This window comes from Ectobacillus panaciterrae DSM 19096 (assembly GCF_000430785.1).
Lineage (GTDB): Bacteria > Bacillota > Bacilli > Bacillales > Bacillaceae_G > Ectobacillus > Ectobacillus panaciterrae.
In genome coordinates, this window is the sequence record NZ_AUMR01000014.1 from 1 (window position 1) to 57671 (window position 57671).

Genomic DNA, 57671 nt, shown 5'->3' on the forward strand with positions numbered 1-57671 from the left:
CGTGCAGAAGCGGTCAAACCCTTGTAGTGGCCCATGCAAGGGTAAACCAGAGAGAGGAAGCATACCATACTCCCTTTTGGTTGCGCATAGCACATGGACATGTCATTCACTCATATGTAGAAAACCGTAGATGCAAAAATAATAACGATTCATGGCCTCTTTTATAACTTTTTATATAAATTACTTGCTTGTTTCGTTCTTTTCCAGTAAATATGAATTATAGAGTTTACGGGTAAACTAGATAGTAGTGTGAAAAGATAGACACTGTATTCGGAATTCCAATGCAAGTAATCAGATAGGATGTGTGGTGCTGGAAGAATGGAACAACATTTAAATGAAGTGATTATGCATTATGGCTATATCGGGCTTATTGTTGCATTAGCTGGCGGCGTTGTCGGTCTTCCGGTGCCAGACGAGCTATTGCTTACATTTGTCGGATATCAGGTATCTCGCGGCTATATGACATATACAGCCGCATTGGCAAGCGGATTTGCCGGGGCAGCGCTTGGGATTACGTTAAGTTATATGTTAGGTTTAAGGCTTGGACTTCCGGTTCTCAGAAAGCTGGGACCTAAGGTCGGCATTAGAGAGGATAAGATTCAGCGTACCCATAATTTGTTTGAAAAGTACGGTCCATTTTTACTTATGATTGGCTACTTTTTGCCAGGTGTACGCCATTTAACGGCATATTTTGCGGGCATTTCCTCGTTAAGCTTCCGAAAGTTTTGCTTTTTTGCTTATCTTGGTGCATTCATATGGGTAAGCCTATTTGTAACAGTTGGATGGAAGCTCGGAGAAAACTGGCACTTTGTGGAGTACTGTATTCATCAGTACGGTGTTAGATTGACCGTCTTTGTATTATGTCTGCTGCTGCTTGGATGGATTTATATGCAAATCACAAAAAAAGCAAAGCAAAATCGAATTTAAGGCCTGCATACAGCAGGCTTTTTTAACAATTTATAAAATTTCGCGACAATGTTTCCCATTACTTTCCGTCTTTTGAAACCTATGATGTTCACAGTACACGACACAAAAGAACAAGTTTGCTTGCTGTTAAAAACATAAGAAACGGCATAAAGGCTTTGACCGTTATTATACTCGGCAGGATCGCTATGCCCACCTAAAAAAACTTAGCACGAGTTTCCTGTGCTAAGTTTTTCTTTTTCAAAAGATAAGTATAAAATTACGGGGCAATGCTTTCCATTCCTTCCTGATGTTCACAGTAAACAACAGGAGAGAGCGTCTTAAAGGATTTGACCGTTACTATACTTTGCAGGCGCTCTACGCTCATTTAAAAACTCGGATGGTTTTTCTTATTCAGCAATTTCTTCATACATGAAGTACGTTACGTTGTAGATGTGTTCTACTTCTTCGTCTGTCATGTACATTAGCTCCTCACGGTGAATTCCCTTTCTCTTCTCAATAAACTCGATCATGTTACGGCGTTCTTCTCTTTTCATCTTGATTTCCCCCTTTAATATTTTGTGTGTTAATACAGTGTATTTAAGTTAATACTATTATATAACAGAAGATTCAGAAAGTGCTACACTTTTTTAGGGAAAAGTACATTTTTTTTTAAAAATTGAGTCCCCGAACAGAAGGGGGAGCTCTGTTGTACTACAGACTTAATAATTCCGGATTGATTCTTTATAATACTTAAGGTTTTTTCTTTCAAATCCATGGTTCCCACACTCCTTTTTCATTTCTAGTTTTTACTCTTTTCTAGAATGTGCACTTTTAAATAAAATTTAAAATAAAATTTGCTAAATTGGGTGAAGAATAATGATACAATTAAATTTGTCATTTTATGTGAAAGGATGGGGAATTATGACAAATAAAATATTTCTATTGCTTGTTGTCCTTGGTGTTCCTCTTTCAGTAGCAGGAAATTTGCTGCATTGGCCGCAAACGATTATGTTCGGCATCTATTGCGTAACAATTATTGCGCTCGCCGGTTTTATGGGACGAGCTACAGAAAGTCTTGCAATTGTATCGGGGCCGCGCATCGGCGGATTATTAAACGCAACTTTTGGAAATGCAGTAGAGCTTATCATTTCCATTTTTGCATTAAAGGCTGGTTTAATAGAAGTGGTGCTTGCTTCTTTAACAGGTTCCGTTCTTGGAAACTTGCTTCTTGTCGGCGGTTTATCCTTCTTTGTCGGCGGTTTAAAATATAAGCGTCAGGCATTTAACGTGTATGATGCCCGCCACAATTCGACTCTTCTTATCTTTGCGGTAGTCGTGGCATTCGTCATTCCAGAAGTATTTTCTTTAAGCATGAACGAAACAAAAACATTTAGCTTAAGTATGGGTATTTCTATCATCTTAATTCTTCTATACTTAGCGGCGCTATTTTTCAAGCTTGTAACGCATCGCGGTGTGTATCAGCATCAAGAAGACGAAGTGGAAGAGCACGAAGAGCCGGAGTGGGGCAAAGGTACAGCAATTGGCGTATTAGCCATTGCGACTCTCGCGGTAGCATATGTATCTGAAGCGCTTGTACATACATTTGAAACAGTAGCGAAAACGTTCGGCTGGTCAGAGCTATTTATCGGGATTATCATCGTAGCGATTGTCGGAAATGCGGCAGAGCACGCTTCCGCTATCATCATGGCATACAAAAACAAAATAAACGTGGCGGTCGAAATTGCAGTGGGTTCCACTCTGCAGATTGCGATGTTCGTTGCCCCTGTTCTTGTTCTCGTTTCTCTTATGTTTGAAACGAGAATGCCGCTTGTATTTACATTTTCCGAGCTCATTGCAATGATTACAGCTGTGTTCCTCACAATTTCGATTTCCAGTGACGGGGATACGAACTGGTTTGAAGGCGTTACGCTTTTATCGGCTTATATTATCATGGGAATCGGCTTTTATCTTCTCTAACAAATTCTCGGCCAAGCGTCGGGAATTTTTTTGTCTATTTCTAATATGCTTGTACTGTACAGAGAAAAAGTAAAAGGGAGAGACGGATGAGAATTACACGCTTTTTCTTTTTTATTATGGGAATTGCGATTTTGACGTTTGGGGCCAGTCTTACGCTGAAAGCTAATTTAGGAGCGGGACCGTGGGATGCTTTGTCTGCTGGACAGTCACAAGCGGTCGGTTTAACTGTTGGGTCATGGGTGATGATTAACGGAAGCCTTTTATTATTCATCAATGCATACTTGCTGCGTGAAAAGCCTGAATTTCTCGCTATTCTTACCTTTGTGTTCATTGGTACTATGATTGATTTTTGGCTTCTAAAGGTACTGAAGGATTGGAGTCCGGATGGAATCCTATATCGAGGCGTCATTCTTCTGCTCGGTATTTTTTTAATTGCGCTCGGCGTAGCCGCGTATTTGCAGTCCCGTTATCCCGCCAATCCGATTGATAAACTGATGCTTGCTTTGCATAAACGGTTCGGAGCCAGCCTCATGGCGGCAAAAACAATTGGCGAAATAGCTGCGCTTGTGCTGGCTATTTTGCTGCAAGGGCCGATTGGCATCGGCACACTTGTCATTGCATTTACGATCGGTCCTATGATTCAAATGTTTTATCGGCCTATAGAAAGGTTCATGCTGAAGATCGGTTCTATCTTGAGATAGAACCGATTTTTTTATGGAAAACTGGATAACAAGCAGGTGAGGAGAAAACAATAACAATGATGTATTTTTACTGAAAGGAGCCTTATCATGAAACATGTCTTTATGTGTTTCCTATTTTTCTTTACTTTGGCCGTGCCGTTTAACGCACTTGCGAATAAGTCAAGCGCGCCGCAGGCGTCTGTGAAAATTCCTTCGTCTGTTATAGATATTTCAAAAGAAAATACGTATCCGAATGCAACGCAGGATTTGCCCCGTCTGCAGCCAAGCGAGCTGGCGAAAACTCTTTTGGATACATCAAAGATTTCGATTGAAAATCTTGATTTAATCCGCATGTTTAATGAAACGTCTATCTCCAACGCACCGCTTGCGGTCGGATACCGGGCGAAAATTTATTTGGGGCAATGGCCGCTGAATTACGAATCAATGGAAACTACGGTGAACTGGGAATACCAGCAAATTAACCGAAATTTCCATGATAATCGCGGAGGCAATACGTTTCATCAGATGTCCTATCATCAAGACACACAAAAAATTATACAAGGCGGACTCACTGCACCAATCAAGAACGCAGAGGATGTTAAAAAAATGATGATGTCAAAAGCCATGGAAAAAACGCATCTCCCTCTTGCGTTCCAAACTGTGGTTGGATACGGGACGAAGCATAGCCGTGTATATAGCATTTCACCTAGAAACCTTGGGTATTTGAACGCTTATGCACCAGCCGTGAACGAGAAAGGGAAGGTTACGTTCGGTGAAGTATACTTAGTTCTAAAAGGAAATCAGCGCAAGCTCATGATCAAAAACGTAACATCCCAAGGAATCGGTGCATGGATTCCTATCCAAGATCACGTATCATTCGGATTTATGACTTCGCCAAATCCAAGATAAAAAAAGCGTCAGCTCATAAGGCTGGCGCTTTTTTGTTAGAATTGAATTATTGCTTTCTTTTGTAAGAAATTCTCATTCGGATAGTAGCTGTTTTTCACAAGAATATTCGGTCCAAGGCATTTGACAGCGGGACAGTGACAGCTCAGCTCTTGCGCTGTCTTGGAATGCATCCATGTTTCATATGCTTCCTGGAGCGTATGTGTTTGAATGTTGCCAAGAGCAGGCGTGTCGCCAAAATCCGTTACGATGATGTTTCCGTCAAAAATATTGACGTTCAAGCGGGAACGGCCGTCCGGATCGTTTCGTACTGTTACGTTTGTACTGTTATGCAGCTTTTTCATTACAGCCAGATCCTGCTCGTCATTGCTGCAGGCGTAAAACGGCAGCGTGCCGAACAGCATCCAAACGTTTTCATCGCGAATATCGAGAAGATGGGAAATCGCATCGCGAATTTCTTCCTTCGTCAAAATTTCTAAGCTGCTTGCGAAATCGCTTGGGTACATCGGATGCACCTCGTGACGTTTACATCCCATTTCTTCCACAATTTGACGATGAATACGTTCAATATGAGGAAGTGTGCGCTTATTGAGCATCGTTTCTGCCGATACAAGCACGCCGGCTTGTGATAGAGCTTTGCTATTTTCAATCATGCGCTCAAACAGCTTTGCGCGTTGCTCGAAGCTCGGCTTTCGTTCCATCATCGCAAAGCCGCCTTCTGTGAAATCCTCAATTGTTCCCCAGTTATGAGAAATATGCAGAACGTCCAAGTACGGTATAATTTGCTCATATCGCGCTAATTCTAAAGTTAGATTGGAGTTGATTTGCGTACGTACTCCGCGCTCATGCGCATATTGCAGAAGGGGCGCTACGTAATTTTCAACTGACTTCTTTGAAAGCATCGGCTCTCCGCCTGTAATGCTTAACGAACGCAAAGCCGGAATTTCATCGAGACGCTTTAATATCAAATCTAGCGGCAATGCATTTGGGTCTTTAGGCTGCAATGTGTAACCGACCGCGCAATGCTCGCATCTCATATTACAAAGAGTTGTTGTAGTGAATTCTACGTTTGTGAGTGTCATTTTACCGTACTCTTCTACATCCATATAAGCTTCCCACGGGTCGTAGGAGGGGGTAATCGGCTTTTGTCTTTGCGATACATTCATATATAAAACTCCTTTATCCAGCAAGAAATTGTCTATCCCCTATCATAGAAGAATACAGGTGTTTTATAAACCGTTTTGCTTAAAAAATTTAAAAGACCTGCTGTTTCCTGTATAATAGTAATCATTCAGACAAAAAGGAGCGAATTTTTGTGGGAAATGCCGTACACGATAAAGATTCACAACTAGTATATTTGAAAGAACGTTTAAATATGTTTGCACAAGTGATCGAGACGATTGAGCCGGAGGAAGTAGATCTTGAGGATATCGATCGTTTAATAAATATGTTAGATGAGCTCGAGCAAAAGTGTGAGCAGTTCAAGAAAAACTAATAATTCCTTTTGAGAGAACCCGTATTCCTGAACAAGAATACGGGTTCTTTATGTTATTTTTTGCTAAATCTTTGTGACGGAAGGAGAATACGTTTGATACGAATTAGTACCAGGTGTTAATATTAGGTTGTGGAAGGAGGGATAATGATGTATAGTTTTGTGATTCAAGTGTTGAAAGGATTATTTCGTATATTCAGCGGCAAGATCTTTGTATCCGGCAAAGAGAAGGTGCCAGTATCGGAGCCGTTTGTCCTCGTATGCAATCACGTAAGCTGGCTTGACGTGGTTTGTCTTGGTTTAGCATTATATCCGACGCAGATTCACTACATGGCGAAAAAAGAGCTGTTCGGGCAGAAGCTAGTAGGCAAACTTTTGACAAACTTAAACGCATTTCCGGTTGATCGTGAAAAACCGGGTCCGAGCGTATTGAAAACACCGCTTCAATTATTGAAAAAAGATAGGGTCGTGGGGATTTTTCCAAGCGGCACACGCTCTGCGGAAAATGCATCCCTTAAAGATGGGGCAGTCTTTATCGCGTCACGTGCAAACGTACCGATTGTACCGGCTGTTTATATTGGTCCGCATGATATGAAAGGTGTTCTAAAGCGTCAGAAAAAGCAAATCATCTTTGGCGAGCCGTTCTATGTTCCGAAGACAGCGAAAAGTAAAGACGATACGATTCAAAAATCAACTGATCAGCTGCTGTATGTTTTGAATGATTTAGAAAAGAAACATGCGTAGCATGAAAAAGTGCTGCTGTCCCAGCAGTACTTTTTCTCTTGAAGTTTGTGATAAAAATTTTTTATATATACAAGTGAATAAAAAAACCGTCTTTTGATAGTGGGGAGAGAGCATCCGGCGACGTGCAGAAGCGGTCAAAGCTTTGTAGTGGTTCATGCAAAGGTAAACCAGAAAAAGCATACCATACTCCCTTTTGGTTGCACATCGCACATGGACATGTCGAATTTATCATTCACTCATATATAGAATAGGCGAAAAAGGAGAAAAACATGATACGCGCAACAATGGTGTTTATCTTGGCGGGGCTGGCTGAAATCGGAGGCGGCTACCTTGTGTGGCAGTGGCTGCGCGAAGGAAAATCCGGCTGGATCGGTTTAACAGGCGGCTTTATTTTATTTTTATACGGTGTAATTGCAACATTTCAAGTATTCTCGAGCTTCGGTCGTGTATATGCAGCGTATGGCGGCGTTTTTATTTTGATGAGTGTGCTTTGGGCTTGGTGGATAGACAAAAAAACGCCCGATATATATGACTGGGCGGGAGCGATTGTCTGTTTAATGGGTGTTTCCATTATGCTTTGGCCGAGAAGCTAAATGTTATAGTTCGAAAAGATATAGAATAAAAGCTCTATCCTTTTTTAGCAAAAGGAGTATAATCAAGTTGTAAAACTTTTTGTAAAGTTGGCAGCGTATACAAGCTAGGGAGGGGTACAAACAAATGGAAAAGCTTCAAGAAAGCATGTATCAGTTGATTGTTGAAACATCCACAAACTTGCCAAAGGATGTTCGACGTGCCGTTCAACGCGCAAAAGAGCGCGAGAGTGCAGGCACTCGTTCTGCGATGGCGTTAGATACAATTACAAACAACATTAAAATGGCAGATGACAATATTTCTCCAATTTGTCAGGACACAGGCATGCCTACATTCAAAGTGAAAACACCAGTGGGCGTAAATCAGCTTGTCATTAAAGAAGCGATTTATAAAGCAATCGAGCAGGCGACAAAAGACGGGAAGCTTCGTCCGAACTCTGTAGACTCTCTATTCGGTCATAACAGCGGCAACAATCTTGGTGCCGGCACACCTGTCGTGAAATTCGAGCAATGGGAAAAAGACTATATTGATGCACGTCTAATCCTAAAGGGCGGCGGCTGTGAAAACAAAAACATTCAATATAGCCTTCCATGCGAATTGGAAGGACTCGGACGCGCAGGACGCGACCTTGACGGCATCCGCAAATGCTTGATGCATGCGGTTTACCAAGCGCAAGGTCAAGGCTGCAGCGCCGGTGTAATCGGTGTTGGTATCGGGGGAGACCGCACGTCCGGCTATGAGCTTGCGAAGGAGCAATTATTCCGTTCTTTAGACGACGAAAATACAATTCCAGAGCTTCGTCAATTAGAAGACTATATTATGGAAAATGCCAATAAGCTTGGCATCGGTACAATGGGCTTCGGCGGCGAAACAACACTGCTTGGCTGCAAAATCGGCGTATACAACCGTCTTCCGGCAAGCTTTTACGTATCTGTTGCGTACAACTGCTGGGCGTACCGCCGTCTAGGCATCATGATGAACCCGGAAACAGGCGAAATCATGGACTGGCTGTATCAAGAAGGCGATGATACGTTAAAGCAAGAAGGACAAGCTGAAGACACAATCGCACAGCGTGAGGTTGTTCTGCAGGCACCGATTACAGAAGAACAAATCCGCGAGCTGTGCGTAGGCGATGTTGTTATCATCAACGGCATGATGTACACAGGACGCGATGCGCTTCATAAGCACTTGATGGATCATGATTGTCCAGTGGACTTGAACGGACAAATCATCTACCACTGCGGTCCGGTAGTAATGAAGGACGACGAGAATTGGAAAATCAAAGCGGCAGGCCCTACAACAAGTATTCGTGAGGAGCCTTACCAAGGCGATATTATGAAGAAGTTCGGCGTTCGCGCGGTAATCGGCAAAGGCGGCATGGGTGCAAAAACGCTTGCAGCCTTGAAAGAGCACGGCGGCGTATACTTGAACGCAATCGGCGGTGCAGCGCAGTACTATGCTGAATGCATTAAAGAAGTAGAAGGTGTAGACTTCTTGCAATTCGGTATTCCAGAAGCAATGTGGCACTTGAAGGTAGAAGGCTTCAAAGCCGTAGTTACAATGGATTCTCACGGAAACAGCCTGCATGCGGATGTGGACAAGTCCTCATTAGAAAAGCTTGCAGAGTTTCAGGAGCCAGTATTTAAATAAGATTAAAAAGACGGAGCAGAGGCTTCGTCTTTTTTTACTTTTCTGGAAAACAATGCACTGCATGAAAGGAAGTTGTAAAACAGAAAATACGAGTACGAAATACTGTCGAAAGGAGCACAGCACGATGAAACAAAAATGGATTTCCTTCGGCTTACTCGTAATGATGCTTATCGCTGTTGTGCCATCATCTGTGTCTGCCTATGCGAACGCGGCGAAGCATTGGGGCACAACGCGCAGCAATAAAGAACTGCCGCCGGATGCTGGCAAGGAATTCATAAGCATTATTGAGAAGTACGATAGCTTTTACCTTGGGAATACCAATAAAAAAGACATATACTTAACGTTTGATAATGGATATGAAAATGGGTATACAGAAAAGATTCTGGATGTATTAAAGAAAAAGAAAGTTCCTGCAACCTTTTTTATTACAGGTCAATACGTCAAAGAGCAGCCTGAACTTGTTAAGCGGATGGTAAAGGATGGACATATTATCGGCAATCATTCCTGGCATCATCCGGATCTCACAACTGTAAGCGATGTGCGTTTTCGCAAGGAATTGGAGCTCTTGGAGGAAGAAGTAAAAAGCCTTACAGGACAAAAGGAAATGAAGTATCTCCGTCCGCCGCGAGGCATCTTCAGCGAACGCACCTTAGCGTTATCAAAAGAAATGGGATATTACAACGTGTTTTGGTCACTAGCTTTTCTTGATTGGAAAGTCGATCAACAGCGCGGCTGGAAATATTCGTATGACTGTGTAATGAACCACATTCATCCCGGCGCCATCATTCTTCTTCACTCCATATCGAGCGACAACGCAGGAGCGCTTGATAAAATCATTGACGATCTCCGCAAACGAGGCTACACATTCAAAAGCTTGGATGACCTTACTGCCGAAAAGTTTGGACCAGAAGTGAACTATTAAAAGCTGTGAGCCGCGTACTCACAGCTTTCTTGTATGCCGTGTGCTATAATGAGTGCAAATGTCAAAAAGGGTGAATAGTATGTGGAATACAACCGTCAGCCTGCGAAGTCCGTACAATTTTGAACAAGTATTAAAGCGCTTGGCATTAGACCCGTTGAACGCTGTAAACATAGCGGAGAAAGAAATCAAAGTGCCGCTTGTGTTAAACGGAAGACAAGCAGTCGTATCCGTACAAGGAATCGGCACATTCGAAGAACCTGTATTTGTTCTCTCAGGAGCTCACAATGAACAAGAAGCTGATGCAGTGGAGCGCATTGCTGAAACTTTTGGCTGGAACACAGAAATCGGAAACATTCACAATCATTTTCTTTCCACAAATCTTCGTCCGCTCTTTGAGCGATTTGCATATACACCGCTTGTATTGGAATTCAATTACTTTGATTGCTTAGTGCGATGCATTGTGCACCAGCAATTGAATTTGAAATTTGCATTTACGTTAACAGAGCGTTTTGTCACAACATACGGAACAACCGTGGATGGCGTATGGTTTTATCCGACACCGGAACGAGTGGCCGAAATTCCGATTGAAGAGCTTCGTGCCTTGCAGTTCAGCCAGCGCAAAGCGGAATATTTAATCGGTTTGGCACAGCATATCGTCAGCGGGAAGCTGAACCTTGAGAAACTGAAGCATCTATCTGACGAAGCGGTAGAAAAACAGCTGTTGCCGCTTAGAGGAATTGGACCGTGGACAGTACAAAACTTCCTGCTATTTGCACTCGGGCGCGCAAATATGTTCCCAAAGGCGGATATCGGATTGCAGCGAGCTGTCCAACATCTTCTCGGATTGGAACAAAAGCCGGATGACCGCATGTTAGAAGAACTAAAACAGGAATGGGAGCCATACGGGAGCTATGCTTCCTTATATTTATGGCGCAGTATAGAGTAGGAGATGTAAAACATGAAACAAAAGCAAAACCAGTTCGAAAGCAAGCTGGAAATGGGACAAACCTTCCCGGTTACCATCAAACGGCTCGGCATTAACGGCGAAGGAGTCGGCTATTTCAAACGGCAGGTTGTCTTTATTGCCGGCGCATTGCCGGGCGAGGAAGTAGTGGCGGAAGTAACAAATATCAAACGCGGATTCGCGGAAGCTAAAGTAAAACGAATTCGAAAAGCATCTCCGCAGCGTGTAGCACCGCCGTGCCCGGTATACGACCAGTGTGGCGGCTGTCAGCTTCAGCACCTATCATATGAAGGACAGCTTGAACAAAAGCGCGACATCGTCGTACAAGCATTTGAAAAATACACAAAAGTACCGACGAACTTAATTCGGCCGACCATCGGCATGGAAGAGCCATGGCATTACCGAAACAAAAGCCAGCTCCAGGTCGGTAAAGATAAGCAAAAAGTCATTGCCGGATTGTATGCGCTGAATTCCCATCAGCTTGTGGATATCTCAGACTGCATGATTCAGCATAAGGATACAAATGAAGTAACGCAGAAGGTAAAACGTATTTTAGAGCGATTAGACATCCCTGTGTATAACGAACGCAAACGCACAGGCATCGTGCGCACGATCGTAACGCGCATTGCCGTGCAAACGGGAGAAATTCAGCTTGTGCTCATCACGGCGAAAAAAGAGCTGCCGCGCAAGGATCAGTTCATTAAGCAGATTCAAACAGCGTTGCCGCAGGTTAAATCCATTATGCAGAATGTAAACGGTGAAAAAACATCGCTTATTTTCGGAGATGAAACATTCCGTCTCGCGGGCAAAGAAGTGATTCAAGAAACGCTTGGAGACTTAAACTTCGAACTGTCTGCGCGGGCCTTTTTCCAATTGAACCCGACACAAACGGTGAAGCTGTACGATGAAGCGAAAAAAGCGGCGCAGCTTACAGGGAAAGAAAAGATTGTAGACGCGTATTGCGGCGTAGGCACAATCGGTCTTTGGCTTGCGGATGGTGCAGCGGAAATCCGCGGCATGGATGTGATTGGGGAATCCATTGAAGATGCGAAGAAAAACGCAAAGCGCCATGGCTTTGATAATACACTGTATGTGACGGGCAAAGCGGAGCACTGGCTGCCGAAATGGGTGAAAGAAGGCTGGCGTCCGGATGTAGTCGTGGTCGATCCGCCGCGGACTGGGTGTGATGATAAGCTGTTGGATACAGTGCTCCAGGTAAGCCCTAAAAGATTAGTTTATGTGTCTTGTAATCCGTCCACTTTGGCGCGGGATATTGAGCGGCTTTCTAAGAAGTATAATGTAGAGTATGTGCAGCCGGTGGATATGTTTCCGCACACCAGTCATGTGGAGTGTATCTCGCTACTTACTTTAAAATAAGGCAGTCAGCCCTCTATCATAAGGGGGCACTGCCTTTTTCTATTTCTTGTAAAGGATTAACGAAGTTGTAATGAATATGAATATTGCCTTCATTTGAACAGGTAATCTTCTCGACTAATGCATGTAATACTTGAGGAGACAGGTCTTTTAATGTGACTCGTGAACTGTAAGTAAACAAACTATACGCGTAGAAGCCGGCTTATTGGAGCTTTTGGATGTGGGCTCGAATTCCGTAACTTCCACTAATCGCTAATATAACTGTAGTCGATTTCCTATATTAAGGTTATCGACTTTTTTGTTTCTTTCTTATTGAACAATGTATGTATTGAAGACGAAGGGGTTTTTTAGTTTTGGACGATTGGAAGCTCTCTTAGACTTATCACATCCTGAACTGTTAGAAACTGCTACCGAAGAAGATTCACAATACTAAAGGGTACAAGAAGAATACCAAAACTTATTAGAGGTAATAACGGGTATAGTAGCGGGTAGTTGATAACATTATGCTTTGTATAATGAATGCGGATTAAAAAATTATTCAGTTACATCCTACCACGATCATACCGTACATATACTTTGCGGGAAATTACTAGTAACAATGGAATAATTAGTGGTTTTATTTGTATAAAAAGAACATTGGGTCTTTAATTAAACGACTAAATTAATTTCTTTCTTACAAAAATACTGAATTTAAGCGCATTTAGAGAATTAACGGTTTTAGGATTCATCTTTTTATGACCGGTTATTTAAATAGAAAAAACTGTTTGTAAACTAGGGGAACCCAACAGCGCCTCATGTGTTGCCAAATACACTCCGCACATTGTGAAGCGGTCGCGTGGTTGGAGTTGGTATAATAGAAAAGCAGTTGATATAGAAAAAATCTATACCATCTGCTTTTTTGTTTATAAAAATACCATTCAGGACCGATTTTAGTTAAAATAAACATTGCCGATTTTCACAATAGTTTTTCACAAATTATAAATGTCCAAATGTACTTGTGTTTGATAATAAGTTATTAAGCATGATATAAGTGTAAAAGAAGTGGAACATTTGGCTTTATATTTTTTGACCGAGAGTTTGAAGTTGTATCCATAGTGAGAGGATTTGAGTTTGAAATGATAGATAATTTTTGGCGTGATTTACCACGACCATTTTTTGTACTTGCACCAATGGAAGATGTGACAGATGTTGTTTTTCGTCACGTAGTAAGTGAAGCCGGTCGACCGGATGTATTTTTCACAGAGTTTACAAACTCGGATAGCTATTGTCATCCAGAGGGTATGAAAAGTGTGCGTGGCCGTTTGATTTTTACAGAAGATGAACAGCCAATGGTGGCACATATTTGGGGGGATAATCCCGAATATTTCCGTCAAATGAGTATTGGCATGGCAGAGCTAGGATTTAAAGGCATCGATATTAATATGGGCTGCCCTGTACCGAATGTGGCATCGAGAGGGAAAGGTAGTGGCCTTATTCTGCGTCCAGACGTTGCGGCAGAACTTATTCAAGCAGCAAAAGCGGGCGGACTGCCTGTCAGCGTGAAAACACGACTTGGCTATAAGGATGTAAATGAGTGGGAGGAGTGGCTAACGCATATTTTAAAACAGGATATTGCGAACCTTTCTATTCATTTACGTACAAGAAAGGAAATGAGCCAAGTAGATGCGCATTGGGAGCTAATTCCGGAAATCAAAAAATTACGTGACCGTATCGCACCAAATACGCTACTAACAATCAATGGAGACATTCCTGACCGTCAAACTGGGCTGCAGCTTGCTGAACAATATGGTATTGATGGCGTTATGATCGGGCGAGGTATTTTTAAAAATCCTTTTGCTTTTGAAAAAGAGCCAAAAGAGCATAGCAGTAAAGAATACCTTGATCTTTTAAGACTGCAGCTTGATCTTCAAGATCAATATGCGGAAGCACTGCCACGTTCAATCACAGGGCTTCATCGCTTTTTCAAAATTTATGTCAAAGGATTCCGTGGAGCTGGTGAATTAAGAAATCAATTGATGAACACGAAATCAACAGATGAAGTGCGTGCATTGCTTGATAACTTTGGAAAAGAATGTTGATGGGACGGGGACAGTGAAATGATGTAACTCTCAAAAAGTTAGAGAAAAAATGAATCACATCAACTCATGTGTACTTATTTTATTCAGTTTCAAGTTCCTTTGCAGCCGACAACTTTTGTTTTGATAAAGTCTGTTTTCTGAAAGAAAAAGGTCTTAAGAATGTAATAAACCCACCAGCACCCTTGTGTTGCCACATACACTCTGCACATGTGGAGTGCGTAGCGCAACTCACTTTAAAAGAAGGCAAATAACAGCGCAGAGTATCGCAGCAGCGTACTCATACAATCCAGATATTATCGCCGACGGGCCAACGGGAAACTTTAACGATGACATCAAAGAAAACATCATGAATATACTATCGCGATCAGTTATGATGACAGCATTATGTGTAAATTTTCGTCAACCTTTCAAAACTGTTTCAGCCTATGCCAATGAACTGTGGAGGTTGAGTGCGGGAAGCTTTCTTTCGTAAAATAAGTTCGGGACAGAAAATGGGCAGTGTTTTTGAGAAATCAAAGCACTGCCTTTTCTTTTAGTCAACGCTGCAGGCTATTTTTCACGCATTAACGGGCAGTAGGACCCCCACTTCAAAACTTAGCCTATTCGAAGAAGTTTAAGTGGGGGAAGCCGTAAAAGCCTGATTGGTTCAACTAACCATCAGTGGGGAATGAAAGAAAACCCCCACTGATGGAAGTTTCACTTTATGGCAAGCATGATTCATGGAGATGTACTTGAATTTACGATATCGCAGCAATGTCTTTGTTTGCTACTTTCTGGTTCTGTACAAATGGCAGCATTTTAATGGTGGTGGCGGGAGGGAGTTTTGCAAGCCCACTTCCGGGTTTAACAAATATGGACCAGATCCATAGGCGCAATGAAAGAGACAAGAATGAATCAAAAAATCATTTCAATCTTCCCTCAGACTAAAGGTTTTTTGGGGGTTTTTGGTATGAATTTCACAAATATTAATTCAGGTAAAACTATAAAACATGTCTTTAAAGTGTTAAAGTATTAATTTAGTGGGTATTAGCTAAAAAGTGAAAAGTTTTTGTATTTTTGGAAAGTGTTGAGGATACAATCTTAAGGACTATTCTTGGTGATACTACTATATTTAACATTATAAGGGTTGAAATTTAGAGCATTTTAGAGAATACGCTTTGACTGCTGTGCAAATAGTCAATATTTTAGGAGGTTTAACGATGAGTATGAATAATAATGATATATTAATTAGATTAAGATATGCTCTGGATATAAAAGATACAGATATGGTAGAGATATTTAAACTTGGTGGTATTGAAGTAACAAAAGCAGAAGTGCTAAAGATGCTCACAAAATCAAAAGACAGTTACCATAATGAAGATGACAATGATGGTGATATAGATGAAAATGACGACGTGATAAAATGCAATAATAGTATGTTAGAGTCATTTTTAAATGGCTTTATTATTTTTAAAAGAGGAAAACAAGATCCAAAGCCAGGGCAGCCTGATAGACAAGCGATGTCTTTAAAGAATAATGAAAGTGTTAATAATCTCATTCTAAAGAAATTGAAAATAGCACTAGCATTAACAAGTGAGGATATGCTTGATATATTAGACGAAGTAGGAGTCATTGTAACAAAAGGAGAACTAAGCGCTTTATTAAGGAAAGAAGGCCATAAGAATTATAAAGAGTGCGGTGATAGATACGCAAGGAATTTCTTAAAAGGATTAGCTGTAAAATATAGGGGATAATGGTATTAATGGATACTCTAGGTGATTAAATGATACATACACACTCAGGTGAGACAATTAGTTTTACTATAAATTACAAAAAGCGTAAATCCATGGGCATTTATATAGATGTTTATGGAAATGTTGAAGTCCAGGCTCCTAAAGGGACACCTGTTGAATGCGTGCTTCAATTATTAGAGGAAAAATGGGGTTGGATTCAGCAAAAATCAAAAGAAATGAAGGATAGAATGCTGGGGCCGAAGGAGAAGGTTTATGATCATGGTGAGAACTTTCTTTATTTAGGAAACGCATATCCCATACAGATCTCTCAAGATATAAATATCGAGCAAGACCATGTGGTGTTTGAAGGGGATAAGTTACATATATATGTGAAACAACTTGAGGATGAAAAAATAAAACAAGCCTTAAAACGATTTTATTATCAGCAGTGTAAAGCGTTAGTAGAGAAGAGTATTCAGTCCTATCAAAGCAACTTTAAAATAAAACCACGTTCTATCCGTATTTCTGATAATAACAGTACCTGGGGAACTTGTGATTCAAAGCTGCAGTTAACATTTAATTGGAAGCTGGCAATGGCACCGCTGAAGGTGATCGACTACGTAGTCGTTCACGAAATGTGCCATATGGTCCATCTAAATCACGATCGATCCTTTTGGCGTCTTGTTGGAAAAATAATACCCGATTATAAGGAACTGGAACACTGGTTAGCATTATCAAGTTGGAAAATGACTGTTTAGCAGTAGGCATCATTACAATATATCGCATAAACCCAATAACCACGCAGCAATATGATGTGCTTTTAAGAAAAAGGATATGTTCCCTCATACAGCAGGAGCTGTGTGGGGGAATTGTATTTTATCAAGGCTTTTGTGCTAAGATTATAAAGAGCTAAACTAAGGAGAAAACAATGAACAACTACAAATTGATAATTCAATATGATGGCGGACGCTATAAGGGCTGGCAACGGCTCGGTAATGATGAAAATACAATTCAAGGAAAAATAGAAAATGTATTATCAGAGATGGTAGGAAAGAAGATCGAAATCATTGGATGCAGCAGAACAGATGCGGGTGTACATGCTCTTGCTCAAATAGCCAATTTTAAGATCGATGAGAATCTGACTGAATCTGAAATCAAGAATTATTTGAATAGATATTTGCCCCAAGACATCAGCATTACCCAGGTTATGTCAGTTCCTGAACGTTTTCATGCCCGGTATAACTCCAAGGCTAAAACCTATGTGTATAAGATCTGGAACGAGGAGCATACAAATCCTTTCATGCGAAAGTACAGTATGCATATTGAGCAAAAGCTGAATATGGAAAGAATGAAAAAGGCATGTCAATATTTTATAGGTGAACATGATTTTACTGCTTTTTCAAATGCCAAGTCTAAGAAAAAGTCCATGGTTCGTGAAATATATTCTATTGATATAGTGGAAAATGGCGGCTTCATCCAAATTAGAGTGCGAGGTAATGGATTTCTTTATAATATGGTTAGAAAGATTGTCGGAACGTTGATAGAAGTCGGATCAGGTGAAAGAGACGCTGAAGACATACCGAGAATTTTAGATTCAAAAGACCGAAGCCAGGTGAGTTGTCTTGCTGAGGCAGGTGGGTTGCACTTGGAAAAGATTGATTTTTAGACACGTATGGATGCAGGCGTTTTGATAACTGCCAAAGGATAGGTCATTTTTGTTTGCAAACTGATGTAATTTATGTTGTTGGTGAAGCGTATATAGCCGCCAAATAAACGCGATATGAGAAAGATGTAACGTGGGATTATATGGTTGGATAATTATTATGTTTGATCCAATTCAGTAAGAACAGTAGGTTAAGATAGAAATTAAGTGTAGATCTATATAAGTGTTTCGAATAATTTCCATATTTTCATTTGTTTTGCAACCAAATCTGTCGCGCATATTAAGGTCGCACGGCGGTTCCATTGGATCAGGCAGCCTGACAAAAAGCCGGGGTAAGGGTGATCCTTCTTTTTCATACTATACATGACATTTATCATGCTTTGTCCATGACACGTATGACTACAAGGTTTAATTTCTTCCCTTTATAATTTGAGATAACAAGGATGAAGGGAAATAAAAGATGACAATACAAAAACAAAAGAATTTAAGGAAACAAATGGCCCCTTATGAAAAATCTGATACATGGCACAGTGTAAGGCAGCTTATCAACACCTTGGTGCCTTTTATTATGCTCTGGTTTCTGGCTTATCAAAGTCTGTCGATTTCGTATGTACTTACGTTAGCTTTGGCAGTGATTGCAGCTGGCTTTCAGATACGGATTTTTATCATTTTTCATGACTGCTGTCATCACTCCTTTTTTAAGAATCGGACTGCTAATAAAATCATCGGAACAATAACAGGTGTTTTAACCTTCTTCCCGTATAATCAATGGCAGCACAGCCATTCTGTTCATCACGCAACCAGCAGTAATTTGGACAAGCGGGGGACGGGGGATATATGGATGCTGACAGTAGAGGAATATATAGCATCGCCGTTTTGGACTCGAGTAGCATATCGGATGTACCGCAATCCGTTTGTCATGTTTGGATTAGGCCCGATTTACGTGTTTTTGATTACCAATAGATTTAACCGAAAAGGCGCCAGATTGAAGGAACGTATGAACACCTATATCACAAATCTAGCTATCGTTGCTTTGGCAGCCGTGCTTTGCTGGGCGCTGGGATGGCAGGCTTTCCTTTTGGTACAAGGCCCAATTTTTCTTATTTCAGGATCTATGGGAGTCTGGCTGTTTTACGTGCAGCACACATTTGAGGATTCGTACTTTGAAGAAGATGCAGATTGGGAATATGTAAAAGCAGCGGTGGAAGGGAGTTCTTTCTATAAGCTTCCGAAGCTTCTGCAATGGCTCACAGGAAGCATCGGCTATCACCACGTTCACCATTTAAGTCCAAGGGTACCTAACTATAAACTTGAGACTGCGCACAACGATACGGAACCTTTACAAAATGTGCCGACCATAACTTTAGCTACAAGCTTGAGTTCATTAAAATTCCGCTTATGGGACGAGCAAAACAAAAAGTTTGTAGGGTTTAAAGATATAAAAATTCCATCAGAATTAAGGAGTGTCTCAGTTCAGCCTAAGCCTAGGTTATAAAGGCAACGTTCAAATCCACCATACACATTACTCAGAGAGAGGCCGCAATCGGGCCTCTTGATTTGTGATTAGAGAAGTGGGGAGAGGACATGAACGAACACAAAGTGGTAAGATGGATAGGAAAGCAAGATTTGCGTGAAGTATGCAAAATCGAAAAAGAGGTTTCGTTCATGATTAAAAAATATATGACATTCCAAAAGAATAATGGGATTTCTCCTTATATTTGGACTATTCTTTGCATTTTACCATTTTACTTTATTTTTCAATCCTCCTCCATGATCAAAATAATTGTAGGGATTTTACTTACAATTTTATTTTTTATCTTTTACCGAATTGCCTTTGTTTCCAAAGGATGGCCCGTTTATTTGTGGACGCTCATTCTGATCGGTATTTCGATTACAGCGACCAGCCTTTTCAGCTATGTGTACTTTGCTTTTTTCCTGGCTTACTTTATAGGCAATATAACAGACCGCATCGCCTTTATCACATTATACTTTGTTCATTTAATCAGCACATCCACCTCGATAAACTACAGCATCGTAACGCAGGATGAGTTGTTCTTAACGCAATTGCCGTTCGTAATCATCATTTGGATCAGCGTCATCCTTCTCCCATTCAACATTCAAAACAAGAAAGAGAGAGGTCAGCTCGAAGAAAAGCTGGAGGATGCCAACAAGAGGATTTCTGAGCTGGTCAAATTGGAGGAGCGGCAGCGGATTGCCCGTGACCTTCATGATACACTGGGACAAAAGCTCTCCCTAATTGGTCTGAAGAGTGATTTGGCGAGGAAGTTAATTTATAAAGATCCCGAGCAAGCGCATAATGAATTGAAAGACGTTCAGCAGACCGCAAGAACTGCGTTAAGTGAAGTAAGAAAGATGGTATCTTCCATGCGCGGCATTAGATTGAAAGAGGAAATTCTTCGTGTCAAACAAATAATCGAGGCAGCACAAATTAACCTTGTGTGTGACCAAGAATTCACACTAACGAATGTTTCCCTGCTAACCGAGAATATTCTAAGCATGTGTTTGAAGGAGGCTGTAACCAATGTTGTAAAACACAGCGGGGCCACTTCCTGTTGCATTTCCATTGAGCAATCGTGGAAGGAAATTGTTATTACCATACGGGATGACGGGACCTTCAAGGGTGCGGAAGAAGACTTAGCTAAAGGCCACGGACTGATCGGAATGAAAGAACGTTTGGAATTCATAAACGGCAGCCTGGAGATTATGACAAAAGAAGGAACAGCCTTAATCATAAGAGTACCGAATGACGTCAAGCAGACAGATAAGGAGAAACTTAAATGATTACAATAGTTATTGCTGAAGACCAGCAAATGCTGTTGGGAGCCTTTGGTTCACTACTCAATTTGGAAGAAGATATGAAAGTGGTTGGAAAGGCCTCTAACGGAGAAGAAGCCATAGCTCTCGTACGGAAATTCCAACCCGATGTCTGTATCATGGATATTGAAATGCCCGGAAAGAGCGGACTCGAGGCAGCTGAAGAGCTTAAGGGGCTAAACTGTAAAGTTATTATTTTAACGACTTTCGCCCGTTCCGGTTATTTTCAACGTGCTTTAAAGGCTGGTGTCAGCGGCTATTTGTTGAAGGACAGTCCCAGCGAAGAGCTGGCAAGCTCGATACGCAGCGTAATGGCAGGCAGACGAATTTATGCACCAGAACTTATGGACGATGTTTACGGTGAAGAAAATCCCCTTACTGATCGAGAAAAAGAAGTGTTAGAGCTCGTAGCTGATGGAAAAAACACAAAAGAAATCGCTGATCAGCTCAGTATAAAAACAGGAACGGTCCGAAACTATATTTCAACAATATTGGATAAGTTGGAAGTGAAAAACCGTATAGAAGCAATTACCCAGTCCAAAGAAAAGGGTTGGTTTAAATAAGGCATTGCAAATCCTATATAAAGTATTTTTGCTTTATAAGCCTATTTATATAAACTAAATAGAATAGGTATAGAACCTTTAGTTAAAAGGTGTGTTGATGATACTTATATATAAATGATTTATAATTTCGACATATGGAATACTGTTCACTACTTGTGAGAAAAGACGATTAAATCAGATGTAATAGTGAGCTAAATGCCCTTCCCTTATGGGAGAAGGGCTATTTGCATTGAAAATGTTTAAAAGGAAATACTCACGTCATTTTGAGGACATTCTCCCTGTCACCGAGCCGTTTATAATCCGATTTAGGCAGTTTATTATCCAAAATTCGTTTCATGCATCTAAACGCCGAACCTATAAATCAGTTATATATACTTTGGTTTAATATATTAAATTGCACCAAAAATACTAAACCAAACTATCAATCATGCTTTTTTTGTAGTTTTCTTTTCGTTTTCTTAAAATTCACTTAATTTGAAATTTACATAGAAGGAGTACTATTGACATTGAAATGATTATACAAAAAGAGGAGATGTTTTTAGATGAAACGCGGTAAATTACTAGCAGCATCGTTCGCTACCTTTCTTATAGGGACAACCTCTGCCTTTGCAGCATACTCAAATTTCGTTGGTCCGCATGAAGACGGAACAGGTGTGATCCCTCATGGATGGACTCTTACCCCTTCTGGTAAACAAGTAACGCTTGGCGATTTTCCAATGGGAGGTGCATTAAGTCCCGATCATCGTTATCTCATTGTTTCTAATGATGGACAAGGTGAACAATCTCTTCAAGTGGTTGACGTTGAGACCCAAAAAGTTGTACAGACCATTCCTTACAAGTCTCCTGAATCCCTCTATTTAGGACTCGCCTTCAGCCCTGACGGAAAAACAGTATATGCTTCCGCAGGCGGAAATAACAAAATCCGTGTATTTGGATTTCAAAATGGCATACTCACTGAACAATCTTCGATATTACTTACAGATACCAACAAAACCAACTTCTATCCGGGGGGAATTTCCGTTTCAAAAGATGGTAAATCCCTCTTTGTTGCCAATAATTTAAACCATTCGGTTTCAAAAGTTGATCTTGTTACAAACCAAATTACAAAAACGATCCCCGTTGGAAAAAATCCATATACAGCTTTTTTAAGCAATGATGGAAAATCACTTTACGTCAGCAACTGGGGTGAAAGTAGCATCAGTGTTGTTGATCCGGAAAACTTGACTGTCAAAAAGACAATTCCCGTCGGGCTGCATCCAAATGCGATCATCGAAAATCCAACGGACGGCATGATGTATATTTCCAATTCTGATAGTGATACGATTTCCGTTATTGACCCTCAGCAACAAAAAGAAATCAAAACGATTTCACTAAGCCCGTATAAAAAAGCACCGATAGGAAGCCAGCCTAATGCACTTTCCATAAGTTCTGATGGAAATACTTTGTACGTCACCAATGGAGGAAATAACGATGTGGCAGTAATTGATCTTAAAAGAGGAGAAGTGAAAGGATTAATTCCTACTGCATGGTATCCGAGTGGTGTGTATTCATATGATGGAAAATTGATGGTTCTTAACGCAAAGGGCCTTGGAGCTGGTTCGAACCGGGAAGGACAATATATCGGAAATATGATGAAAGGAACAATGTCATTCATCAATGTTCCGGATGAGCAACAGCTGAAGAAATACACAAAACAAGTTGAAAAGAATAATGAAATATATAAACCAACAGGATTTAGTGCAAGCGACAAATTCCCGATCCCGCGTTTTGAAAATCAAGAATCGCCGATTAAACATGTCATCTATATCATTAAGGAAAACCGAACGTATGACCAGGTATTTGGCGATATGGGAAAAGGAAACGGCGATCCGAGCTTAACCGTATTTGGTAAAGAGATTACACCTAATATCCATAAGTTGGCCAATCAATTCGTTTTACTGGACAACTTTTATGCCAACGCGGAAATCAGTGCACAGGGTCATAACTGGTCTACAGCCGCGCAGGCCAATGACTATGTGGAGAAGAACTGGCTGGCCAACTACTCAGGCCGTAATCGCGGCTATGACTTTGAAGGAGATAATACAGCCGCTTATCCAAAGGCAGGATTTTTATGGAATAATGCGGCTCGCTCAGGTGTTTCCTTCAGAAGTTACGGTGAATTCGTGAGTTATGACAAAAATACAGGTAAATACGTTCCGACTGATTCAAGTATGGGCAATAATTATAATCCGGATTTCCCTGGTTATAACCTTGATATTTCTGATCTCACTCGCTTTGATGTGTGGGCAAAAGAGTTCCAGCAATACGTAGATAATGGAAGTCTGCCGCAGCTGCAGATCGTTCGCATGCCTAACGACCACACATACGGAACAAGGCCCGGCAAACTCACCCCGGAAGCTATGGTGGCACAAAACGACTATGCGATTGGAAAACTTGTAGATATGGTAAGCCATTCTCCTTATTGGAAAAACACAGCTATTTTTATTACCGAAGATGATGCTCAGAACGGATGGGATTCTATTGATGCTCATCGAACAACATCGCTTGTTATCAGCCCTTATACACAAATGGGCAAAGTAGACAATACCCAATATGATACAACATCAATGATTCGCACAATGGAAATGATTTTGGGCATGAAACCAATGGCGCAATATGATGCTTCAGCTGTTCCGATGATCAATTCATTCACGGACAAACCAAAATTTACACCTTATAAGGTTGAAGAGCCAACATATCCGCTTGACCGTAAAAATGGGGAAACTGCACCGATGGCGCAAGAGTCCAAACAAATGGACTTCTCAGGGGCTGACCATGCGGATTCAGAAAAATTGAACAAGATTCTTTGGAAAGCAACAAAAGGAAACGAAGATTATCCTCAGAATCACAGCAATCAGAATAAATAAAACCCGAATAAATAAGCAGAAATACAGCCCCCTCTAAAAGGGGGCTGATTATTTAATATCTTTTATCCAAATTCTATTAACCTAATACTTTTAAAAGGCGGGCTTTATTTCTATGATAAGATTGATTGAAGGAACCATGAAACGGTCTATTTTGATACTAACGTGCATTATCCTGATTTTGGCCTGGGGTGCAATGTCGGCGTTTCAGATGCAGCGCGATTACCTCCCACCTATTAACAATACTGCGCTTATGGTAACTATTCAAGCAGACAACTATCAAGCTGATCAAATCAAAGAAATGATTACTACAAAAGTCGAGGAAGCTGTCCGAGCTGTTGATAAGCTTGACTATATTGAAACGAACTCGTTTGACGGCGGTGTAATGGCCAGCTTATATTTTCCGAGTCATACTGATATGGAAAAGGCTGAAAATGAGGTAAGGGCAGCCGTTGATAAACTCCTTTTACCGAACGATGCAAAGAAACCTCTGATTACACGGGTCAGTACCAGCTCATTTCCCGTCATGCGATTAAGTTTGATGAGTCATTCAGAAAAAATGGACGAAAATTTGTTACGAACATCTATTCAGGATAAAGTGGTCAAAGAAATCAAACGTGTACCGGGAGTGCAGGAAGTGCGTGTCACTGGTGCCGGGGACATCGGGTATTTGTTGACTATTAATACGGATACCCTTCAAAAATATAGCTTAACAATAAAAGATATTCAACATGCTCTTTCTTCGGTTCATCCGATTTGGCCGCAAGGAAATATTGCACCAAATGGTTTTTTATCAATGCCGATTCGCGTCACGGATTGGTCAATCAATAGTGATGACCTTAAAAACATAAAGATTCCCGTTCAAGGAGGAGAAGCGGTAACCTTAGAAAAAGTTGCAAAAGTTGAAAGAAGTATTTTAGATTTACAAACAATCTCACGAACTGGAGGAAAACCAAGTGTTCTGCTGGATGTATTAAAAACTCCTTCTTCCAACATTACTGATGTGACAGAACGGATAAACGAACGAATCAAAACAATTCCAGAAATCAAGTCGCAAGAAGCTCATCTTTCTATTTTATTGGATCAGGGAAAAGAGGTTCACTCCGCTTTAAAAGGTTTGATCAAAGAAGGATTATTGGGCACCTTGTTTTCTGTCATCTGTGTGTTGTTATTTTTCAGAAATTTCCGTTCAACATTGATTATTGCGCTGTCCCTGCCGATCTGTCTTCTAGCTGCAACGACTATACTGAAAGCTGCCGGTGTTAGTCTGAATATCTTAACAATTTCTGGATTAATTGTTGCAATGGGCCGAGTGGTTGATGATTCGATTGTTGTTATTGACAATATGTACCGAAAAATAAGAGAAGACAGCGACAAAGTGACTGTAAGGCAGCTAGCGAATGGTGTTGCTGAAATGATTCCAGCGATTGTTTCATCCACAGCGACAACTATAGCAGTCTTTCTTCCGATTTCGATTATCGGAGGGATGATTAGTTCTGCTTTTTCTGGATTTGCCTGGTCCGTTGTAATCGCCCTTGTGGCATCACTCGTTGTGTCTATTATAGTCGTTCCTGCGGTTTCTCATTTATTGTGGAAAAAACGGCCTGTTATGAAGCCAGCTGAAATAGAGCCAGCGGCACGAAAAATACTGCAGTGGGCATTCTTGAGGAAGAAAGTAATTGTGACACTTACTCTCGTGTTATTTGTGATGACGCTTGCTGAGGCATTTTTTCTGCCAGTTAATTTTTTTCCAAGAGCAAATTCGAAAGATGTAGCGATACAAATAGAACTTCCTGAGAATGCATCACTTTCTGATGTTGATGCGGAAGTGAAAAATATTGAAACAATCCTAAAAAACAATTCAAAGGTAGAATCATTTTCTTCAAGTCTCGGTTCGACTTTTACACCAATGTTTGATGATGTCTTTGATGAAGGCGGCGGCTGGCTGCAAAAGCAGAATATCGCCAATATCTCTGTTGGCATAAAGCCGAAAATCAATATAGATTCATTCACGAAAGAACTTAGACAACAATTTAAAACACTATCAACATCAGCCGTATACACGGTTTCCAATCAAAATATTTCAGGAGATGATTCCCGCTTAAAGGTAATTTTAACTGGGGCTGATCATCACACACTCGAAAAAGCAGCAATTTTAGCGAGAAGTAAATTGCAGATGATCCCAGGTCTAAGTATTGAAGGAACGGCTAATGATCCTGATACGCCTCTGAAACATTATATTTCACTCAATCAGGAAAAAATTCAGCGTTTGGGAGTAGATGCCGATGAAGTGTTCAATAGAATCAATAGTTATTTATCGCAAGACGTCAGGATGGGCGTTCTTTCCGGTCATCAGGAAACTCTTATTGCCCTTCAGTCCGGCAGTAAAGAAAGCATAGTATCTCCTAGTGATCAGGATCCTGAAAAAACGATTCTATCAAAACTCGGCCATGAGACGTTTACTGCCAGGGATGGATCAAAAGTTACGTTAGCGGAAATTACGACATTGAAAACGAGTACCCAAACTGTTATAAGTGAGCAAGATGGCCGTCCATTTGCTGTTGTAACTGGAAATATTGTAACGAGGGATATCGGCAAGGTAACAGAACAAGTAAAAGAGGCCATGAATAATTTGGATCTTCCTTCTGGTATTCAATATTCTTTTGGAGGGATCTCTCAGCAAGTAAAGCAAATGATGATTGAGATGAGTATTGCTCTTGTTCTTTCTATGCTGCTCGTACTGATGATAGTAAGTGCAGTCTTTCGCGGCTGGCGTGCCCCAGTAGCAGTCCTCATGTGCATGCCATTGGCCTTGATTGGTTCTGTGTGGGGCATGGCGATTTTCAGAATGGAATGGAACCTTGCCGCATTAATAGGAATGATGATGTTATCAGGTATTGTTGTGACCAATGGTATCGTGTTGGTAGATAAAATTGAACGGAATTTGGCTGAAGGTGAAGAAACGAAATTAACAATATTACATGGAACCTCTACAAGAGTAAGGCCTGTTTTAATGACAGCGGGAGCTACTATCTTAACTTTGCTTCCTTTGGCTATCTCAAGTAACGGGAACACAATTATTTCACAGACACTTGGCGTTGTCGTAGTAGGCGGTATGATTAGTTCCACGCTTATCAGTTTACTGGTTATACCAATCATGTATGAATGGCTGAGCAGGAAAAAAATAAAAACAAAGACTCAGCATCAACAACAGCGTTTAGCGTAATTATTAAATGTAATCCCCTTTTAATAGGTGTTGGGCTCATATTCAAATCGCATTGAGTCATCCAGCCCATAGTTTTAAAAGAAGAAGCAGGAACCTTTCAAGGTTCCTGCTGTATTATATTTTCAGAGTAGAAGCTTATTGATGGAACAGAATAAGCTTTGTGGGATGTAGATGAGAATAAAGGTATGAATATAGGCTGAGTTGTACGTAGGCCTATTTGCTAAACGATGTATTTCATGATTACTATTAGATGAAATAACTTCCTTTTATCTGTTAAACTGGAAAAGCTGGACTTTTGAATGACTGTTAGAGAGGGTTTTTAAATGAACACTTCATTAGAAATGTTGATACATTTATTTGAACGGGCGGCGCTGCTCTTGATCTGCCTGTTTTTTATGACAAGGATTCCGAGGTTTAAGGAGTCGCTTCAAAAAGATAGACATTCTCCTGCAGAACGGCTAGTAATCACCTTTATTTTTTGCGTGTTTGCCATTTTTGGTACATACTCTGGTATTAATGTGGAAGGCTCGCTGGTGAATGTCAGGATTATCGCAGTCATGTCTGGGGGAATATTATTTGGGCCATGGGTAGGTATAATTACAGGCATTGTTTCAGGAGTGCATCGCTATTTGATTGATATTGGAGGGATCACATCGGTTCCATGCCTTATTACAAGCATAATAGCCGGCGTTGCATCCGGATACATTAATCTCAGGATAAAGAAGTCGAGGCGCTGGATTTTTGGTATAGCTGCCGGGATGATATGTGAAATCATGACAATGCTGCTCATTCTTGTCATGGCTCACCCTTTTGAGCTCGGTTTGGATATCGTCTCTAAGATTGGATTCCCTATGATCGCCGGGGAGGTCAGCATTGGGATGATCGTATTGCTTGTAATGAGTGTGGAAGGTGAGAAAGAAATGATTGCAGCAAAGCAAGCAAAGTTAGCATTGGAAATCGCTAACAAGACGTTGCCTTATTTTCGTTCTGTCAATGCGGAGTCTCTGAAAACGATTTGCATGATTATTAAAGATGATATTAAAGCGGATGCTGTAGCCATTACGGATACCCGCAATGTACTGGCATATGTTGGATTTGGGGAAGAAAGACATACGGCTGGGCAGGAAATTATCAGCGATTTGACTAAGGAGACAATTCGCAGTGGCAAAATAATGATCAGGAATAGAAGTGCTGATCATAAGATATCCCAAATTCAGTCCCTTCTCATTATGCCGTTTGAGGAGAGGGGAGAGGTGACGGGAACACTCAAAATTTATTATCGCAATGCATATAAAATGACCTATTCGTTACAGACGATGGCGATTGGGCTGTCCCAAATCATTTCCACACTGATGGAGGTATCCCGAGTTGAACAGATAAAGGAAGCAGCCAACAAGGCGGAGCTTAAGGCGCTGCAAACCAAAATAAACCCGCATTTCCTGTTTAATGCATTGAACGCTATTGCATCTACAACACGCAGAAATCCGGAAAAGGCCCGGGAATTGATTATCAATTTATCTGGCTATATGCGCTACAATTTGGAGATAAATGATGAATTGATTGATATACATAAAGCTCTAAAGCAGGTTCGTGATTATGTTGAAATTGAGAAGGCCCGCTTTGGCAACCGTCTGCAGGTGGAATACGATATTGACGAAGTTTCCGTGCGCATTCCGAGCTTGCTCATTCAACCGCTAGTAGAGAATGCAATTAACCATGGCATATTAAAAACAAAAGGCCCGGGGATTGTCACTATTACTGTAAAGGATATGGAAGACAAAGTACGAATAAGTGTGAAGGATACAGGAGCGGGAATTGAGGAAGAAGTAGTTAATAATCTGTATCGTGACGATGTCCCAGTAAAACAAATCGGCTTGTACAACGTACATCAGCGGGTGAAACTCATCTATGGGGAAGGACTTGTCATTCACCGATTATCACCTGGAACAGAAGTTTATTTTGATATAGCGAAGGAGATAAAATGAAAGCGATAATTGTTGAAGATGAAATACCAGCTCGTGAGGAACTGGAGTATCTCATTAGTACATATAGCGAAATCGAAGTGACGGATTTCTTTGATGATGGATTAGATGTATTAAAATTTTTGCAAAGGCAGGAAATAGATGCGATTTTTCTGGATATTAATATCCCTTCACTTGACGGTATGCTGTTAGCCAGCAATATTAATAAGTTTGCGAAGAAACCTTATATTATTTTTACGACTGCATACAAAGAACATGCAGTTCAAGCTTTTGAACTTGAAGCCTTTGATTATATTCTAAAGCCTTATGACGAGAAGCGGATTGCAGCGATGCTGAGCAGGCTGGAATCTGCTTATAAACGTGACCGGGTTGAAATAAATCATCAAGGCGCTGCAAAAACTGCCATTTCAGAACCGCGCATACATGAAGGGGAGGTCCTTCCGGGAGCTGCCAGCCGAATAAATTTGAGGAAAAATGAAAAAATTATTGTGACCGATGTGAACGATATTTATTATGCTGCCGCTAATGAGAAGATTACGTTGGTGTATACTCGGCAGGAGGAGTACACGATGCCGATGAGCATATCAGAGTTTCATTCACGTCTGCCGCAGGACCTTTTTTTTCGCTGTCATCGCTCCTATTCTGTCAACTTGTCCAAGATCAGTGAAATTGTTCCATGGTTTAACCAAACATACCTATTGCGTCTTACGGATCTTGATGCGGAAGTTCCAGTAAGTAGAAGTAAGGTAAAAGCGTTTCGACAGATAATGCGGTTATGACCACAATTCATTCCGAAATATAGGCATTTCATTCTGGAAACGATTCCAATTCTTTTTTCGGAGGTATAATTTTTAAAAGGCAACTAAACAAGGGTTGCTGACAATAGAAAATAATCTTTTTGTGGGTAACTAGATTATATACCGAAATGAAAAGAGGAGATCGAAGTGAAATTGGACAAAGGCAATCGATGGCTTATCGTGTTGGGGACTATTATCGTACAAATGGGGCTAGGTACAATCTATACTTGGAGCTTGTTCAACCAACCGTTAGTAGAACGCTTTGATTGGAAGCTGAGCTCCGTTGCTATTACGTTCTCTATTACGAGTTTCGCGTTGGCTTTTGCGACTTTGTTTGCTGGTAAGCTGCAAGATAGATGGGGGATTCGACGTTTAATTGGATGCGCTGGTATTGTAATGGGAGCAGGGCTAATACTCAGTTCACAAATTTCGTCATTATGGATGCTCTATATTTTAGCAGGTGTTGTTGTGGGGTACGCGGACGGTACGGCTTACATTACATCATTATCTAATCTTATCAAGTGGTTTCCTGAGAAGAAAGGACTTATTTCCGGAATATCCGTTGGTGCATATGGTACAGGGAGCTTGCTGTTCAAGTATATTAACGCCTCACTTATTCAATCGGTAGGCGTTTCTCAAGCCTTTTTATATTGGGGATTAATCGTAATGGCCATGGTCGTAGGCGGGTCATTCCTAGTGAGAGAGGCGAAGATAAGCAGTGAAGCCCAAACGCTTAAAGAAATACAGAAGAAAGACTATACAGTCAAAGAAATGCTGAAAACAAAGGAAGCATACCTATTATTCGTGATATTTTTCTCGGCTTGTATGAGCGGCTTATACCTAATTGGTATTGTGAAAGATATTGGTGTCAGTTTGGCTGGACTAGATATTGCAACCGCAAGTAATGCAGTTGCATTAGTAGCCATTTTTAATACAACTGGCCGGATTGTGCTCGGAGCACTATCAGATAGATTCAGCCGTTTGAAAGTGGTATCAGGTGCACTTTTGGTGACAGCAGTCGCAGTAACAATATTAAGTTTTGCGAAATTGAATTATGGCTTGTTCTTCGCCTGTGTAGCAGGAATTGCTTTCTGCTTCGGAGGCAATATTACCGTATTTCCTGCAATCGTAGCTGATTTCTTTGGCTTGAAAAACCAAAGCAAAAACTATGGCATCATATATCAAGGCTTTGGGTTTGGAGCTTTGTCTGGAGCTTTTATCGCTGCTGCACTCGGCGGATTCGTACCGACCTTCATGCTCATTGCAATATTGAACGTCATCTCATTGCTAATTGCTATGAATATAAAGGCTCCGAATCAAGGGGCACCTCAAAGGAACCGCGAAAAAATGCGCAGCATGAGACCAGATACTAAAGCTGGATAATATAGGTGATTTATTTTAGAGCCTTCCACATCATTGATGAGGGAGGCTCTTTTCAGGTTGCGGCAATCTAATAGAATGTATTTCTTCCACACGCCATTATAAAGCCCGCTAGCAAGGGGGAGAAGCGGTAACCTTAGAAAAAGTTGCAAGAAATATTTTAGATTTACAAACAATCTCACGAACTGGAGGAAAACCAAGTGTTCTGCTGGATGTATTAAGAACTCCTTCTTCCAACAAAACAGAATTCTATAGTAGTGCGTACAAGTACACTTTTCTGAACATTACCCGTCATGGAAACTATATTATCCTTTGTAGCTTTTCTTATGATTCTTTTGCTTGATGTATTCATTTAAGTTTTCTGCCAATAAAAGATAACAGGGAAAGGTTCGCCCTTTCCCTGTTATCTTTTATTTTTTGCACTTTCTGCTATTTAAATTATTTGTAATCTTTCCTATGAAAAATAAAGTTCGAGAAGCAGGCGTTTCTTAACGTACAAAACGGCCCTTATGGTTTGGGTTGCAGTTTATACAAGCCAAAACTCATTAAGGGCCAGGGTGGTTGTTATTTATCAAACCTATTGTATTTTGATTTTATGTCTCCAGAAGGCAGTCCAGAGATGTAGCCAACTCCGCCAGTCTCTTGAATACCTATGCCTTGTTTCATCGCTTCTTCTAATTTAGCTTTGTCGACGGCTGTAATTTGTTTGCCCTCAAGATCTTCACCTGGATGCTGATAGTTGCTTAAGATATAACGGAAGTCGTTAGCATCGTCAACCGCTCTTAATCCTGTTGCCTCCGCTCCAACAGTAACGGAAAGAATTCTTGATAGCTTCTTGGTTTTAACGTTATAAGCCCATACAAAGTTATTCGTGTGCATGGAGCTGTCTTCTCCAATGAATAACGTGTTTAGATCGTTTGAGAAAGTTAGGTTATCAGGATTCGCTACTTTGTCTGGTGCAGCTGTATTTCCGTAGGCATCTGGCGTTTTTAAATCTTCTCCAACAATAAGTCCTTTCATGCTAGTAGGTACGAATCCACTTTCGATGTAACGGCCGCTCTTGTCTTTTTGTCCTCTGCCTAAATCTATCTGGTAGGTTACGCCGGAATTAATAACGGGCAGCTGAATATCGTCTTGAACACTTCCTTCTTGTTTTTGCATGCTGCCACTTTGATAGGACATCGCAACATACGCTTTTTTATCTTTTTTATTGACGGCGATGCCTTCCATTTTATTAAATTCGGCGGTTGCACCTAATATAGCGCCATATCTGCGAGACTCTAGGAATGCAGCTGCTTTTTCCATTCCGGGTTTTACTTTAAGGTACTCGACGTTTTTATTTGCGGATGTTTTGATTGCCGTATAGCCAGCGGTAGGCTGAGTTGCTGTATCAAAAATATCACTAAATTTAGTACCTTTATCAATGATGGATTTCACTTCTTTATCGGTTGAATGGCCAAGCTTAATCCATTCTAAATTTCCTGCTCCGCCATTTTCAGTACTTGTTTGTTTAAATTTAGCCGCGTATAGCGTTCCTGCAGAAAAATCTTTCTTTTTATCCACCACATACATAAATATCATGGTATTTCCGCCGTCATCACCAAATATTGCAGTTTGATTGTCAGGTAAAACCTGCATCAATTCGTGAGAAAATCTTCCTGTACTATAGTGTTTAACAACGGAAGGTTCTCCATGTGCATTGACGGAGATTTCAGGAATCCAGCCATAAAAGTAAGGATTTGCTTTAGACTTATCACCGAAGTAGTAGTTAGCAAAGTTCGTAACAGCTTTATAAGAACTAGAGGAAGGGTCTTCAAATGAGCGTGCATCTGGTTCATATTCTTCTGAACCAAGATGAGTGTTCCATTCTGTTGTAGTTCCATTACATGGAGTCCATAGCCCATTCACGTTTGAAAAATCAATTTTTTTGGAATTATTAACAGTTAGTTCGCCAGTTTCCTTATTTTGATCGACTTGAGTAAGCGTCATGGATGCCGGCAGACCAGAAATTGATTTTCCTGCATTATCTATTGAATCATATTCATAATGAGAAATAATATAAGATTTTCCAGCGATCGTAATGAAGCTATTGGAGTCAGGTGCATCAGACACAAAATAAGAAGGCTTGTCCGGAATACTTTTATCAACAATAGGATTCCCTTTAGCATCAATAGGGGTACCAGCTGGAATCATTTCGCCTTTATTTTTTACAATTTTATCTTTTGATAAAAAAAGCTGCTTGTAATCAAGAGGAGTTTCTTTAACACTGCCATCTTTATAAGTGATCTTTACCGTAGCATCCGTATAAGTTTTGACCATGCTTTCAATAGTACTTGGAGCTTTCATGGAACTGAATTCAATACTTTCAATTTGCTTATGTTTTTCAGATTTAGAATCATGATCAAAATCGGACGCAAAAGCGGGAATGGAAGCAGAAGCCAGTAAAGCCATAGAAAGACCAATTGAAACCGTTTTTTTCATGAGTGTTTGATTCCTCCTAACATTTTTTACAATTTTATTAAAGCATTAAACTGTTGAGAGGATGTTAATAAATACCATCTATTGTTGAGGATTTATTAAAATTAGGCTACATTTATATAATAATTCGTTGAATAAAAGCAAACCTTTTAATAGATTAGTTGTGGGGAAGCATCCCATAAATGACGCAAGTTTTTTGGAATATGTTGCTTGTATAGTTTTTACAGGGTAATCAAGGCAGAAAGTTAAGTACACTTGCTGCCTTTTTTATTTTGCGTAGAGAGAAATCTTCAACTCTCATTTTAGCTCCGAGGACAGATCAATTTGGCTGGAAAATAGGTATTTGACTCAGGACGATAGCCGGGCGTGATTCATATTTTGTTGAGGAGGGTATTCGAAGTATTTGGCGGATTTACCTGTTACGTAATTGTTTCTTAAATTATTTTTGCTTTGTTCTTTTTGGTTTTTGATTTAATTTATGGAACAATTTGTTAATTTAATATAAGGAGGTTGTAAAAATGTATAATTTTCAAGACGAACTCCAAGCATTAAATCTTGCCGATTTCCAGGTGAGCCAGACGGTTCCGTGGGACACCCAAAATCAGTACTACACTGACGCGACTCGAATTCGTTGTGGAGGTTGCGGAGGCTGTTTCCGTTGTTTCCGTTGTGGAGGTTGCGGAGGTTGTTTCCGTTGTTTTAGCTGCTTCCAGTGTAGTGGCTGTGCCCGTTGTTTCTAGTTACCTAACAAAAACTATGGTTGCCTAAGGAGAAGTGATTACCCCTGCATCCGTTGTTGCAGGGGTTCTTCTCTATAAGATTAGACATAAGGGACAAATTGCAATACATAAATTATAGTGAAAGAAATGATGCATGTTTGAAGTTCATGGTGAAAAAGGTTCTTTATGTAGTTTCAGAATTAGTATTATCCAAACTTTAATTTATGACGAGGGTGGCTTTCGCTTTGGCAAAACCCAGACATGCAGGAAGGTACAGCAAAAAAATTCAGTAAAGCCCTCAAAAAGCATATAAAACTAAAATGCGAAACCTCTGTAAAATCAAGGGGTTTCGCATTTTTATGCAATCGATGAGACAGCTGCCGCCATATTGAGAATGTAATTATCTTGTTTTTGTTTTGAACGGTTCTGCGAAGACCTAATAAAAATAGGTATTTGAATCAGTAACAATGCCCAAGCATAGGTCATATTTTGTTGGGGAGAGTTATTCGAAGTATTGTTAGATTCACCTGTTGTCCAGTTGTTTTTCTGATTATGTTTGTTCTGTTCCCGTTTCATGTTGATGGCACACTTTATTAATTTACGGAGGGTATGAAAATGAATAATTTCCAAAATGAACTTCAAATGTTGAATATTGGTGATTTCCAAGCGAGCGAGGCAGTTCCTTGGGACCAAAACCAGTACTATGTTGATCAAGCTCGACGTTGCGGAGGTTGTTTCCGTTGCGGAGGTTGTGGAGGCGGTTTCCGTTGCGGAGGTTTCCGTTGCGGAGGTTGTGGCGGCTGTTTCCGTTGTGGAGGTTGTGGAGGTTGTTTCCGTTGCTTTGGCTGCTTTAGTTGCTTTTTTGGCTTTAGTTGCTTTTTTGGCTTTGGCGGCTTTGGGTTCTAAATTCTAATAAAAACTATGAGAGCCCTACTGAGTTGTTGTAGGGCTTTTCCCTATGGGATTAGACATAAGAGACAAACTGGGGTACATAGGATGATAGTGAAAGTGATGATGCAGATTTGAGAACAGCTCACGGGTAAGGAGGAGCGGAATGACAAATTTGACCCCTTCTATGCGTCTGAAAGTGAAAAGGGACACGTTTTTTCTCCCTGATCCAAACAGCGGTGTGTATTTTCGGAACAACTTAAGTTCGTTCCATATGGAAGGCAGTGCGATTGATCAGTGGATTGAAAAGCTGATACCAATGTTTAACGGGGAGTATACGTTAGGTGAGTTGACTGACGGGTTGCCAGGCCCTTATCGGGATCGGATATACGAAATTGCAGAAGTGCTGTATCGAAACGGCTTTGTTCGGGATGTGAGCCAAGACCGTCCGCATCAATTGGCAGATCAGGTTTTTAAAAAGCATGCTTCTCAAATCGAATTTTTGGACAGTTTCGGCGATTCGGGTGCGTACCGTTTTCAAGCCTATCGCCAGGCCAAAGTGTTGGCAGTTGGCTCAGGTCCTTTTTTTGTGTCGTTGGTTTCTGCGTTGATTGAATCCGGATTGCCCAAGTTCCATGTGCTCATCACGGACTCGGTACCGACCAATAGGCGGCGGTTGATGGAACTGGCGGTACATGCTCGTAAAACAGACCCCGAGGTGGCGGTAGAGGAGGTCATCCTGCAGAAGGCGAGAGAGAGTTCTTGGCGGGAGATTATACAGCCGTTTGATTCGATTTTGTATGTATCGCAGGAGGATGATGTAGAGGAATTGCGGGTTCTTCATGCCGTTTGCAGGGAAGAGAAGAAGGTGTTACTCCCTGCTATATGTCTACAGCAGATGGGTCTAGCGGGTCCGTTAGTGCACCCAGACTCTGATGAGGGCTGCTGGGAGTCCGCGTGGCGCCGTATACACCAATCTGTGCTTTGTAAAGATCGGCAGTTACCTACCTTCTCTTCCACAGCAGGAGCGATGTTGGCCAATGTGATCGTGTTTGAATTGTTTAAAGAGGTTACAGGAGTGACCGAATTGGAACAGAAGAATCGATTTTTCCTGCTTGATCTGGATACGTTGGAAGGAAACTGGCATTCGTTTATGCCCCATCCGTTGGTGACCGGACGTGCGTCGGCCGAATGGGTTCAAGATTTCGATATGCGCCTTGAACAGAGCTCGAGCAGAGATGAGCCGAGTGAATTGCTCCTTTATTTCAGCCAGTTGACATCGGCGGAATCAGGAATTTTCCATACTTGGGAGGAGGGGGAATTACATCAGCTGCCGCTAGCTCAGTGCCGCGTTCAGGCAGTCGACCCGTTGTCGGAGGGACCGGCTGAGCTGTTGTCAGACATTGTCTGTACAGGTTTGACGCATGAGGAGGCGCGGAGGGAAGCGGGGCTAACCGGGATTGAAGCGTATGTGTCACGAATGGTCGGTTTACTCGTTCCGACGCTGCCTTCTCATCAGGAAGTAGATGGTAGTATGGTAGAGCCACAGGAATTCGTCGGCGTCGGAACGGGAGAAACGGTTGCAGAAGGAGTTTGCCGCGGGTTGCAAAGGTGTTTGGATGAGAGGCTGAACGAGCAACAGGCCAATCGAAAGAATCTTGTTGCCCCGGTACAGTTAGGTGAGGTAGAAGATGAACGCTGTCGGTTTTATTTGCAGGCATTGACCACGATGAAGGGAACACCGATGATCGGCTTGGGAGAGGAAGTGTCCGGTTTCCCTGTGGTATGGGTTGGTACGAGCGACGGCTGGTATAGCAGTACAGGTTTGAATATAACAATGGCGCTGCGGAAAGCGTTACAACAGGCACTTATAGAAACGCAAAACCAAGCGGCCGCGACGCAAGCGTTGGAGGTTTCGTCCGTGCTTATAGAAGAAACGGTGCCGCTAAATCTTGTGATCTCCGCGTGTGAAGAGACGGCACAATCCGAGGTTTTGCAGTCTGCTATGCAAGTCTTGGAACGGAACCGCAAGCGGATCTTGGTTTTCGAACTAGCGCTGGAACCGTTTTTGAAAGAGGAACTGGCAGGGGTGTTTGGTGTGTTGCTGCGAGAGGAGGGATCACGGTGAGCGCTGTCGTGATGGTTGTCGGAGAAGGAGAATTGGCGGACTGCGTGTGCGGAGAACTGTCCCCCAGATACCAAGTAGTTCGTCAGGCCGATTTCGAGGCAGGAGTACCGGAAACGACTGATTTGGCTCTGGTGTTGCAAGATGCCTGGAATCCTTCTGTTCATCAAAAGGCGGAAGAGGTGTTGCGGTCAACCGGCATTCCTTGGCTGCGAGGCTTTGTTTCATTTGGTGAAGGCGTAATCGGGCCGCTCGTTCGCCCGGATACGCCGGGGTGCTCTCAGTGTGCGGATATGCGACGTCTCATGGCAGGACGCGACCGTAGAGAGATGTGGGAGATGCAACAGAAGCTTGCAGCGCACGGAGGAACGCAGCGTGATGTATGGGCATCGCGTACGGGAATTTTGCAGATGGCCCACCTGCTCGAGGCGGAGGTACAGAGAATATTGCAAGGTGATCAGGCTCACTCGGAAGGACGGGTATTTTTAATCAATCTGAAAACATTGAAGAGTTCATGGCATTCTTTTCTGCCTGTCCCGTTGTGTCCGGCTTGTAGTCGATTACCTGACGATTCACCGACCGCGGCTCGAATTTCGCTGCAACCAAGCCCGAAGATCAGCACCGACAGTTACCGCTGCCGTTCAATAGATGATTTGAATAAAGTCCTAGTCAAAGACTATCTGGATCATCGGACTGGCCTTTTGAATGGTAAAATGTATGACCTCACGCCGCCATTTGCCGATGCAAGTGTCAATCTGCCTTTGGTCATGGGAGACGAGGGAGCAGCAGGCCGGACTCATTCATACGCGGTAAGCGAGTCGACTGCCATTTTGGAAGGCTTGGAGCGGTACTGCGGTCTGGCGCCCCGTGGCAAACGGACAGTTGTCCATGACAGCTTCCGCAATCTGGAAGATCAAGCGCTCAATCCTATCAAGGTAGGCGTACACGCAAAGGAACAGTATGCGCAGCCTGGTTTTCCGTTCAAACCCTTTGATCCTGACCGCTCAATTAATTGGGTATGGGGCTATTCGTTTTTGCAAGAGCGCCCAATTTTGGTTCCAGAGTTGTTCGCTTATTACAGCTTGGGCTGCGGGCATGGCTTTGTCTATGAAACTTCTAACGGATGCGCGTTAGGCGGGAGTTTGGAGGAGGCCATTTTTCACGGTATTTTGGAAGTGGTGGAGCGTGATTCGTTCCTGATGACTTGGTACGCGCAGCTGGCCCTCCCGCGTCTTGACCCTTATTCCGCTAACGACCAAGAATTGCAGTTGATGGTCGATCGTGTGCGGGCGGTGGCGGGATATGATCTGCATTTGTTTAACTCGACGATGGAGAACGGAATTCCAAGCGTTTTGGCGATAGCGAAAAACAGGAAGCAAAAGGGATTGAATATCATCTGTGCGGCCGGAGCCCATCTGGACCCGGTACGGGCGGTGAAAAGCGCGGTTCACGAGTTGGCTGGCATGATGCTGACGCTTGATGAGAAATTTGAGGCGAACCAGGAGGAGTGTGTGCGAATGTTGCAAGATTCTTCCCTGGTGCAGAAGATGGATGATCATAGCATGCTGTACGGTTTGCCGCAAGCAGAGGAGCGCCTGCAATTTTTGCTGGACGATAATCGTCCGTTGCGAACGTTTGACGAGGAATTTAAGCAGAAGGCAAGGCATGCAGACCTGACCGATGATCTGCAGGACATTCTTCAGGTGTTTCACCGCTTGAACCTCGATGTGATTGTGGTGGACCAGACGACATCGGAAACTATACGAAACGGACTGCATTGTGTGAAAGTGCTGATTCCGGGGATGTTGCCGATGACATTTGGGCATCACCTTACCCGTGTAACAGGGTTGGAGAGGGTGTTGAGAGTGCCTGTGGAACTCGGGTATGCAAAACAACCGCTGACACTTGAACAGCTCAATCCGCATCCGCATCCGTTTCCATAAGCGGTGACTAGGAGGTAGAAGGATGAGTCTAGAGGCATTTCTGCACAATCTGCATTTTGACATTGATAAGGTAAGTCCGACGGATTGGGAAGTGGATTGGAAAGATGCACCGCTTGCGTATAAGCTCTACCGCGGCTTGCCCGTGGTTCCGTTGTCTCTGGAAGTACCGCTGACGCTTGAAGGACGGGAAGTATACGCAAAGCCCGACCTTCGCGGAATCGGTCATTTTCTCTGGTATGTATTCGGCCTTACTCAATTTTGCCAGTCAGTCTTTCCCTCGGATTCCACAGAACAAGCGGCGGATCTAATGCAGTCGTATCGGCGGTTTGTTCCTTCCGGCGGGGCGTTGTATCCAAATGAATTGTACGTGTATCTGAAGGTGGAGGATTTGCCTGTCGGGGTGTACCATTATGATGTGGCGCATCACCGTTTGGTGTTGTTGCGAGAAGGAAATTTCGATTCATATATAGCCCGGGCTCTTGGCAACCGCTGTGACGTATCTGCTTGTTTTGGCACTGTTTTTGTGTCGACAATGTTTTGGAAAAACTTCTTTAAATACAATAACTTTGCCTACCGTCTGCAAGGGTTGGACGCTGGTGTACTGATTGGACAGTTACTGGAAGTAGCGAAACGGTTTGGCTTTGCATCGGGGGTGTACTTTCAATTTCTCGATCGGGCCACCAACCATCTGCTTGGGCTATCCGAACAGGAGGAGAGTGTGTATGCAGTTATCCCGCTATCGGTGGAACCTACAATCTGGTTTACTAACGGGAGTGACATAGACGGTGTCTCTGCTGCCGAATTGTGCCGAGAGTTGCCAGAAATTCAGCATAATCATTATGTTCGGTCACGGAGGGTCATAGAGTGTCCGATGTTAACTAAGGTGAATGAAGCATCCATGCTGGAATCAACGCAATCGTTTCGGCAGATCAAGGCGAAGGAGAGTATGAATTGTGACGATCAAGCGGTAGCTCTGCCTCACGTGAAGCGATTGTCGTATGATCTGGCATCGGCTTGCCGAAAGCGATATTCACCGGACATGGATTTCGTTTTGGGGAAGGTAAGTCAACTGCAACTGGCCACTCTGCTGCAGGAGGCGACGGACTCCTTCTTGTATCGAAATGATTTGGACGGAGCACATAAGAAGCAGGAGCCCCGTGTCTCACTGTATGGCTGTTTATATAATGTTGAAGGCATTCCAGATGGTGCTTATCACTATGACAGCGCTGCTCATATGTTACGACAGGTACATCCCGGAGATCATCGGCTCCCGTTGCAATATGGAATGTCTCTAGATAATGTGAATTTGTTCCAAGTGCCGCTCTGCCTGCACGTGGCAGGGGATAAGGATCACTTCCAAACGACACTGGGGTACAGAGGATATCGCATCCAGCAAATGGAAGCGGGTATGCTCGTGCAACGATTATTGTTAGCAGCGTCAGCCATCGAGATGGGGGGGCACCCGCTCCTCGGGTTTGATGCGAACTTGTGTGATGAGATTTACAAGATGGATCCACAAGGAAAAACGAGCCTAATCCAAATTCCGATCGGCCCCTATCGACATCGTCCTTGGCTGAGGGGAAGTTTGCATAGCTAAGTATGAGAAGAATGAAAGCTTTGGTTCTGTTGCGAAAGCATGTAGAGAATGTGGCGTTGTTCAAAATAAAATAATAGCATTCTAAAGAAACATCTAAGGCATTTTAGTTTTAGATGTTTTTTTTCGTAAAAAATGCAATGATAAAGCATAGATGTAGTAAGGAGAGCGGAAAAATGCTACGTATACAATGTACAAAAAAGCTGGCTGAAGAATTGAAAATAGATTTACATAAAGAATCTTTATCAAGCAGTAATCATCTTTTTTCTTTGCAATTGAACTAAAAATCACACAACAAGTTTTTGACATTTACGTTATTCGCACATAAAGGCGTTCTAATTAGATTAGAACGCCTTTATGGGTTGTGCTATTGCCCCATGCTAGCTGCTAATGTTGTTATTCTTATATTTTTTCATAAACCGGCGGCCAATAAATACACCGGCAGTTACGATTATACCTAAAATGAAAAGCACCGGAGAGTTTCCAATGAGAAATACAGTTACATCTTTCACGAAATTTGAAACGGCCGTAAGATTCTTCTTGAATGTGTGAGAAATCCGCTCCCCGGTCGTTTTCGGCTGAGTAGTATCAGTAATAGATGCAACCTCCGCAAGCGTCAGATGCACAGTACTGTAGTCTACAAGCGAGTCGTATTTTTTAAGAGTAGTCGTCAAGCGTTCAATTTCATAGCGTACGGAGGAAAGCTCTTTTTCAAGTTCTACGATGTCTTTCAGTGTTCCGGTCTGTTTAAGCAATTCAAGCAGTCTCTGTTCTTGCACCTTCAGCGAGGTGACTCTGGCTTCCGTGTCGAAATATTGATCTGTGACATCATTTGTGGCAATGTTTTTGGAGAGGACATTTCCGACGCTTCCGACTTCATTTAGATAAGTATCCAACGTACCAGATGGAATTCTGATGGTGTACGATGCGTGTCTTGCAGGTGCTTTATTTGCTTCGCTTACCGATGTACCTGTTATGCTGTTTGATTCTATGTAACCGTCGAATTGCTTAATGAATGCTTCCAGCTTCTTAATGGATTCGTTAAAATTCGTTGTTTCTACTGATAGCTCTACATTTTTGATGAGCTTTCTGTTAGTTACAGGCGCTTTTGCATCCGTGTTTCCCTCTTTATTACTGGCATCAGACGTTTCTTTTTTCATCTCTGAAGCCACACCGCCTGTGCCTTTCTCTTGATTTATACCCTTGCTTGGTGCAATATCACTCGTGCTTTTGCTGTCCATATTAGAATTTCCGCAGCCTGCGAACAATGCAAGTACAATTGCCAGGATTACGAATAACTTAAATAACTTAAAGCTGGATCGTTGTGCTTTCATGTTTCCCTCCCTATGCTCTTTTATAGCTTGATTTTTTTGTTTGAAAATTACGAAAACATAATTTAATTTTATATAATATTACAAATTTTAACAATATTTAATTGGAATTTATTCCTTGTGGAAAATAATGTTTCTTTTTGGAAGGACATAGAAGCTGCTGTTTGTAAAAGTTATAATAGAATGTAAAGGGGAAATTTTAAAGAAAGAGGTTTTTAATTTGTCAGGACTAGTTGGTCGTATAAATAATTTCATAAAAGGATTAAGTCAGTCAGATATTCAATCGAATGAACATACAAAGAGTCCTGTGGAAGACTTCAAAAAGAAATCAAGTTTGTTTTATGATGAGCAGAAAATTATATTAGATAAATTTCAATATATTAAGACACCGTCATTCATACTGGAATATAGAAATAGACATCTACAAAAAAAGCAAAGTCAAAATGATGCATACGTTACTTTGACAAATGAAAAACTTTATGAAGATTCATTAAAGTATAGAGAAAAATCAGGAACTCCATGTGAGTATGTGGAGCTAAAGTCTTACTATACGACGTTTACTCACCTGGATAATCCGCAGCTTCAGTATTATTTTTATTGGAGAGATTCGTTTTTAAATGGAATAATATTAGATGCTTCGTTAAGCTATCGTTTTTTATTTGTTTATGAGTTGCTGAACTATTCATTTAATCCTAATTCTGCGTTTAATATTAGTGCATTGGTAAGACTATTGGATGCCTACAAAGAAAGAGAAGAATACAGCTTTTATAGGTATATGAATATTTGGATTTCAGATATGTTATTGGAGATAGGGGAAGAACGATTAGCAAATGATTACTTTAATCCAGGGAAAGTGCATTATGAAGATCGTCTATATCAGAAGTTCAAACAGAATGAGGAGTCACTAGCCGCTTTGACTTATTCTGACTGGAAACCTTACATGGACATAAGAAAACCAACGCCATTTTATGAAACGCATAGGATGAAAATTAATAAGGCATTCCGTGAGAGTATTCCCATATTACAAAGGTTATTAGTTGAACAAAGCGGTTTATTAGAAAATTGTTGGTTTGATAAAAGGAAAGATGAGCGCAGGCGATATGTATTTCAAGGGGCAGTATTGGGAAGAGAGAGCAACAGAGACTCTTATTCATATTTAATTGATGCTGTTTATGTAAAAGGGCAACTTCGCGAAGATATTACGCAGCTGCATCGTTTAGCTGAAAATGTGATGAGGGAAGTGTTAGGGGAAAAACGCATGATACAAGCAGCAGAGGAACAATTTCCGGCAGGATTAAAAGAAGAAATGCTTCGTTTGAAAATAGAGGAGCAAGAGGCTAAAGCGAGCAAAAAGAAAAAAACAACATCACGCTTTGTCACGGTAAAAGGAGGAGAAAAGACCGAAGGAGGCGTGATTCCGCAGCCTCTAAAGGAAGAACCCCCTATAGTGAATTTTGTACCTCTAGAGTTTAATGATGACAAAATTAAAATGTTATCCAAAGAGAACGATGAACTGCAGCGATTATTCCAACAGTATGAGGCGGAAGCAGAAAAAGAGCCGAAGGAAAGTATAGCAGATGTATCTGCAGAATCAGAGGAACAAAAGATAGAACAAGCTAAGTCAAAAGTTCCCGACGTACTTTCTGTATTATCTGTTCAGAGCGGAGAAGCAGAAGAAGATGTACAAGCATTAATAGATGAACTTAATGAAAAGCAAAAACAATTTCTTCAATTATTTCAAGAAGGTGAACTTGATCGAAAAGCTGGAGTCGATTTTATAAAATTGCAAAAATCTATGCCTAGTGTGTTTCTCGATGCTTTAAATGAAAAAGCAGAGGAGATACTAGGGGATATTCTTATAGAGCAAGACGGCGATACGTACGTAATTAATGAAGACTTTATAAATATATTGGAGTACGTGTAGTAGAGGGAGGAAATATGAAAATTCGTAAAAAGGATTCAACTGCTATTTTAAATTCTTTAGGCGGAGGAGTTGTGCCTAGCAGAGGGCTGCAATACATTATGGTAGGGCGTGCCGAAGAATCTCGCCAAACCTTGCAAGAACTTCAAAGTGTAAAAGACGGGGCTTCCTATATTAAGTTTTTTATTGGACCGTTTGGAGCGGGAAAAAGCTTTATTCAAGCACTTATTAAACAAATAGCCTTTAATGAGAAGTTTGTTGTAGCAAGTGCTGACTTTACCCCTGAACGAAGATTATATGACGGAGGAAACGGCAAAGCGCTTGCTGTTTATACAGAGTTAATGAAAAATGCCGCCATTTCAACTATGCCTGAAGGAAATGCCTTACCTACTATTTTAGAAAAGTGGATTAACGAAGTGCAAATGAAAGTGGCAGAAGAAAAAAGCTACGGAGACGTCTCATTTGATAACCCGCAATTCATACAAGATGTAGAAACAGAAATTACAAAGCAAGTGTCTAAGATGGATGAATTAACAGGGGGCTTTGATTTTGCCCGAGTGTTATCACTTTACTATAAAGGATTTGCAGAAGACAACCAAGAAATGCAGCGTTCAGCCTTACGTTGGCTGCGCGGAGAGTATTCGACAAAGACTGAAGCGAGACAAGATTTAGGCGTGCGCACTATTATAGATGACAATAATTATTATGAGTATATTAAAGTGTTTTCACAATTTGTAAAGCAGATTGGATACGCGGGGTTTGTCGTGAATTTTGATGAAGCAATTAATTTATATAAAATCAATCATCCGGGTACAAGAGAAAAGAACTACGAAACCATTTTAAAAATCTTCAATGATACGTTGCAAGGAACTGTTGAAGGACTTTATATTACATTTGGCGGTACACCTGAATTTTTAGAAGATGAACGAAAAGGGCTGTACAGTTATGGGGCATTAAAGAGACGTTTACTGCCAAATGAATTTGAAACGTTAGAACAAAGGGATTTGAGTCAGCCTGTTGTGAAGCTTGTACCTCTTAAACATGAGGAAACTCTAGTGTTATTAGAGAAAATAACACAAGTTCATGCTGCTCATTACGAATATGAACCGACAGTATCAATCGATGAAATGAAGAGGTTTATTCAAAAAGAGTATTCTATGCCGGGGGCGCACGAGCATTTGACGCCTGGTGATATCGTGAAGAAATATCTGAGTGCGCTAAATATTATCCAGCAAAATCCTGATTTTGATAAAACAACGATCTTTGGAGCGGTGCAGGAAGAACCGAAAGCCAATTCGGCAGTTATGGGGCGATTTAGCTCTACGAAAGGGTGAAATGAATGAGCAGTTTCTCATTGCTGTCTCCCAACATACAAAAGAAGATTTGGGAAATGCGTTGGGAGCGATTTACACCGATCCAAGACAATGCAATCCCTATTATCTCAAATACAACGAAAGATGTTGTGATTTCTTCAGGAACTGCCTCTGGTAAAACAGAGGCAGCATTTTTGCCTATTCTATCTGCTATTGAGGAAAGCGGACAAAAAGCGTTAAAAGTTATTTATATTTCACCACTCAAAGCTTTAATTAATAATCAGTTTGAACGAATTGAAAAGCTTTCTTCTTATTGTCATTTGGCTATTCATAAATGGCATGGGGATGTTGGACAAAACAAAAAGAAAAAGTTTATTGAAAATCCTACCGGAATTTTGCAAATTACTCCAGAATCCATCGAGAGTTTGTTTATCAATCGAACTACATATCTTTCAAAGATATTTGGAGAAGTAGAGTTCATAGTCATAGATGAAATTCATGCTTTTTTGGATAACGAACGCGGGGTACAACTCCGTTCCTTATTATCAAGAATGCAGCCCTATTGTCATAAGCGTCCTCGTATCATTGGCTTGTCTGCAACTATTGACAATTTCGACTTTGTAAAACAGTGGATATGTCCAGATGATCCGGAGCAAGTAGAGATTATTCAAGCTAACGGTTATGAAAAAGAAACACGATATTATTTGATGCATTTTGATACGGAAAAGAACGCTCAATTACCACTTGAACTGTATGAAGATATGAGAGACTTGACAAAGGAGAATAGCTCCATTATTTTTTGTAATTCTCGTTCGTTAGTAGAGGAAGCGACTGTTATGTTGAATCGCCTTGCGGAAAAAGACGGACTAGGAGAGACCTATTATCCTCACCATTCCTCTATTGATAAAAAAGAACGTGAATATGTAGAGAAAATGATGCAAGAAACAACAGTCCCAAAAGGTGTAGTGGCTACTTCATCATTAGAGCTGGGAATTGACATTGGCAATGTAGATTTAGTTGTTCAACTAGACAGTACATACAGTGTCTCATCCTTAAAGCAACGATTAGGACGTTCCGGACGAAGTACAGGATCGCCTCATATGTTGCAATTGTATTCAACTACAGCCCCAAGTTTGTTGAGTTCATTGGCAGTTATGGAATTGGTTTTAGAGGGCTGGGTAGAGCCTGCAAAAGGTTATGCATTACCCTATGACATCTTGTTCCATCAAGTTCTCTCTTTGCTGCAAGAGTACAACGGAATTAAGCGTGAAGAGCTGCTGGAATTGTTAGGGGAAAATGCTGTATTTCGTAAACTTCCAAAAGAAAAGATGGAGCTTCTTTTGGCGCATATGCATGAAGCAGATATGATTGAACGTATTCAAGGAAGCGGAGAATATATTGTAGGAATAGAGGGGGAACGAGTTCTCCGAAGCAAAGAATTTTATGCAGTTTTCATGACTCCGGAAGAATATGAAGTTGTCAGCTCGAACCGGAAAATCGGAACCCTTCATAAAGGCATTGATATTTCTGAAGGAGATCATATTATTCTGGCCGGACGGCTGTGGAGGATTTTGCAAATTGATAATAAACGCAATAAAGTTTATGTAGAAAAAACAGTTGGAGCAAAGCCGCCTAGATTTTTAGGGGAAGGCGGGGAAATTCATCCGCGAATTCGAGAAAAAATGATGGAAATACTTTGCTCTGATGAAGAGTTTCCGTACTTGGATGGAAAAGCACAAGAAATCTTGGAAGACATGCGGACCATTTACCGTATAAAGCACATCCAACCAAAGCAAAGGATTATTAAAAAACAAAGAGAAGACCAAGTTTTTTATACCTTCACAGGTACAATTATCGTTGGGACACTATGGAGAATGCTGCAAGTACTTGGTGTAAAAGCAAAAATAGGAAATTTGGATACACTCACGCTTCCTTCTGAATACAATTTATTACAGGTTTTAAAAACAATACAGGAAAAAGATTGGGACGTTCAAGAGCTGTTAGCTGCGACTCCTGCTGAGCAAATGTTTTTTTCAAAGTTTTCTCCCTATCTTCCGCAAGAGTTAATTGCTGATATGCATATTGCTCATCAGCTTGATATTGAAGAGACAATAAGATACTTAAAGCGATATGAATTTGTCGTGCTTGGGGAATAAATATTTCTATATACAAGTGAATAAAAAAACCGTCTTTTATAGTGGGGAGAGATTAAAAGACGTGCAGAAGCGGTCAAACCTTTGGTTCATGCAAGGGTAAACCAGAGAGAAGAAGCATGCAATACTCCCTTTTGGTTGCACATCGCACATGGACATGTCGAAATTATCATTCACTCATATATATAGAGGGCTGTCTAATATGCAAAGCCCTCTCTTAAATTTTTAGGCTCTTTTCACAAAGATTGTTGCTAGTAGACGAATCAGGCATATGCATGATTTCATGCAACGTTGTAATCTGGGCGGGAAGGAAGCGGAAGAATCCTGTCTTATCTCGTATACAATTCTGTATATCATACGAAGACGGCAAGCAACCAGAATCCTTACCACATCTGGTTTCTTGATAGATATGACCTTCCGATAACTTCGATTATGTAAACTAGAATATGAAACGAAAAGGAGAAACATCAAATGAGCAAGCCTAAACATATTCTGTCTGCTGCTGTAGTTGTTTTAAATAAGGAAAATGAGATATTACTCTTAAAAAGCCCAAAGCGTGATTGGGAGATTCCAGGTGGTCGAGTTGAAAAAAGAGAATCCATTAGAAGCGGTGCAATTAGAGAAACGAAAGAAGAAACAGGCATTGATATTGAGATTATAAAATACTGTGGAGCATATCAAAATGTTCAACGATCTATCTGTTCTCATTTATTCTTAGGCAAACCTATAGGAGGTACTTTTACAACAAGTGAAGAGAGCCTTGAAATAGGCTATTTTCCTATTGAAAAAGCTTTAGAAATGGTGAAATGGAGTAACTACAGGGACCGGATTCTAGATTGTTTAAATAATGAAAAACATCCATTTCTAATTGAGTTTTAACTAACTACCGATAACCTGCGTTATATGAACTATATACAACTGAATAAAAAAACCGTCTTTTTGTAGTAAGGAAAGAGCATCCAGCGGAGCATAGAAGCGGTCAAACCCTTTTCCTGTCCCGTACAAGGGTAAACCAGAGAGAGGAAGCGAGTGCAGGCTGCCTTTTGTTCTGTATAGCAGCGGTTCATATGTCGAAATTATAAATCATATATATAACTAAAAAAACGATATAAAAACTTTGCTTTTAGGGGGGAGAGATCATCCGACTAAGCGTAGAGGCGGTCAAACCCTTTTCGTGACCCATGCAGGGAGAGAGGGAGCGAGCACAGTTTCCCTTTCGTTCTACGTGGCAAACGATAGATATGTCGGAATAACAAAGTGGACTTATATATATTTTACTTAGAATATCTAGAGTAGTAGGAGATCCTTATGAAAGCCGATTTACAGCTTATTTATTTAATTGAAGAACTAGCAGCAAACGCTTGGCCTGCTTACATCCAGCAAACACTTGGACAGTGGAGACTACGAGCGACCTTTGGAATAACAGAAAGAGCAAACAGTGTGTATACAGTGGGTAATATTCCTAATAACGATAACTGGTTACAAATCGTGGAAGAGTTTTATCAAAGTCGCTCTATTCATCCTTGCTTCTACGTCAGCGATGCATCCCCCTCAGATTTAGACGGTATATTAGAAGGAAAAGGGTACAAGAAATTAGATGAATGCTTTATGATGACTGCGGAATGTGCTGAAATTATGGATCGTGTAGAACGAAACAACCGATTCACAACTAAATTTATTTTAGAAGCGGATGACGCTTGGATTCATGAGTTTATTCTTTTGGGAGGTTTTACTTTAGAACGACATCACGCATATTCTTGTATTTTTTCAGCTATTCCATTCCCAAAGGCTTTTGCACGTATATATGAAAATGGAGAAACAATTGGACTTGGTACAGTAGTAGTAGAGAACGGGTGGGCGTGTATCAGCAATATCGTAGTTCATCCTGCTCATCAACGAAAGGGTGTGGCAGCTCAGCTTATCCGGCATCTCACTGAGTGGGCTCAAAAGAAGGGTGCAAATGGTATGTATCTACAGGTTATTAAGAACAACATTCCAGCTGTAACATTATATAATAAACTTGGTTTTGTTCCCATATCCCGGCACCATTATCGGACGCTGCAAACATTCTAATTTTATATACAAGTGAATAAAAAAACCGTCTTTTTATAGTGAGGAGAGAGCATCCGGCGACGTGCAGAAGCGGTCAAACCTTTGGTTCATGCAAGGGTAAACCGGAGAGAAGAAGCATGCAATACTCCCTTTTGTTTGCACATAGCACATGGAAATGTCGAATTTATAATTCACTCATATATAGTTGAACTACCGATAATGCAAATTATGTGAATTGAAAACGTCTTACTTCAAAAAAGAGGGTATAACATCAATAAGCGACCTTGTAATTTCCATATTAGGATACACAAGGTCGCTTACACTATTTCTTCTTCTTGATTTATCACTATTTCGTACTTTAATCCTTTCACTATATTTTTATTTTGATATAATATTATTAGTTTAATTATCTCCCTCCCTAATTAAGGACGTCTTGCTTTAAAAAATAAAAGCCAAGAGAACTTCCTTAGAAAATATATGATATTATTAATACCCAGCGTATGTATAACACGCCTTCGCCTTTCACTATTTCATCGGTAACACCTTCTTTTTAATTTAGTAGGATTATCATACTAGAAAAGTTACCCGTTGTAAATACTAAAAATTATAAATTTTTAGAAAATATAAAAAATATAAAGATGCCATTGAGCATGCAAAGCCAATGATAGGGATCACTATCATACTTAATATAATTGTGGTTTTGATCTGGATATATTGGTGTCTATACGGGAAGTTCGTTGCAATTCCAATTAAGAATACTCTTATTTGATTAATATCGCCGTGTAAATAGTTTAGGGTATTCGATTACTAGTCCATTGCAATTTGATCTTCTTTATGAGTAACTTGCAAAAATTCACAACCATAGTTCTCCATATTCTCCCACACAGCTATACAAGATCCCATAGAATATCCCTCCTTTTCGTAGATTGCTCATCTATTTTATATTAAGTTATTATAAAATTACCAAAAATGATGTTTATTTCTTTTTCATATGTGAAAATGAAGAGTATTCACTATGATGCAAAGGGGAGATAGAAATGAACGAGCAGATTGCAATGCTTTTAAAACAAGTAGATGAACGAAAAGAAGAGTTAATAGAACTAGCAAAAACGTTAATCCGATTTGAAACACCTGCTCCGCCGGCTCGAAATACAAGTGACATTCAGGCGTTCATAGCAGATTTTCTGCAGAAGCATGAATTTACAATTGACCAATGGGATGTGTATCCTGGAGATCCAAACGTTGTGGGAATACGAAAAGGAACGGAATCAGAAGAATACAAAAGCTTAATTGTGAATGGTCATGTGGATGTGGCAGCGATAGCCGAGGATGAGCAGTGGCAAACAGGTCCGTTCGAACCAGTGGTAGAGGATGGATTCTTAATAGGACGAGGTGCTGCAGACATGAAAGGCGGTATCGCTGGCGCATTGTTTGCGATTCAATTATTGCAAGAGGCAGGAATCCGTTTGCCTGGTGACCTGATTTTTCAATCTGTAATTGGCGAGGAAGTAGGCGAGGCAGGAACGTTGCAATGCTGTAAGCGCGGCTATCATGCTGATTTTGCAGTCGTCGTCGATACGAGTAATTTACATATTCAAGGGCAGGGCGGAGTGATTACAGGCTGGATTACGGTGAAGAGTCCACAAACGTTTCATGATGCGACAAGACGTCAAATGATTCATGCGGGCGGCCGGTTGTTCGGAGCAAACGCAATCGAAAAGATGATGAAAATTATTCAAGGGCTGCAGGAGCTGGAAAGACATTGGGCTGTTATGAAAACATATGAAGGCTATCCGCCGGGGATGACGACCATTAATCCCGCTGTCATTGAAGGAGGGCGTCATGCAGCCTTTATAGCAGATGAATGCCGTCTTTGGATTACTGTGCATTTTTATCCGAATGAAACGCATCAGCAGGTCGCACAAGAGATAGAGAGTTTCATTATGCGAATTGCTGAATCGGATCCATGGTTACGTGAACATCCTCCACAATTTCAATGGGGCGGGGAATCGATGATTGTAGACCGCGGTGAAATCTTTCCGTCTTTGGAGATAGATACGGATCATCCGGCTGTACGCAGGTTGGCTTCTATCCATGAAACGGTGCTGCAACGTGAGACAATCATTGATATGTCGCCAACTGTGACCGATGGAGGCTGGTTTAGTGAATTTCAAATTCCTGCCGTCATATACGGACCGGGCACGTTAGAAGAGGCACATTCCATTAATGAGAAAGTAGATGTAGAGCAGCTTGTTCAATTCACGCAGGTTCTTCTTTCCTTTATCTATGAGTGGTGTCATACGGAGAAACAGGAACTCTACTGAAATTTTTCTCAGTAGAGTTCCTGTTGTATCTGGGTGTAATGAATGTATAGAAATAAAATTCTATTTAAATAGCGGCAATTTCTTTCGCGAGAGCGTCCTCGACGGATACATAAGTGTAGTCAAGGTCTTTTGCGACTGCTTCGTATGTGATTTCGCCGTTCGCCGTGTTTACGCCAAGCTTCAGTGCTCCGTTTTCAGAGATTGCTTTGTATACGCCTTTGTTGGCGATTTGCAATGCGTATGGAACTGTTACGTTTGTTAAAGCGATTGTGGATGTTCTTGGAACCGCGCCTGGCATGTTTGCAACGGAGTAGTGAAGAACGCCGTGTTTTTCGAATGTCGGGTTGTCATGTGTCGTTACATGATCGCAAGTTTCCACAACACCGCCTTGGTCGATCGCTACGTCCACGATAACAGAACCCGGCTTCATGGATTTTACCATTTCTTCTGTAACAAGCTTAGGAGCTTTTGCGCCAGGAATTAATACAGCACTGATCAAAAGATCTGCTTCTTTCACAGCTTCTGCGATGTTGAACGGGTTGGACATCAATGTTTTGATTTGAGTGCCGAAAATATCGTCCAATTGACGCAGACGGTCTGCACTCAAGTCGATGATTGTTACGTCAGCGCCGATGCCGATCGCCATTTTTGCAGCGTTTGTTCCTACGATGCCGCCGCCGATGATGGTTACTTTACCGCGGCTTACGCCAGGAACGCCTGCAAGAAGAATACCCTGACCGCCGTTCGGTTTTTGCAGGAATTGCGCGCCAATTTGTACCGCCATGCGTCCTGCAACTTCGCTCATCGGCGTAAGAAGAGGAAGCGTACGGTTTACTTCTACAGTTTCATAGGCGATAGCAGTAACGCCTTTATCTTTAAGAGCTTGAGCCAAGGAAGGCTCAGCAGCCAAATGTAAATAAGTAAATAGGATTAAGCCCGGACGGAAGTAATCATATTCGCTGGAGAGGGGCTCTTTCACCTTCATGATCATTTCTGATTGCGCCCATACATCAGCAGCGCTTTCTGTCATTTCGGCACCTGCATTCGCATAATCTTCATCCCTGAAACCGCTTCCAATTCCGGCGCTTTTTTCCACCAATACTTTATGACCGGCCTTTACGAATGAAATGACCCCTGCTGGAGTAAGCGCAACACGATTTTCGTTATTTTTAATTTCCTTTGGTACCCCGATAATCATTAGAATTTCTCCCCCTTAGTAACTTTTGAGCTATCTTGCTGTAATCCAAGTATAGAGCGTTCAAAATGCTTTTTCATCGTTGAGAAAGGAGAAAAATGCGGCGTCCTTTTGTGGAATTCCACAAAAGGACACTGCTACATGAATTTCTGGAGCTTTATATCCAAGTACAGAATCATTTTTTGATTCGGGTCTTTTAAGTTTATTTCGCTGATTTCACATATACGTTTTAATCTGTAGCTCAGTGTATTTGTATGAATGTTCAATGCTTTAGCGGCATCATTCACATTGTTGTCTTTATTTAGAAATACTTCCAGTGTTTCCACAAGATTACTGTTATGCTTTTTATCATATTCATGCAGCTTTTTCAATGCCTGATTTTCGTATTCCTCATGTTTTCTTTGTTCTAGCAGAATGTCAATGAGTTGATAAATTCCCATGTTTTGATAGCTATGAATGTTTGCAGTTTCAGAAGGGAACTTTTCTTTAATGGACAAGACTCTCAATGTTTCTTTATATGCTTTCGCAATTTTTTGGTAGTCTTTATAGATGCTGCTGAATGCTGGCCTGATTGCTGCGATGCCGAACCGCTTTTCCATATTGTGTACAAATGCCTCAACAAAGCGATTAATTTCATGAAACGGCTGTTCAATATGATCTAATGAGGTAAGCAGAATAAGCTGATTGCAGTCGATGGTGTAAAGCATTACCTTTAAATGTTGGCTTGTTTGCAAGAGATATGAAATTTGTTTTTCTTCCTCAGTTGTAATGTCATCCTGAAATTGAAACGCAGAGATAGTAAAAGAAGAGGCAGGAGTAATATGAAATGCATGAAGGTTTTCAATAATTTCCTCATTTACTTTCATATGCCCCGTTAATAGTTTCCAGAAAAACTCTTGTGAGCGCTCTTCCTTTTTATTTTTACGTGTTTGCAGTTGCAATAGCTTGCTTTTTACAGATTCTGCCGCTGCTTTTAGCAAAGTGCAATCTTGCTCTGTCAAAGCTTTATCAATCTCGAGAGCCCAAATAAAGCCTAGAACATCGTCTTTATTCCAGATAGAAACAGCTACTCGGTCACCAAGCCCAACATCGTCTATACTCTTCACACGAATGGGCTCATTATTTTTTAAAAGTGCGGGGATAATCCCTTCTTTCCATAAACTAGTAATTACTTTTTCAGGTACGCGGCGTCCGATAATTGTTGCGATTCTTGCGGGGTCTGTTCGCTCATCATGTGTGCTGTACGCAAGGAGACGGTGATTTGCATCCTCAATTGTAATAGAACATTGTAGAATTTCACTAATTACATCAGCAAATTCTTCTAAGCTATCGAAAGCAGTTTTAAACGGATTGTTATTCATATATTTCAAGATTCATTCACCCTCGTATAAGTATATTTTACTTGTTAGGAAACCTTACAATAGTTCCGTTTGTGTAAATCAACAAAATGATAACATATTTTTTAGATTTTTTCACAATAAAAAATTCACAAAAGCTTAAAAATGTTGTAATATGACTCTTGAAATCTTCTAATCGTGAGCTTATATATGAAGCATTAGAGATTAGTTGTAGCGGCGATACACTTTTCTTTCGTGTAAAGGAAAGAGCCAACCCGGCCTTAGTAGTTAGCCTGTTATTTTTTGTACCAATTAATATGGAAGTAAACATCACACGTTTTGCAGTAAAACATTATAGGGGTGAGAGAATGATGCAGGGAAAAGGTAATGAAAAAGAACTTCATCGCGGATTGGAAGAAAGGCATATCACTCTTATGTCGTTAGGGGCGGCTATCGGGGTCGGACTGTTCCTCGGTTCCGCATCTGCTATTAAGCTGGCGGGTCCCGGGATTTTGCTGGCATACGGCTTCAGCGGCATTATCATGTTTTTCATTATGAGGGCTCTTGGAGAGATGGCGATTCAAAAGCCTGTGGCAGGTTCGTTCAGCAAGTATGCGCGTGACTATTTAGGCCCTCTTGCCGGTTATTTGACAGGATGGAATTATTGGTTTTTATGGGTTGTTACTTGTATGGCGGAAATTACAGCGGTTGGTATTTATATGAAATACTGGTTCCCGGATGTTCCGACTTGGATTTGGGCATTGGCTGCGCTTGTTATTATGACAACAGTCAATTTCTTGGCTGTAAAGGCATACGGGGAGTTGGAGTTTTGGTTCGCGCTTATTAAGATTGTGACGATTATCGCTATGATTGCGATTAGTGCGGGAATGATTGTTTTTGGTATCGGAAACGGCGGCATCGCTACAGGCATTCATAATTTATGGGAGCATGGCGGCTTTTTACCGAACGGAATCAGCGGCGTTCTCATGTCGTTGCAGATGGTTATGTTCGCTTATCTGGGCATTGAAATGATCGGTGTTACAGCCGGAGAAGTTAAAAATCCGGAGAAAACGCTAGCGAAAGCAATCGATTCTGTATTCTGGCGTATTTTAATCTTTTATGTAGGGGCACTTTTCGTTATTATGGCCATTTATCCTTGGAATGAAATTGGCACACAAGGGAGCCCGTTCGTTTTGACATTTGAGAAATTTGGAATTAAGTCGGCAGCAGGTATTATCAACTTTGTCGTGCTGACAGCGGCTCTTTCTTCCTGCAACAGCGGTATCTTCAGTACGGGACGTATGCTGTTCAACTTAGCGGAGCACGGTGAAGCACCGAAGCAATACAGCGCTCTTACAAAAGGCGGCGTTCCGGGCAAGGCTGTTTTAGCTTCTGCAGCCGCTTTATTAATAGGTGTCGTGCTGAACTATATGGTGCCGGCAAAAGTATTTACATGGGTAACGAGCATCGCCACATTCGGAGCGATCTGGACGTGGGCTGTTATTTTGTTATCTCAAATCCGTTACCGCAAGAGCTTGCAGCCAGAGATGCAAAAACAACTAAAGTATAAAATGCCTTTTTTCCCATATGCTTCTTACGTTTCACTAGCATTTTTAGCAGCGGTCATCGGCCTTATGGCTTATAATCCTGACACAAGAATTGCGCTTGCTGTCGGACCGGCTTGGTTCGGCATCTTGGTGGCCTTTTACTACGGTAAAGGACTTCACAAAAGAAATCAGAAGGAGTATTCACAGGAAAAGCAAATTGGCTGAAAAGAAGCGGGGCTCATTAATGAGCCTCGCTTTTTTAGTTACCCAATAAATGAATGGTATAGTGGCATAATACATATATAAATGAAAAAATAAATGACCAGGTGACTTGTGATATGAAGCAAATATGGTATATTTACACGAATGATATTCGCAACATAGCAAAGCATTGGGCCGCTATTATCATTGTACTCGGTCTCATGATTTTACCATCGCTTTATGCGTGGTTTAATATAGGTGCTTCGTGGAATCCGTATGCAAATACGAAAGATGTCCCGATTGCAGTGGCAAACCAAGATGCAGGTGCGAATTTGCGCGGAAAAGATATTGATATCGGGAAAGAAATCGTGAAGTCTTTAAAAAAGAATAAAAATCTCGGATGGAAATTTGTTGATGAACAGCAAGCGATAGAAGGGGTAAAACACGGAAAGTACTATGCAAGCATTACGATACCAAAAGATTTCTCTGAGAAAATCACAACGGTTTTAAGCGACAATCCGACAAAACCGGAGCTTGACTATTATGTGAATGAGAAAATTAATGCGATCGCACCGAAGATCACAGCAAAGGGCGCAGCAGGCGTTACGGAGGAAGTAAGCAAAAACTTCGTGAAAACGGCAAACGGAGAGATGTTTAAGCTTTTCAATAAGCTCGGCATCGATCTTGAAGCCAACCTACCCACCATTGAGAAGGTGAAAGAGCTTATCTTCAGATTAGAAGGACAGTTTCCTGAAATTCATCGAGTGATTGATACTGCATTAGACGATGCAGGGAAGGCGCAGGGACTTGTGAAAACAGCGCAGGACAGTTTGCCGGCCGTTGAAGATCTGATTTCGGGCGGCCAGCAGATGACAAAGGATTTAGATGCATTTTTCGCAAGGAATCAAGATGTGTTGGAAAAAGCGCCAGCGGTAGTGAAGAGCGACTTGATGAAGCTGCAGGAAGCTGCAAATGGGGTAGTCCAGATTACGGATTTTCTTCAAAATCCGGCAGACAATATTGATTTGAATAAGCTGAGTGAAGAGGATTTTCGGAATATAGCGGATGTTTTGAAGCATAAGCTGGAAACAGTGCGTTTCATCGCTAGCGGAGTAGGCGCTCCGGTTAACGGAGATCTGGCTGCAGCGCAGCTGAAAGAAGTGCTCCAAGAGAAAAAGAAATTCGCGGATCTTAGCAGGGAAGCT

Annotated in this window: 43 protein-coding genes (1 of these 43 running past the window's edge); 36 read left to right on the forward strand and 7 right to left on the reverse strand. The window is 41.3% G+C overall.

The annotated features are described in order from the left end of the window. Nucleotides 1–318: 318 nt before the first annotated feature. Entirely contained in the window at nucleotides 319–927 is a 609-nt protein-coding gene (locus tag H540_RS0105560; RefSeq protein ID WP_028399789.1) for a DedA family protein, read from the forward strand. Nucleotides 928–1313: 386 nt separating this feature from the next. Here H540_RS0105560 and H540_RS0105565 read toward each other — a convergent pair whose 3' ends face one another. After that, nucleotides 1314–1460 carry a BH0509 family protein gene (locus H540_RS0105565; RefSeq protein WP_028399790.1) on the reverse strand — a complete coding sequence of 49 codons (147 nt, stop codon included), beginning with the start codon at nucleotides 1458–1460 and terminating at the stop codon, nucleotides 1314–1316. A gap of 367 nt (nucleotides 1461–1827) precedes the next feature. Here H540_RS0105565 and cax point away from each other — a divergent pair, with 367 nt between their 5' ends. The 3 genes from cax to H540_RS0105585 all read left to right on the forward strand — a co-directional run bounded on the left by cax (nucleotide 1828) and on the right by H540_RS0105585 (nucleotide 4472). Beyond that, the gene (gene cax / locus H540_RS0105575) at nucleotides 1828–2883 is read left to right on the forward strand and encodes a calcium/proton exchanger (protein WP_028399791.1); all 1056 of its coding nucleotides are present in this window, start codon (nucleotides 1828–1830) and stop codon (nucleotides 2881–2883) included. Nucleotides 2884–2969: 86 nt separating this feature from the next. Then, nucleotides 2970–3584 carry a YczE/YyaS/YitT family protein gene (locus H540_RS29045; RefSeq protein ID WP_034670431.1) on the forward strand — a complete coding sequence of 205 codons (615 nt, stop codon included), beginning with the start codon at nucleotides 2970–2972 and terminating at the stop codon, nucleotides 3582–3584. An 87-nt stretch (nucleotides 3585–3671) separates the two neighbouring features. Next, nucleotides 3672–4472 carry a YfkD famly protein gene (locus H540_RS0105585; RefSeq protein ID WP_028399792.1) on the forward strand — a complete coding sequence of 267 codons (801 nt, stop codon included), beginning with the start codon at nucleotides 3672–3674 and terminating at the stop codon, nucleotides 4470–4472. A gap of 35 nt (nucleotides 4473–4507) precedes the next feature. Here the strand turns inward: H540_RS0105585 and yfkAB are convergent, their stop codons facing one another. Then, complete coding sequence (gene yfkAB / locus H540_RS0105590; protein ID WP_028399793.1) at nucleotides 4508–5635, reverse strand: radical SAM/CxCxxxxC motif protein YfkAB; 1128 nt, start codon at nucleotides 5633–5635, stop codon at nucleotides 4508–4510. Nucleotides 5636–5784: 149 nt separating this feature from the next. Here yfkAB and H540_RS0105595 point away from each other — a divergent pair, with 149 nt between their 5' ends. From H540_RS0105595 to H540_RS0105690, 19 genes are all read left to right on the forward strand, one after another. Continuing rightward, nucleotides 5785–5964 (forward strand): SE1561 family protein, encoded by a 180-nt coding sequence (locus tag H540_RS0105595; RefSeq protein WP_028399794.1) that lies wholly within the window; start codon nucleotides 5785–5787, stop codon nucleotides 5962–5964. Nucleotides 5965–6111: 147 nt separating this feature from the next. Then, nucleotides 6112–6705: a lysophospholipid acyltransferase family protein gene (locus tag H540_RS0105600; protein ID WP_028399795.1), complete on the forward strand. Its 594-nt coding sequence runs from the start codon at nucleotides 6112–6114 to the stop codon at nucleotides 6703–6705. 269 nt (nucleotides 6706–6974) lie between these two features. Next, complete coding sequence (locus H540_RS0105605) at nucleotides 6975–7298, forward strand: YnfA family protein (protein ID WP_028399796.1); 324 nt, start codon at nucleotides 6975–6977, stop codon at nucleotides 7296–7298. Nucleotides 7299–7422: 124 nt separating this feature from the next. Beyond that, a complete protein-coding gene (locus H540_RS0105610; protein ID WP_034670433.1) occupies nucleotides 7423–8946 on the forward strand; it encodes a fumarate hydratase in 1524 nt (507 codons plus the stop codon). 124 nt (nucleotides 8947–9070) lie between these two features. Next, nucleotides 9071–9868 carry a delta-lactam-biosynthetic de-N-acetylase gene (gene pdaA / locus H540_RS0105615; RefSeq protein ID WP_028399798.1) on the forward strand — a complete coding sequence of 266 codons (798 nt, stop codon included), beginning with the start codon at nucleotides 9071–9073 and terminating at the stop codon, nucleotides 9866–9868. Nucleotides 9869–9947: 79 nt separating this feature from the next. Continuing rightward, nucleotides 9948–10814, forward strand: a complete 867-nt coding sequence (locus tag H540_RS0105620) for a DNA-3-methyladenine glycosylase family protein (protein WP_028399799.1) — start codon at nucleotides 9948–9950, stop codon at nucleotides 10812–10814. A 12-nt stretch (nucleotides 10815–10826) separates the two neighbouring features. Then, entirely contained in the window at nucleotides 10827–12209 is a 1383-nt protein-coding gene (gene rlmD / locus H540_RS0105625) for a 23S rRNA (uracil(1939)-C(5))-methyltransferase RlmD (protein WP_028399800.1), read from the forward strand. 1112 nt (nucleotides 12210–13321) lie between these two features. After that, complete coding sequence (locus H540_RS0105630; protein WP_028399801.1) at nucleotides 13322–14284, forward strand: tRNA dihydrouridine synthase; 963 nt, start codon at nucleotides 13322–13324, stop codon at nucleotides 14282–14284. 1199 nt (nucleotides 14285–15483) lie between these two features. Then, complete coding sequence (locus H540_RS0105640; RefSeq protein ID WP_028399802.1) at nucleotides 15484–16017, forward strand: YehS family protein; 534 nt, start codon at nucleotides 15484–15486, stop codon at nucleotides 16015–16017. A gap of 29 nt (nucleotides 16018–16046) precedes the next feature. Beyond that, on the forward strand, nucleotides 16047–16754 hold the full coding sequence (locus H540_RS0105645; RefSeq protein ID WP_028399803.1) for a M48 family metallopeptidase: 708 nt from the start codon (nucleotides 16047–16049) through the stop codon (nucleotides 16752–16754). A gap of 170 nt (nucleotides 16755–16924) precedes the next feature. Beyond that, nucleotides 16925–17662 carry a tRNA pseudouridine(38-40) synthase TruA gene (truA, locus tag H540_RS0105650; RefSeq protein ID WP_028399804.1) on the forward strand — a complete coding sequence of 246 codons (738 nt, stop codon included), beginning with the start codon at nucleotides 16925–16927 and terminating at the stop codon, nucleotides 17660–17662. Nucleotides 17663–18119: 457 nt separating this feature from the next. Beyond that, a complete protein-coding gene (gene desA / locus H540_RS0105655) occupies nucleotides 18120–19154 on the forward strand; it encodes a Delta(5) desaturase DesA (protein WP_028399805.1) in 1035 nt (344 codons plus the stop codon). A 170-nt stretch (nucleotides 19155–19324) separates the two neighbouring features. Next, the gene (locus tag H540_RS0105660) at nucleotides 19325–20461 is read left to right on the forward strand and encodes a sensor histidine kinase (protein WP_028399806.1); all 1137 of its coding nucleotides are present in this window, start codon (nucleotides 19325–19327) and stop codon (nucleotides 20459–20461) included. Further along, nucleotides 20458–21057, forward strand: a complete 600-nt coding sequence (locus H540_RS0105665) for a response regulator transcription factor (protein ID WP_028399807.1) — start codon at nucleotides 20458–20460, stop codon at nucleotides 21055–21057. Before H540_RS0105660 ends, H540_RS0105665 begins: the two co-directional genes overlap by 4 nt. A 542-nt stretch (nucleotides 21058–21599) precedes the next feature. Then, nucleotides 21600–23963, forward strand: a complete 2364-nt coding sequence (locus H540_RS29050; RefSeq protein ID WP_051317003.1) for a bifunctional YncE family protein/alkaline phosphatase family protein — start codon at nucleotides 21600–21602, stop codon at nucleotides 23961–23963. A gap of 112 nt (nucleotides 23964–24075) precedes the next feature. Continuing rightward, entirely contained in the window at nucleotides 24076–27186 is a 3111-nt protein-coding gene (locus H540_RS0105675; protein WP_028399808.1) for an efflux RND transporter permease subunit, read from the forward strand. A gap of 323 nt (nucleotides 27187–27509) precedes the next feature. Beyond that, on the forward strand, nucleotides 27510–29171 hold the full coding sequence (locus H540_RS0105680; RefSeq protein WP_028399809.1) for a sensor histidine kinase: 1662 nt from the start codon (nucleotides 27510–27512) through the stop codon (nucleotides 29169–29171). Beyond that, complete coding sequence (locus H540_RS0105685; RefSeq protein WP_028399810.1) at nucleotides 29168–29947, forward strand: LytR/AlgR family response regulator transcription factor; 780 nt, start codon at nucleotides 29168–29170, stop codon at nucleotides 29945–29947. The genes H540_RS0105680 and H540_RS0105685 overlap by 4 nt, the downstream gene beginning before the upstream one ends. A 165-nt stretch (nucleotides 29948–30112) precedes the next feature. Next, nucleotides 30113–31348, forward strand: coding sequence for an L-lactate MFS transporter (locus H540_RS0105690; RefSeq protein ID WP_028399811.1), 1236 nt, complete (start codon nucleotides 30113–30115; stop codon nucleotides 31346–31348). A gap of 561 nt (nucleotides 31349–31909) precedes the next feature. Here H540_RS0105690 and H540_RS0105695 read toward each other — a convergent pair. Further along, entirely contained in the window at nucleotides 31910–33826 is a 1917-nt protein-coding gene (locus tag H540_RS0105695; RefSeq protein WP_028399812.1) for a PhoX family protein, read from the reverse strand. Between the two features lie 515 nt (nucleotides 33827–34341). Between H540_RS0105695 and H540_RS31815 the strand changes: the two genes are divergently transcribed. Then, the gene (locus H540_RS31815; protein ID WP_081415025.1) at nucleotides 34342–34563 is read left to right on the forward strand and encodes a heterocycloanthracin/sonorensin family bacteriocin; all 222 of its coding nucleotides are present in this window, start codon (nucleotides 34342–34344) and stop codon (nucleotides 34561–34563) included. A gap of 336 nt (nucleotides 34564–34899) precedes the next feature. Here H540_RS31815 and H540_RS0105700 read toward each other — a convergent pair whose 3' ends face one another. Then, nucleotides 34900–35118 (reverse strand): hypothetical protein, encoded by a 219-nt coding sequence (locus tag H540_RS0105700; RefSeq protein ID WP_081415026.1) that lies wholly within the window; start codon nucleotides 35116–35118, stop codon nucleotides 34900–34902. A gap of 39 nt (nucleotides 35119–35157) precedes the next feature. Here H540_RS0105700 and H540_RS0105705 point away from each other — a divergent pair, with 39 nt between their 5' ends. From H540_RS0105705 to H540_RS0105720, 4 genes are all read left to right on the forward strand, one after another. Further along, a complete protein-coding gene (locus tag H540_RS0105705) occupies nucleotides 35158–35448 on the forward strand; it encodes a heterocycloanthracin/sonorensin family bacteriocin (RefSeq protein ID WP_081415027.1) in 291 nt (96 codons plus the stop codon). A 148-nt stretch (nucleotides 35449–35596) separates the two neighbouring features. Further along, nucleotides 35597–37558, forward strand: a complete 1962-nt coding sequence (locus tag H540_RS0105710) for a putative thiazole-containing bacteriocin maturation protein (protein WP_028399815.1) — start codon at nucleotides 35597–35599, stop codon at nucleotides 37556–37558. Then, nucleotides 37555–39498: a TOMM precursor leader peptide-binding protein gene (locus H540_RS0105715; RefSeq protein WP_028399816.1), complete on the forward strand. Its 1944-nt coding sequence runs from the start codon at nucleotides 37555–37557 to the stop codon at nucleotides 39496–39498. The genes H540_RS0105710 and H540_RS0105715 overlap by 4 nt, the downstream gene beginning before the upstream one ends. Nucleotides 39499–39520: 22 nt before the next feature. After that, on the forward strand, nucleotides 39521–41095 hold the full coding sequence (locus H540_RS0105720) for a SagB family peptide dehydrogenase (RefSeq protein WP_028399817.1): 1575 nt from the start codon (nucleotides 39521–39523) through the stop codon (nucleotides 41093–41095). A 377-nt stretch (nucleotides 41096–41472) separates the two neighbouring features. Here the strand turns inward: H540_RS0105720 and H540_RS29055 are convergent, their stop codons facing one another. Further along, nucleotides 41473–42426 (reverse strand): DUF4349 domain-containing protein, encoded by a 954-nt coding sequence (locus H540_RS29055; RefSeq protein WP_028399818.1) that lies wholly within the window; start codon nucleotides 42424–42426, stop codon nucleotides 41473–41475. Between the two features lie 217 nt (nucleotides 42427–42643). Between H540_RS29055 and H540_RS0105735 the strand changes: the two genes are divergently transcribed. The 6 genes from H540_RS0105735 (at nucleotide 42644) to H540_RS0105765 (ending at nucleotide 52186) form a co-directional block, all read left to right on the forward strand. Further along, on the forward strand, nucleotides 42644–44347 hold the full coding sequence (locus H540_RS0105735) for a TerB N-terminal domain-containing protein (protein WP_028399819.1): 1704 nt from the start codon (nucleotides 42644–42646) through the stop codon (nucleotides 44345–44347). A gap of 14 nt (nucleotides 44348–44361) precedes the next feature. Beyond that, nucleotides 44362–45678, forward strand: a complete 1317-nt coding sequence (locus H540_RS0105740) for an ATP-binding protein (RefSeq protein ID WP_028399820.1) — start codon at nucleotides 44362–44364, stop codon at nucleotides 45676–45678. A 5-nt stretch (nucleotides 45679–45683) separates the two neighbouring features. Continuing rightward, nucleotides 45684–47813 (forward strand): DEAD/DEAH box helicase, encoded by a 2130-nt coding sequence (locus tag H540_RS0105745; RefSeq protein WP_028399821.1) that lies wholly within the window; start codon nucleotides 45684–45686, stop codon nucleotides 47811–47813. A gap of 468 nt (nucleotides 47814–48281) precedes the next feature. After that, a complete protein-coding gene (locus H540_RS0105750; protein WP_028399822.1) occupies nucleotides 48282–48689 on the forward strand; it encodes an NUDIX hydrolase in 408 nt (135 codons plus the stop codon). A 429-nt stretch (nucleotides 48690–49118) separates the two neighbouring features. Beyond that, nucleotides 49119–49883 carry a GNAT family N-acetyltransferase gene (locus H540_RS0105755; protein ID WP_028399823.1) on the forward strand — a complete coding sequence of 255 codons (765 nt, stop codon included), beginning with the start codon at nucleotides 49119–49121 and terminating at the stop codon, nucleotides 49881–49883. A gap of 1016 nt (nucleotides 49884–50899) precedes the next feature. Next, nucleotides 50900–52186: an acetylornithine deacetylase gene (locus H540_RS0105765; RefSeq protein ID WP_028399824.1), complete on the forward strand. Its 1287-nt coding sequence runs from the start codon at nucleotides 50900–50902 to the stop codon at nucleotides 52184–52186. A 64-nt stretch (nucleotides 52187–52250) separates the two neighbouring features. Here H540_RS0105765 and ald read toward each other — a convergent pair whose 3' ends face one another. Both ald and H540_RS0105775 read right to left on the reverse strand, forming a co-directional pair. After that, nucleotides 52251–53384: an alanine dehydrogenase gene (ald, locus tag H540_RS0105770; RefSeq protein WP_028399825.1), complete on the reverse strand. Its 1134-nt coding sequence runs from the start codon at nucleotides 53382–53384 to the stop codon at nucleotides 52251–52253. 134 nt (nucleotides 53385–53518) lie between these two features. Beyond that, nucleotides 53519–54742, reverse strand: a complete 1224-nt coding sequence (locus tag H540_RS0105775) for a PucR family transcriptional regulator (RefSeq protein ID WP_028399826.1) — start codon at nucleotides 54740–54742, stop codon at nucleotides 53519–53521. Nucleotides 54743–55089: 347 nt separating this feature from the next. On the opposite strand from H540_RS0105775, the gene alaP reads away from it, so the two are divergent. Together alaP and H540_RS0105785 are read left to right on the forward strand one after the other, a co-directional pair. Next, complete coding sequence (gene alaP / locus H540_RS0105780; RefSeq protein ID WP_028399827.1) at nucleotides 55090–56490, forward strand: alanine permease AlaP; 1401 nt, start codon at nucleotides 55090–55092, stop codon at nucleotides 56488–56490. A gap of 113 nt (nucleotides 56491–56603) precedes the next feature. After that, on the forward strand, nucleotides 56604–57671 hold the start of the coding sequence (locus tag H540_RS0105785; RefSeq protein ID WP_028399828.1) for a YhgE/Pip domain-containing protein. The gene runs 1554 nt beyond the window's last position; 1068 of the gene's 2622 nt are visible here — the first part of the coding sequence; the start codon lies at nucleotides 56604–56606; the stop codon falls past the right edge of the window.

Coding starts and splice junctions, on each gene's coding strand:
- H540_RS0105640 (WP_028399802.1), top strand. CDS start 15,484: ATGAGTATGAATAATAATGATATATTAATTAGATTAAGATATGCTCTG.
- desA (WP_028399805.1), top strand. CDS start 18,120: ATGACAATACAAAAACAAAAGAATTTAAGGAAACAAATGGCCCCTTAT.
- H540_RS0105755 (WP_028399823.1), top strand. CDS start 49,119: ATGAAAGCCGATTTACAGCTTATTTATTTAATTGAAGAACTAGCAGCA.
- H540_RS0105745 (WP_028399821.1), top strand. CDS start 45,684: ATGAGCAGTTTCTCATTGCTGTCTCCCAACATACAAAAGAAGATTTGG.
- H540_RS0105665 (WP_028399807.1), top strand. CDS start 20,458: ATGATTACAATAGTTATTGCTGAAGACCAGCAAATGCTGTTGGGAGCC.
- H540_RS0105630 (WP_028399801.1), top strand. CDS start 13,322: ATGATAGATAATTTTTGGCGTGATTTACCACGACCATTTTTTGTACTT.
- H540_RS0105620 (WP_028399799.1), top strand. CDS start 9,948: ATGTGGAATACAACCGTCAGCCTGCGAAGTCCGTACAATTTTGAACAA.
- H540_RS0105605 (WP_028399796.1), top strand. CDS start 6,975: ATGATACGCGCAACAATGGTGTTTATCTTGGCGGGGCTGGCTGAAATC.
- H540_RS0105775 (WP_028399826.1), bottom strand. CDS start 54,742: ATGAATAACAATCCGTTTAAAACTGCTTTCGATAGCTTAGAAGAATTT.
- H540_RS0105750 (WP_028399822.1), top strand. CDS start 48,282: ATGAGCAAGCCTAAACATATTCTGTCTGCTGCTGTAGTTGTTTTAAAT.
- H540_RS0105565 (WP_028399790.1), bottom strand. CDS start 1,460: ATGAAAAGAGAAGAACGCCGTAACATGATCGAGTTTATTGAGAAGAGA.
- rlmD (WP_028399800.1), top strand. CDS start 10,827: ATGAAACAAAAGCAAAACCAGTTCGAAAGCAAGCTGGAAATGGGACAA.
- H540_RS0105560 (WP_028399789.1), top strand. CDS start 319: ATGGAACAACATTTAAATGAAGTGATTATGCATTATGGCTATATCGGG.
- cax (WP_028399791.1), top strand. CDS start 1,828: ATGACAAATAAAATATTTCTATTGCTTGTTGTCCTTGGTGTTCCTCTT.
- H540_RS29045 (WP_034670431.1), top strand. CDS start 2,970: ATGAGAATTACACGCTTTTTCTTTTTTATTATGGGAATTGCGATTTTG.
- H540_RS0105685 (WP_028399810.1), top strand. CDS start 29,168: ATGAAAGCGATAATTGTTGAAGATGAAATACCAGCTCGTGAGGAACTG.
- yfkAB (WP_028399793.1), bottom strand. CDS start 5,635: ATGAATGTATCGCAAAGACAAAAGCCGATTACCCCCTCCTACGACCCG.
- H540_RS0105765 (WP_028399824.1), top strand. CDS start 50,900: ATGAACGAGCAGATTGCAATGCTTTTAAAACAAGTAGATGAACGAAAA.
- H540_RS29055 (WP_028399818.1), bottom strand. CDS start 42,426: ATGAAAGCACAACGATCCAGCTTTAAGTTATTTAAGTTATTCGTAATC.
- H540_RS0105600 (WP_028399795.1), top strand. CDS start 6,112: ATGTATAGTTTTGTGATTCAAGTGTTGAAAGGATTATTTCGTATATTC.
- H540_RS0105645 (WP_028399803.1), top strand. CDS start 16,047: ATGATACATACACACTCAGGTGAGACAATTAGTTTTACTATAAATTAC.
- H540_RS0105680 (WP_028399809.1), top strand. CDS start 27,510: ATGAACACTTCATTAGAAATGTTGATACATTTATTTGAACGGGCGGCG.
- truA (WP_028399804.1), top strand. CDS start 16,925: ATGAACAACTACAAATTGATAATTCAATATGATGGCGGACGCTATAAG.
- H540_RS0105740 (WP_028399820.1), top strand. CDS start 44,362: ATGAAAATTCGTAAAAAGGATTCAACTGCTATTTTAAATTCTTTAGGC.
- H540_RS0105660 (WP_028399806.1), top strand. CDS start 19,325: ATGATTAAAAAATATATGACATTCCAAAAGAATAATGGGATTTCTCCT.
- H540_RS0105700 (WP_081415026.1), bottom strand. CDS start 35,118: ATGAAACGGGAACAGAACAAACATAATCAGAAAAACAACTGGACAACA.
- H540_RS31815 (WP_081415025.1), top strand. CDS start 34,342: ATGTATAATTTTCAAGACGAACTCCAAGCATTAAATCTTGCCGATTTC.
- ald (WP_028399825.1), bottom strand. CDS start 53,384: ATGATTATCGGGGTACCAAAGGAAATTAAAAATAACGAAAATCGTGTT.
- H540_RS0105705 (WP_081415027.1), top strand. CDS start 35,158: ATGAATAATTTCCAAAATGAACTTCAAATGTTGAATATTGGTGATTTC.
- H540_RS0105610 (WP_034670433.1), top strand. CDS start 7,423: ATGGAAAAGCTTCAAGAAAGCATGTATCAGTTGATTGTTGAAACATCC.
- H540_RS0105720 (WP_028399817.1), top strand. CDS start 39,521: ATGAGTCTAGAGGCATTTCTGCACAATCTGCATTTTGACATTGATAAG.
- H540_RS0105585 (WP_028399792.1), top strand. CDS start 3,672: ATGAAACATGTCTTTATGTGTTTCCTATTTTTCTTTACTTTGGCCGTG.
- pdaA (WP_028399798.1), top strand. CDS start 9,071: ATGAAACAAAAATGGATTTCCTTCGGCTTACTCGTAATGATGCTTATC.
- H540_RS29050 (WP_051317003.1), top strand. CDS start 21,600: ATGAAACGCGGTAAATTACTAGCAGCATCGTTCGCTACCTTTCTTATA.
- H540_RS0105675 (WP_028399808.1), top strand. CDS start 24,076: ATGATAAGATTGATTGAAGGAACCATGAAACGGTCTATTTTGATACTA.
- alaP (WP_028399827.1), top strand. CDS start 55,090: ATGCAGGGAAAAGGTAATGAAAAAGAACTTCATCGCGGATTGGAAGAA.
- H540_RS0105695 (WP_028399812.1), bottom strand. CDS start 33,826: ATGAAAAAAACGGTTTCAATTGGTCTTTCTATGGCTTTACTGGCTTCT.
- H540_RS0105710 (WP_028399815.1), top strand. CDS start 35,597: ATGACAAATTTGACCCCTTCTATGCGTCTGAAAGTGAAAAGGGACACG.